The sequence below is a fragment of the Streptomyces sp. NPDC000348 genome, from assembly GCF_042898795.1.
Classification (GTDB): domain Bacteria; phylum Actinomycetota; class Actinomycetes; order Streptomycetales; family Streptomycetaceae; genus Streptomyces.
Genome location: NZ_JBIAZD010000012.1, coordinates 1 through 57,671, shown reverse-complemented (window position 1 = coordinate 57,671; position 57,671 = coordinate 1). Strand labels below are relative to the sequence as shown.

49 protein-coding genes and 1 pseudogene (1 of these 50 running past the window's edge) are annotated in these 57,671 nt (G+C 73.8%); 8 read left to right on the top strand and 42 right to left on the bottom strand.

Translation table 11 applies throughout. The features are described 5' to 3' along the window. Positions 1-349, top strand: partial view of a hypothetical protein gene (locus ACFY3N_RS23380; RefSeq protein ID WP_390818644.1) — the 3' portion only. The gene continues 146 nt to the left of window position 1, outside the view; only the last 349 of its 495 coding nucleotides appear in the window; the start codon falls outside the window, past its left edge; it ends in the stop codon at positions 347-349. 135 nt (positions 350-484) lie between these two features. On the opposite strand, the gene ACFY3N_RS23375 is transcribed toward ACFY3N_RS23380, so the two are convergent. From ACFY3N_RS23375 to ACFY3N_RS23360, 4 genes are all read right to left on the bottom strand, one after another. Continuing rightward, positions 485-1,132 carry a DUF305 domain-containing protein gene (locus tag ACFY3N_RS23375; protein ID WP_390818643.1) on the bottom strand — a complete coding sequence of 216 codons (648 nt, stop codon included), beginning with the start codon at positions 1,130-1,132 and terminating at the stop codon, positions 485-487. Positions 1,133-1,232: 100 nt separating this feature from the next. Beyond that, the gene (locus ACFY3N_RS23370) at positions 1,233-1,685 is read right to left on the bottom strand and encodes a hypothetical protein (RefSeq protein ID WP_390818642.1); all 453 of its coding nucleotides are present in this window, start codon (positions 1,683-1,685) and stop codon (positions 1,233-1,235) included. Between the two features lie 155 nt (positions 1,686-1,840). Further along, on the bottom strand, positions 1,841-4,393 hold the full coding sequence (locus tag ACFY3N_RS23365) for a heavy metal translocating P-type ATPase (RefSeq protein WP_390818641.1): 2,553 nt from the start codon (positions 4,391-4,393) through the stop codon (positions 1,841-1,843). Between the two features lie 93 nt (positions 4,394-4,486). Beyond that, entirely contained in the window at positions 4,487-4,765 is a 279-nt protein-coding gene (locus ACFY3N_RS23360) for an SHOCT domain-containing protein (protein ID WP_390818640.1), read from the bottom strand. A 362-nt stretch (positions 4,766-5,127) separates the two neighbouring features. On the opposite strand from ACFY3N_RS23360, the gene ACFY3N_RS23355 reads away from it, so the two are divergent. After that, positions 5,128-5,589, top strand: coding sequence for an SPW repeat protein (locus ACFY3N_RS23355; RefSeq protein WP_390818639.1), 462 nt, complete (start codon positions 5,128-5,130; stop codon positions 5,587-5,589). 35 nt (positions 5,590-5,624) lie between these two features. Continuing rightward, positions 5,625-5,762, top strand: coding sequence for a hypothetical protein (locus ACFY3N_RS23350; protein ID WP_390818638.1), 138 nt, complete (start codon positions 5,625-5,627; stop codon positions 5,760-5,762). A gap of 128 nt (positions 5,763-5,890) precedes the next feature. Here the strand turns inward: ACFY3N_RS23350 and ACFY3N_RS23345 are convergent, their stop codons facing one another. Then, on the bottom strand, positions 5,891-6,985 hold the full coding sequence (locus ACFY3N_RS23345) for a glutamate--cysteine ligase (RefSeq protein WP_390818637.1): 1,095 nt from the start codon (positions 6,983-6,985) through the stop codon (positions 5,891-5,893). A 406-nt stretch (positions 6,986-7,391) separates the two neighbouring features. Between ACFY3N_RS23345 and ACFY3N_RS23340 the strand changes: the two genes are divergently transcribed. Next, positions 7,392-8,090, top strand: a complete 699-nt coding sequence (locus ACFY3N_RS23340; protein WP_390818636.1) for a phosphatase PAP2 family protein — start codon at positions 7,392-7,394, stop codon at positions 8,088-8,090. 7 nt (positions 8,091-8,097) lie between these two features. Here ACFY3N_RS23340 and ACFY3N_RS23335 read toward each other — a convergent pair whose 3' ends face one another. The 22 genes from ACFY3N_RS23335 to ACFY3N_RS23230 all read right to left on the bottom strand — a co-directional run bounded on the left by ACFY3N_RS23335 (position 8,098) and on the right by ACFY3N_RS23230 (position 37,721). Next, positions 8,098-9,423, bottom strand: a complete 1,326-nt coding sequence (locus ACFY3N_RS23335) for a glutamate-1-semialdehyde 2,1-aminomutase (RefSeq protein ID WP_390818635.1) — start codon at positions 9,421-9,423, stop codon at positions 8,098-8,100. A 7-nt stretch (positions 9,424-9,430) separates the two neighbouring features. Then, the gene (rfbC, locus tag ACFY3N_RS23330; RefSeq protein ID WP_390818634.1) at positions 9,431-9,982 is read right to left on the bottom strand and encodes a dTDP-4-dehydrorhamnose 3,5-epimerase; all 552 of its coding nucleotides are present in this window, start codon (positions 9,980-9,982) and stop codon (positions 9,431-9,433) included. After that, positions 9,979-11,187, bottom strand: coding sequence for a polysaccharide pyruvyl transferase family protein (locus ACFY3N_RS23325; protein ID WP_390818633.1), 1,209 nt, complete (start codon positions 11,185-11,187; stop codon positions 9,979-9,981). The genes rfbC and ACFY3N_RS23325 overlap by 4 nt, the downstream gene beginning before the upstream one ends. Beyond that, positions 11,184-12,131, bottom strand: coding sequence for a glycosyltransferase family 2 protein (locus ACFY3N_RS23320; RefSeq protein WP_390818632.1), 948 nt, complete (start codon positions 12,129-12,131; stop codon positions 11,184-11,186). The genes ACFY3N_RS23325 and ACFY3N_RS23320 overlap by 4 nt, the downstream gene beginning before the upstream one ends. Continuing rightward, positions 12,131-13,423 (bottom strand): hypothetical protein, encoded by a 1,293-nt coding sequence (locus tag ACFY3N_RS23315; protein ID WP_390818631.1) that lies wholly within the window; start codon positions 13,421-13,423, stop codon positions 12,131-12,133. The genes ACFY3N_RS23320 and ACFY3N_RS23315 overlap by 1 nt, the downstream gene beginning before the upstream one ends. After that, positions 13,420-14,703 (bottom strand): DUF4910 domain-containing protein, encoded by a 1,284-nt coding sequence (locus ACFY3N_RS23310; RefSeq protein ID WP_390818630.1) that lies wholly within the window; start codon positions 14,701-14,703, stop codon positions 13,420-13,422. The genes ACFY3N_RS23315 and ACFY3N_RS23310 overlap by 4 nt, the downstream gene beginning before the upstream one ends. Further along, positions 14,691-15,716, bottom strand: a complete 1,026-nt coding sequence (locus tag ACFY3N_RS23305; protein WP_390818629.1) for an NAD-dependent epimerase/dehydratase family protein — start codon at positions 15,714-15,716, stop codon at positions 14,691-14,693. The genes ACFY3N_RS23310 and ACFY3N_RS23305 overlap by 13 nt, the downstream gene beginning before the upstream one ends. A gap of 3 nt (positions 15,717-15,719) precedes the next feature. Then, on the bottom strand, positions 15,720-16,367 hold the full coding sequence (locus ACFY3N_RS23300) for a PIG-L deacetylase family protein (RefSeq protein ID WP_390818628.1): 648 nt from the start codon (positions 16,365-16,367) through the stop codon (positions 15,720-15,722). Next, positions 16,364-17,158 carry a glucose-1-phosphate cytidylyltransferase gene (locus tag ACFY3N_RS23295; protein WP_390818627.1) on the bottom strand — a complete coding sequence of 265 codons (795 nt, stop codon included), beginning with the start codon at positions 17,156-17,158 and terminating at the stop codon, positions 16,364-16,366. The genes ACFY3N_RS23300 and ACFY3N_RS23295 overlap by 4 nt, the downstream gene beginning before the upstream one ends. Before the next feature lie 11 nt (positions 17,159-17,169). After that, positions 17,170-18,405 carry a methyltransferase domain-containing protein gene (locus ACFY3N_RS23290; protein WP_390818626.1) on the bottom strand — a complete coding sequence of 412 codons (1,236 nt, stop codon included), beginning with the start codon at positions 18,403-18,405 and terminating at the stop codon, positions 17,170-17,172. Continuing rightward, a complete protein-coding gene (locus tag ACFY3N_RS23285) occupies positions 18,402-19,610 on the bottom strand; it encodes a glycosyltransferase (protein ID WP_390818625.1) in 1,209 nt (402 codons plus the stop codon). Before ACFY3N_RS23285 ends, ACFY3N_RS23290 begins: the two co-directional genes overlap by 4 nt. Positions 19,611-19,612: 2 nt before the next feature. Beyond that, a complete protein-coding gene (locus ACFY3N_RS23280) occupies positions 19,613-20,845 on the bottom strand; it encodes an O-antigen ligase domain-containing protein (RefSeq protein ID WP_390818624.1) in 1,233 nt (410 codons plus the stop codon). Between the two features lies 1 nt (position 20,846). Then, entirely contained in the window at positions 20,847-22,376 is a 1,530-nt protein-coding gene (locus ACFY3N_RS23275) for a right-handed parallel beta-helix repeat-containing protein (RefSeq protein ID WP_390818623.1), read from the bottom strand. A 3-nt stretch (positions 22,377-22,379) separates the two neighbouring features. Next, positions 22,380-24,359, bottom strand: coding sequence for an alginate lyase family protein (locus ACFY3N_RS23270; protein WP_390818622.1), 1,980 nt, complete (start codon positions 24,357-24,359; stop codon positions 22,380-22,382). After that, a complete protein-coding gene (locus ACFY3N_RS23265; RefSeq protein ID WP_390818621.1) occupies positions 24,356-26,542 on the bottom strand; it encodes a bi-domain-containing oxidoreductase in 2,187 nt (728 codons plus the stop codon). Before ACFY3N_RS23265 ends, ACFY3N_RS23270 begins: the two co-directional genes overlap by 4 nt. Before the next feature lie 17 nt (positions 26,543-26,559). Next, positions 26,560-28,494 carry an asparagine synthase (glutamine-hydrolyzing) gene (gene asnB, locus ACFY3N_RS23260; protein WP_390818620.1) on the bottom strand — a complete coding sequence of 645 codons (1,935 nt, stop codon included), beginning with the start codon at positions 28,492-28,494 and terminating at the stop codon, positions 26,560-26,562. Between the two features lie 3 nt (positions 28,495-28,497). Beyond that, complete coding sequence (locus ACFY3N_RS23255) at positions 28,498-30,042, bottom strand: Wzz/FepE/Etk N-terminal domain-containing protein (protein WP_390818619.1); 1,545 nt, start codon at positions 30,040-30,042, stop codon at positions 28,498-28,500. Next, entirely contained in the window at positions 30,039-31,409 is a 1,371-nt protein-coding gene (locus ACFY3N_RS23250; protein ID WP_390818618.1) for a polysaccharide biosynthesis protein, read from the bottom strand. Before ACFY3N_RS23250 ends, ACFY3N_RS23255 begins: the two co-directional genes overlap by 4 nt. Continuing rightward, positions 31,406-32,683, bottom strand: a complete 1,278-nt coding sequence (locus ACFY3N_RS23245; protein WP_390818617.1) for a glycosyltransferase family 4 protein — start codon at positions 32,681-32,683, stop codon at positions 31,406-31,408. Before ACFY3N_RS23245 ends, ACFY3N_RS23250 begins: the two co-directional genes overlap by 4 nt. Continuing rightward, positions 32,673-33,998 carry a nucleotide sugar dehydrogenase gene (locus tag ACFY3N_RS23240; RefSeq protein ID WP_390818616.1) on the bottom strand — a complete coding sequence of 442 codons (1,326 nt, stop codon included), beginning with the start codon at positions 33,996-33,998 and terminating at the stop codon, positions 32,673-32,675. Before ACFY3N_RS23240 ends, ACFY3N_RS23245 begins: the two co-directional genes overlap by 11 nt. A gap of 73 nt (positions 33,999-34,071) precedes the next feature. Further along, a complete protein-coding gene (locus ACFY3N_RS23235) occupies positions 34,072-35,550 on the bottom strand; it encodes a sugar transferase (protein ID WP_390818615.1) in 1,479 nt (492 codons plus the stop codon). A gap of 473 nt (positions 35,551-36,023) precedes the next feature. Continuing rightward, complete coding sequence (locus ACFY3N_RS23230) at positions 36,024-37,721, bottom strand: subtype B tannase (protein ID WP_390818614.1); 1,698 nt, start codon at positions 37,719-37,721, stop codon at positions 36,024-36,026. Positions 37,722-38,158: 437 nt separating this feature from the next. On the opposite strand from ACFY3N_RS23230, the pseudogene ACFY3N_RS23225 reads away from it, so the two are divergent. After that, positions 38,159-38,406 (top strand): annotated as a pseudogene (locus ACFY3N_RS23225) (ATP-binding protein); the annotation flags it as partial. 39 nt (positions 38,407-38,445) lie between these two features. On the opposite strand, the gene ACFY3N_RS23220 reads toward ACFY3N_RS23225, so the two are convergent. Then, positions 38,446-40,209, bottom strand: a complete 1,764-nt coding sequence (locus tag ACFY3N_RS23220; RefSeq protein WP_390818613.1) for a lysyl oxidase family protein — start codon at positions 40,207-40,209, stop codon at positions 38,446-38,448. A 709-nt stretch (positions 40,210-40,918) separates the two neighbouring features. Here ACFY3N_RS23220 and ACFY3N_RS23215 point away from each other — a divergent pair. Then, the gene (locus ACFY3N_RS23215) at positions 40,919-41,257 is read left to right on the top strand and encodes a DUF6183 family protein (protein ID WP_390818612.1); all 339 of its coding nucleotides are present in this window, start codon (positions 40,919-40,921) and stop codon (positions 41,255-41,257) included. Between the two features lie 3 nt (positions 41,258-41,260). Here the strand turns inward: ACFY3N_RS23215 and ACFY3N_RS23210 are convergent, their stop codons facing one another. Together ACFY3N_RS23210 and ACFY3N_RS23205 are read right to left on the bottom strand one after the other, a co-directional pair. After that, on the bottom strand, positions 41,261-41,449 hold the full coding sequence (locus tag ACFY3N_RS23210; RefSeq protein ID WP_390818611.1) for a DUF397 domain-containing protein: 189 nt from the start codon (positions 41,447-41,449) through the stop codon (positions 41,261-41,263). After that, positions 41,446-42,300, bottom strand: a complete 855-nt coding sequence (locus ACFY3N_RS23205; RefSeq protein ID WP_390818610.1) for a helix-turn-helix domain-containing protein — start codon at positions 42,298-42,300, stop codon at positions 41,446-41,448. Before ACFY3N_RS23205 ends, ACFY3N_RS23210 begins: the two co-directional genes overlap by 4 nt. A gap of 341 nt (positions 42,301-42,641) precedes the next feature. Between ACFY3N_RS23205 and ACFY3N_RS23200 the strand changes: the two genes are divergently transcribed. Further along, positions 42,642-44,045 carry a glycoside hydrolase family 43 protein gene (locus ACFY3N_RS23200; protein WP_390818609.1) on the top strand — a complete coding sequence of 468 codons (1,404 nt, stop codon included), beginning with the start codon at positions 42,642-42,644 and terminating at the stop codon, positions 44,043-44,045. 20 nt (positions 44,046-44,065) lie between these two features. Here ACFY3N_RS23200 and ACFY3N_RS23195 read toward each other — a convergent pair whose 3' ends face one another. From ACFY3N_RS23195 to ACFY3N_RS23150, 10 genes are all read right to left on the bottom strand, one after another. Next, the gene (locus ACFY3N_RS23195) at positions 44,066-45,751 is read right to left on the bottom strand and encodes an ABC transporter ATP-binding protein (protein ID WP_390818786.1); all 1,686 of its coding nucleotides are present in this window, start codon (positions 45,749-45,751) and stop codon (positions 44,066-44,068) included. A gap of 206 nt (positions 45,752-45,957) precedes the next feature. Then, positions 45,958-46,788 (bottom strand): ABC transporter permease subunit, encoded by an 831-nt coding sequence (locus tag ACFY3N_RS23190; protein ID WP_390818608.1) that lies wholly within the window; start codon positions 46,786-46,788, stop codon positions 45,958-45,960. Then, positions 46,785-47,738: an ABC transporter permease gene (locus ACFY3N_RS23185; protein ID WP_390818607.1), complete on the bottom strand. Its 954-nt coding sequence runs from the start codon at positions 47,736-47,738 to the stop codon at positions 46,785-46,787. Before ACFY3N_RS23185 ends, ACFY3N_RS23190 begins: the two co-directional genes overlap by 4 nt. After that, the gene (locus ACFY3N_RS23180) at positions 47,735-49,330 is read right to left on the bottom strand and encodes an ABC transporter substrate-binding protein (protein ID WP_390818606.1); all 1,596 of its coding nucleotides are present in this window, start codon (positions 49,328-49,330) and stop codon (positions 47,735-47,737) included. Before ACFY3N_RS23180 ends, ACFY3N_RS23185 begins: the two co-directional genes overlap by 4 nt. Before the next feature lie 11 nt (positions 49,331-49,341). Further along, positions 49,342-50,157, bottom strand: a complete 816-nt coding sequence (locus ACFY3N_RS23175) for a class I SAM-dependent methyltransferase (RefSeq protein ID WP_390818605.1) — start codon at positions 50,155-50,157, stop codon at positions 49,342-49,344. Next, entirely contained in the window at positions 50,154-51,434 is a 1,281-nt protein-coding gene (locus ACFY3N_RS23170; protein WP_390818604.1) for an MFS transporter, read from the bottom strand. Before ACFY3N_RS23170 ends, ACFY3N_RS23175 begins: the two co-directional genes overlap by 4 nt. Further along, the gene (locus ACFY3N_RS23165; RefSeq protein ID WP_390818603.1) at positions 51,418-52,479 is read right to left on the bottom strand and encodes a dipeptide epimerase; all 1,062 of its coding nucleotides are present in this window, start codon (positions 52,477-52,479) and stop codon (positions 51,418-51,420) included. The genes ACFY3N_RS23170 and ACFY3N_RS23165 overlap by 17 nt, the downstream gene beginning before the upstream one ends. Further along, entirely contained in the window at positions 52,476-53,555 is a 1,080-nt protein-coding gene (locus ACFY3N_RS23160; protein ID WP_390818602.1) for a PLP-dependent cysteine synthase family protein, read from the bottom strand. The genes ACFY3N_RS23165 and ACFY3N_RS23160 overlap by 4 nt, the downstream gene beginning before the upstream one ends. Beyond that, positions 53,552-54,400, bottom strand: coding sequence for a Rossmann-like domain-containing protein (locus tag ACFY3N_RS23155; protein ID WP_390818600.1), 849 nt, complete (start codon positions 54,398-54,400; stop codon positions 53,552-53,554). Before ACFY3N_RS23155 ends, ACFY3N_RS23160 begins: the two co-directional genes overlap by 4 nt. Beyond that, positions 54,397-55,653, bottom strand: coding sequence for an ATP-grasp domain-containing protein (locus ACFY3N_RS23150; protein ID WP_390818598.1), 1,257 nt, complete (start codon positions 55,651-55,653; stop codon positions 54,397-54,399). The genes ACFY3N_RS23155 and ACFY3N_RS23150 overlap by 4 nt, the downstream gene beginning before the upstream one ends. Positions 55,654-55,779: 126 nt before the next feature. On the opposite strand from ACFY3N_RS23150, the gene ACFY3N_RS23145 reads away from it, so the two are divergent. After that, positions 55,780-56,325 carry a GNAT family N-acetyltransferase gene (locus tag ACFY3N_RS23145; RefSeq protein ID WP_390818597.1) on the top strand — a complete coding sequence of 182 codons (546 nt, stop codon included), beginning with the start codon at positions 55,780-55,782 and terminating at the stop codon, positions 56,323-56,325. Between the two features lie 38 nt (positions 56,326-56,363). On the opposite strand, the gene ACFY3N_RS23140 is transcribed toward ACFY3N_RS23145, so the two are convergent. Together ACFY3N_RS23140 and ACFY3N_RS23135 are read right to left on the bottom strand one after the other, a co-directional pair. Then, a complete protein-coding gene (locus ACFY3N_RS23140) occupies positions 56,364-56,972 on the bottom strand; it encodes a FadR/GntR family transcriptional regulator (RefSeq protein WP_390818785.1) in 609 nt (202 codons plus the stop codon). Between the two features lie 3 nt (positions 56,973-56,975). Beyond that, on the bottom strand, positions 56,976-57,671 hold a 696-nt coding region (locus ACFY3N_RS23135), incomplete at its 5' end, for a thiamine pyrophosphate-dependent enzyme (RefSeq protein WP_390818596.1).

The window sequence follows — 57,671 nt, the reverse complement described above, 5'->3', positions numbered from 1 at the left end:
GCGTGACGTCGACACGGCCATGCGGGAATCCACGTTCGCCCTGCTGGGTCTGGAACGCACGGTCCTCGACGTCTTCCACGGCATGAGCATCGCCATGGCGTTCTTCGGCATCACCTGCGGCCTGCTGCTCCTCGCCGCCGTCCGGCACGCCCCCGCGCTCGTCCGGCGGCGCACCGCCTTCGGATGGATCGCCCTCGCGGTCTCCCTGGCCGCCCTGACGGTGTCCGTCCTGCTGCTGCCCCCTCCGCCGATCGTCGTCCTCACCGTCACCAGCTGCGCCTTCGCCCTGTCGTTGCGCAGGGCGGCCGCAGCCTCCGCCCGCGAGACGGCGGAGGCTGCGGCCGCGTGACGCGGGCCACCGCTCGACCTCCCCTCCACCGTCGGGAGAGGAACACGGGGACCCTGAGGGATCCCCCGGCCGCGTACCGTCCGGGCTCCTCGGCGAGCATGCCGTGGAGCCCGGACGGTACGGCCCGGCGCCGGCTCAGAGCCGGTCGAGGATGCTCCGGAGCTGCTCGACCTCGGCGGACTGGCCCTCGACGATGTCGCCGGCCGTCTTCCTGGCGTCGGCGTTCTCGCCGTTCTCCCGCTCGTCCTCGGCCATGGCGATCGCGCCGTCGTGGTGGTCGATCATCATCTCCGCGAACATCCTGTCGAACTCCGTGCCCTTCATGGCCTTGAGTTCCTTCATGTCCGCGTCGGACATCATGCCGTCCATGCTTCCGTGGTCCATGCCGGGCATGGACTCCATCGCGGTCGGCTGGTTCCAGGACCGCAGCCAGCCCTTCATCGTCCTGATCTCGGGGTCCTGCGCCTGCTCGATCTTTCCGGCGAGGTCCTTGACCTCCGCGTCGGAGGCGCGGCCCTCGGCGAGCCCGGCCATCTCCAGGGCCTGCTCGTGGTGGGGGATCATCATCTGCGCGAACGTGACGTCCGCGTCGTTGAAGTCCCCGGCCCGGGCCCCGGCCTCGGTGGTCGCCGCGGCCGACGACGAGCCGCCGCCGTGGTCCATGCCGTGCGTGTCGTCACCGCCGCCGCAGGCGGTCAGCAGCAGGGCTCCCGTCGCGACGACGCTCGCGGCCGCGATGCGGCGGGTGGATGTGCGGCGCAGGGCACGCGTGAAGGCAGTCATGATCGATGTCACCTCGGGTGTGGTTCGGTTCTTCCAGCGGTTTCAGGGCGTGCGAGACAGCGGGACCGCGCGCTGCGCGCGCCCGCGAGGGTGTCTCGGCCTACAGCCGGAGGACCGACAACCGGGTGAGATCGGGGCCGCGTGGCGGAGGATTGGGGTGGAACACCGCGGCGACCTGGGCACGGAGGTGCGCCAGCCAGTCGGGGTGACGGGCGAGCGCCGACCGGACGAGCGCGGTGAGCACCCACGCGGCGAGCAGGACGGCCAGGCAGAGGGACAGCATGTCCATCGCCGTGACGGGCATGCCGGTGGACGGCGCCCGCTCGGGGGCGGCCGCGTGCTTCGATTCCGCCGGGGCCGGATCCGCCGCGTCCCGGTGCGTCGCCGAGGCCGAATGGGCCGTCGGCGCCGACATGTGGGAGACCGGACCCGTCTCGACGGCATGCGACGGGGTGGGATGCCCGACGGTGTGCATGACGAACACGCCGAACGCGAGCACGACCACGAGCAGCAGGGGCCCGAGGGCACCCCCTGTTCGTACGTACCGGCTCACGGTCACTCCCAGGACATCCGTCGAGGGCCGCCGCGGCCCTCCGCCCTCGACATTACCGAAACAGGGACGATCATGCCGTGGCGGCCCGGTGGCCGTTCCACGGTCGCCGTGACGCCGTCCGTCCGGGTTCCGCGCGGCGGACGTCGCCGCACGGGTCAGGCGGCCCGGCGGAGGGGATCGTCGTCGGCGGCCGGCGCCGGCGGGGCGGGAACGGCGCGGGAGTCCGCTCCCGGCAGCCGCAGGCCTTTGAGGGCCAGTGCGTTGACGGCGACGACGACGCTGGAGCCCGACATGGACAGGGCCGCGATCTCGGGCCGGAGGACCAGGCCGAAGGCCGGTTCGAAGACGCCGGCGGCGATGGGCAGGGCGAGGGTGTTGTAGCCGATGGCCCAGCCCAGGTTCTGGCGCATCTTGCGCAGGGTGCCGCGGCCGATGCGCAGGGCGGCGGGCACGTCCAGCGGGTCGGAGCGCATCAGGACGAGGTCGGCCGTCTCGATGGCGACGTCGGTGCCCGCGCCGATGGCGATGCCGAGGTCGGCCCGGGCCAGGGCGGGGGCGTCGTTGACGCCGTCGCCGACCATGGCGACGGTGCGGCCGGTGGACTGGAGAGCGGCGACCTCGGCGGCCTTGTCGCCGGGCAGCACTTCGGCGATCACGGTGTCGATGCCCAGCCGCCGGGCGATCCGCTCGGCGGTGGCCCGGTTGTCGCCGGTGAGCATGACCACCTCGACCCCGAGGGCGTGCAGCTCGGCCACGGCGGCGGCGGAGGTCTCCCGGGGCGCGTCGGCGATGCCGATCAGGCCGGCCGCCCGCCCGTCGACGGCGGCGATCACGACCGTACGACCGGTGGCGGCCAGCTCGTCCCGCCTCGCCGCGAGTTCCGTCAGGTCGACGTCCTCGCGTTCGGCCAGGCGGCGGTTGCCGACCACGACCCGGTGGCCGGACACGGTGGCGGTGGCCCCGTGACCGGGGACGTTCTCGAAGCCCTCCGCGTGTTCCGTCCCGCGCCGCGTCGCCTCCGCACGGCGTACGACGGCTTCGGCGAGGGGATGCTCGGACTCCCGCTCCACCGCCGCGACCAGCCGCAGCAGCTCGCCCTCGTGGACACCGGGAGCGGTGACCACGTCGGTGACCTCCGGCTCGCCCTTGGTGAGGGTGCCGGTCTTGTCCAGGACGACGGTCCGGACGCGGGCGGAGGTCTCCAGCCCCATGGCGTTCTTGAACAGCACGCCGCGCTTGGCGCCCAGGCCGGTGCCGACCATGATCGCCGTGGGGGTGGCCAGTCCGAGCGCGTCCGGGCAGGTGATGACCACGACGGTGATGGCGAACAGCATGGCGGTGCCCAGGGAGCGGTCGGTGGCCAGCAGCCAGACGGCCAGGGTCGCGGCCCCGCCGATGAGGGCGACGAAGACCAGCCAGAACGCCGCCCGGTCGGCGAGGCGCTGTCCCGGGGCCTTGGAGTTCTGGGCCTGCTGGACCAGCTCGACGATCTGGGCCAGGGCGGTGTCCGTGCCCACCTTCGTCGCCCGTACGCGCAGGGTGCCGTTGGCGTTGACGGTGGCACCCACGACCTGCGAACCCGGTTCCTTGTGCACGGGCAGGCTCTCGCCGGTGACCATCGACTCGTCGACCTCGCTGCCGCCCTCCTCGACCACGCCGTCGACGGCGATCTTGGCGCCGGGGCGGACCAGCAGCAGGTCGCCGACGGTCACCTCGGCGGTGGGCACCTCGACCGGCCGGCCGTCGCGCAGCACGAGCGCCTTGGGCGGGGCCAGGTCGAGGAGGGCGCGGACGGCGTCGTTGGCGCCGCCGCGGGCGCGCATCTCGAACCAGTGGCCGAGCAGGACGAAGGAGGCCAGCACGGTGGCCGCCTCGTAGAAGACGTCGCCGCCGCCGGTGAGCGTGACGATCAGGGAGTACAGCCAGCCGGATCCCACGGCGACCGCGACCAGCACCATCATGTCCAGGGTGCGGGCCCGCAGGGCGCGCAGCGCGCCGTCGAAGAAGATCGCGCACGAGTAGAGGATCACCGGAAGGCTCAGCAGCAGCGCCCACACGTCCTCCCGCAGCCCGAACGGGACGGGCGCGTCCAGGTGGAAGACGTCCTCGCCGATCGGTGACCAGATCACGATGGGGATCGAGAAGAGCGCCGCGACCAGGAAGCGGTTGCGCATGTCGGCCACCATGGCCGCCATCGACAGGGCTCCGTGCCCGCCGTGGCCCATCACCTCGTGGGGTGAGGGCGCCGCTTCCGCGGGCTTGTGTTCCTCGTGTTCCTGGGCGACGCGGTCCGCGGGTGCGGCCGTGGACCGCGGCCGTACGGCCGCGCGGCCCGTGTGCGCCACCGGTGGCACGGCGCCGGGGGCCGGTGGATCGGGCTCGGTCATGGGATCGCAGACGTGGGCCGGTACGGACCGGCCCACGCAGTGCAGGCCGCACTCCCGCACCCAGTCGCGCAGCTCCGCCAGGGACGTGCGCCCCGGGTCGAAGACCACCGTCGCCGTCTGCGCCACCGGGTTGGCCTCGACATCGAGCACGCCGGGCCGCCGACCCAGGACGGCGGTGACGGTGCTCTGCTGGGAGGCCCAGTTCAGGCCCCGTACGTCCAGCACCGCGGTACTGCGTTCCTTGGGGGTCCGGGGGTGCCGGGCCTCGGAGGGGCCGGTGCGGCCCTCATGGCTTCGGTGTCCCGCGCGGTGGTCGTCCACAGTTGCTTCTCCCTCACGGGGCGGCCGGTGGCGCCCTCCCGAGGGCGGGGGACGCGCGGTGAACCGGCGAGGGCGGTCGGGTGCGGCCGTCGTTCAGGTTCTCGGGAGCGGGCCGCCGGGGTGCAGGGCGTTCAGGCGACGCCGGTACTCGTCCTCGTCGATCTCCCCGCGGGCGAACCGCTCGTCGAGGATCTGTTTCGGCGTGGGGGCGGTCGGGGTGTGGGGGTGTTGGTGGAGGTGTTCGTGGGGTTGGTTGCCGGCACGGAAGACCAGCACGAGAGCTGTGATGACCAGCCCCCAGAACAGGACCATGCCGACCGACATCCCGAACCAGCCCCACCCGCTCATGCCGTGGCCGTACCAGAACATCATCGCCGCTCACCTGCTTCGGCCCGCCGCCGACCGCGGGCCCGACGGACTCCCGGGGGCGGCACTTCTCCACCTCCATCATGCCTCCGTCCGGTGAGGCGGTGGAGGGCCGAACGGTCCCGACCGGTTGCGCCGCCCGTCCGGCACCGGCGGAACGCGGGGCCTGAGCGGGAGGACGGGTGCGGCGCGCCGTCCATTCCGTTCAGACACTCCTCAGAAACGTGTGTAAATGCCCCATAAGCAGCCACTCGGTCCAGGCAGGGTCCATGAAGTCCATGGGCCGACGGTGAGAAGTGAACAACTCGCTACTGCGCGCAAAGAGACAAGAGGCAAAAGCCATGTCCACTTCCGCTTCCCGGTCATCCATGGAGATGCACCCGGACATCATCGACATGCGTGAGCGCCATGAGATGGCCGAGCGCGCGACCAGCACGCCCCAGGGGCAGGCCGTGGGGACGCTGGCCTTCCTCACCGGCATCTACCTGGCGGCTTCCCCGTGGATCACGGGCTTCAACGGCCTGTCGACGCTCGCCGTCAACAACCTTCTCGTCGGTCTCGCTTACGCACTGCTCATGAGCGGCGGGTTCGGCAGGGCCTACGAACGCACCCACAGTATGGCGTGGGGCGCGTGTGCCCTGGGCCTCTGGACGATCGTCGCACCGTGGGTGGTGGCGGGTGACGTCAGCACGACGAAGACCGTCGTCAACAACGTCATCACCGGGGCGATAGCCGCTCTGCTGGCCCTGGCCGCCAGCGCGGCCACCCGCGCGGCCGAGTCGGGCAGGGCCCGAGCGGGGGCCACGGCACCGTACACACGGCACGGCTGACCCCCGCCCCACCGGATCGGCCGACCGGGGAGCCGGTGCTGTTCTACGGCGCCGGCCTGCCCGAGGACCACTGGCGCGACTCCGACGAGAAGGTGGAGGTGCAGGCGCTGCTGCAAGGGGCCGAGACACTGGCCTATCTGCTGGAAGACCTGCCCGGCCGGCTGCGCGCCTGAGCGGCGGGCCCCCTTCCCCCACGCATCGGCGCCGTCTCGTCGAACACGCCGGCCCCTCGAGCAGCAGCCCTCCGGTCCGCCCGCCCCGCGGTGGACGGCCCGATGGCCGGACCGGAGCGGGCGGCGTCTCAGGGCGTGGTGCTCTGGGCGATGATCAGGTCGGTGACCGCGGGCAGGCCGCCTTCGGCGAGGACGGCACGCTGCCGGTCCGCGCCGGTCCCGGCCCGCAGGAGCCGGTGGACCAAGGCCGTCACCTGCCGGCTGTCGCCGGACGCGTCGAGTGCGGGAGCGACGTACCGCAAGAGCTCGTAGAGCACGTCGCCGGCCCGGCGCGGTCGGCCCCCGGGGTCGACCAGGGTGCCGCTCAGACCGTGGCGGGCGGCGTGCCACATGCTCGCCTGCAGCAGTTCCGGGGGGCAGTCGAGTACGGGAGCACCGGCGGTCGCCTCCTCCCGGACGGTGTCCACCAGCGCCCGGACGAGCCCGGTGAGCATCACGGCGTCGTCCGCGCGCAGCTGGATGTCCGGGCACCGGACCTCGACGGTGGGGTACCGCGCCGAGAGGCGGGCCTGCCAGTACAACTGACCGGTGTCCGAGATCAGACCGCTCTCCAGCAGTTGCCGCACGCGCCGGTCGTAGTCGGCGACGTCGGAGAAGTACGGGGGCACGCCACTGACCGGCCAGCGGCTGAAGACCACGGTGCGCCAGCTGGCGAAGCCGGTGTCGTGGCCGTCCCACAGCGGGGAGTTCGCGGACATGGCCGTGAGCGTCGGCAGCCACACCCGGATCCGGTTCAGGACCTGCACACCCGTCTCCCGACCGGGCACGGCGACATGGACGTGCATGCCGTTGACCAGCTGCTCCGCCACCAGCTGGGGCGCCTGGGTGAGCATGGCCCGGTAGCGTGCCCGGTCGGTGACGGCCACGGGGCGGCTGTGGCGCAGTGGGGGTGTCGCGCAGGCCGCGATCCGGCAGCCGTGCGCCTCGGCGGCCGCTCCGACGGCGTGCCGCAGCCGCAGCAGGTGTCCCCCCGCTTCCTCCAGCGTGCCGCACACCGGGGTGGCCACCTCCACCTGCGCCTGCAGCAGCTCACACTGCACCTCCTGGTCGGCCACGAGATGTCCCAGGCCGGCCGCGGCCCGCACCTTGTCCGCCAGCGGGACCGGCAGACCCGTGACCGGGTCGAGCAGCAGGTACTCCTCTTCCACACCGATCGTCGTCATCGATCGCCTTCTGTTCCGCCCGGAGGCCGGGCTGGACACCGGTGCGCCCGGCCGGCGCATCGCACAGCGATGGTCACCTCGGAGGGGGCGCTCACGGTGACCGAGTGCCGCAACCATGTCCCGGCAAACCGGAACATATCCCCCGATGGGGCCGCTCGCACGCGAAAGGCCGCTCGTGCGGCGCGCGTCGCCGCGGCACGGTACCGGGCCGGCGGGCGACGGCGCGGACGGCGGCGTCCGCCGGTCCGCACGAAGGAGTGACGTTCCTCCCCGCGTCGATCGCTCGGATCACGGCCGCACCGCCCGGCGGCCCCGAGGCCGCCGGACCGGACCCGCCCGGTCGGCGCGGCGGGCGAGTTGTCCGCGGGGCGGGGCAGCCGCCGGGCGCGGCGGCGATGATGGACCCATGGTGGAAGACCTGACCCGGCTCACCCGCGACGGGCGCGCGACCGACCGGCCGGCGCGCGCGGTGCTGCCGCCGTCGCTGCGCGCGCGGCTCGGGCCGATCGCTCTCCTCGGCGCGCTGGTGGTCGTCGTGCTCGGGGCGCTGTACGCCGACGGCGGTCGGCCCGGCGCGCTGGACGCGCGGATCGGGGCGGCGGTGGAGGGCGTGGGGCCGTCGGTGCGGAACGCCGCCCTGGCCACGGACTTCCTGGGGGAGCCCGTGGGGGCGGCGGTGCTGGTCGTGGCCGCCGTGACGGGCTGTCTGCCGGCCCGGTGGCCTCGCGCGGCGGTGCTGGTCGTGGCCGGCCCCGGTCTGGCCGTGGGGGCGACGACGCTGCTCAAGCCGCTGGTGGGACGCACCATCCACGGCGACGCCAACCTGTCCTACCCGAGCGGGCACACCGCCTTCCTCACCGCGTTCGCCCTGGTGGTGGCCCTGCTCGTGACCGGCCGGCTCGGCCTCGGCGGGACGGCCGGCACGTCACTGGTGCTCGCCGCGGCGCTGGTCGCCGGCGCCGCCATGGGCTGGGCGCAGGTCGCCCTGGGCGCGCACTACCCGACCGACGTCCTCGGCGGCTGGTGCACCGCGCTGGCGGTGGTGCCGGCGACCGCCTGGCTGGTCGACCGGACGGCCGGCGCCGGCCGCCGGGAGCGCCGCTGACGGCACGTCACGCCAGGCTGCGGAAGACCGGCTTCACCGGGCGCCCGCCCAGCCAGGGTGTGGGGTCGCCGGCGTCCAGCGCCTTCCGGTACACCGCGCACGCCTGGGCCACCACGTCGACGGTGTGATCGATGTCGGCGTCGTCGAGCGCGCTGCTGACCACGAACGACGGGGCCAGCACCCCGCCCGCGAGGAGCCGGCGCAGGAACAGGGTGCGGTACTCCTGCGACGGCCGCCCGTTCCCGTCGAGGGTGGCGAAGACCAGGTTGCTGGCCCGGCCCCGGACGACGACGTGGTCGCCGACGCCCATGCCGGCCGCGGCCTCCCGGACACCGGCGGCCAGCCTCTCGCCGAGGGCGTGCAGCCGCGCGGTGACGCCCTCCTCGACGTAGGTGGCCTGCACGGCCATCGCGGCGGCCAGCGCGTGCGTTTCCGCACCGTGCGTGGTGGACAGCAGGAACACCCGCTCACCGGAGTGGCGCAGGCCGCCCCGCTCCATCAGCTCGCGGCGCCCGGCCAGCGCGGAGACGGCGAACCCGTTGCCCAGCGCCTTGCCGAACGTGGAGAGGTCGGGGACGACGCCGTACAGGCCCTGGGCGCCCGCCTCGGACCAGCGCAGGCCGGTGATCATCTCGTCGAAGACCAGGACGCAGCCGTGCCGGTCGGCCAGTTCGCGCAGGCCGGCGAGGTAGCCGGGCGGCGGCTCGGTGTGGCCGGCGGGTTCCAGGATCAGACAGGCGACCTCGTCCTGGTACCGGGTGAGCAGGTCCTCCGTGGCGGCCAGGTCCCCGTAGGGGAACGCCACGGTGAGGTCGGTGACCGCCGCCGGGATGCCGGCCGACATCGGCGTGGTGCCGATGAACCAGTCGTCGACGGAGAAGAACGGGTGGTCGCCGCAGACGGCCACCCGCGGGCGTCCGGTGACGGCGCGGGCCAGGCGCACTGCGGCGGTGGTGACGTCGGAGCCGTTCTTCGCGAACTTCACCATCTCGGCGGTCGGCACCGTGGCCAGGAAGCGCTCCGCGGCCTCGAGCTCCACGACGGACGGCCGGACGAAGTTGCCGCCGCGGTCCAGTTCCCGCCGCACCGCCTCGGTCACGCGCGGGTGGGCGTGGCCGAGGCTGACCGAGCGCAGGCCGGAGCCGTACTCGACGTAGCGGTTGCCGTCGACGTCCCACACGTGGGCGCCGCGGCCGTGGCTGATGACCGGGGCCAGGTGCTCGGGGTACTGGTCGTCGCCCTTGGCGTAGGTGTGCGCGCCGCCGGGGACCAGGGCGTGCAGCCGCTCGTTCGCCTCCCGCGAGCGGGGCAGTCCGAACTCTTCGGTGGTCACTGCGGCCTCACTTCTCCAGGTGCTTCAGGACCTCGGCGAGGCTCGGCGCCTCCCGGTCCCGCCGGGACATCGAGGTGACCGGCAGCGGCCAGTCGATGGCGAGCTCCGGGTCGTCGAAGGCGATCGTCACGTCCTCGGCCGGGTCGTGCGGGCGGTCGATCCGGTACGAGGTGTCGGCGGTCCCGGTCAGCGCCTGGAAGCCGTGCGCGCACCCCGCCGGGACGTACAGGGTCGTCTGCGTCTCGCCGGACAGCTCGAAGGAGGCCCGGCCCAGATAGGTCGGCGAGTCCGGCCGCAGGTCCACGACGACGTCGAAGATCCTCCCGTGGGAGCACCGCACCAGCTTGGCCTCGCCGGCTCCGGAGCGCAGGTGCAGGCCGCGCAGCACGCCCCGGACCGAGCGGGAGAGGCTGTCCTGGACGAAGGCGTCCGGGTCGAGGCCCACCGAGCGGACCACGTCGGCGTCGAAGGTGCGGCAGAAGAAGCCGCGTTCGTCGGTGTACGGCGTGGGCTCGAACAGGTACGCGCCGGCGATCGCCGGGACTTCGGTCGCCTTCAAGGTGTCTCCCGTACGGCGTGGGTGTGGTCGGTTGCCGGGAACAGGGCCGCCGTCAACGCGCTGAACTGGCGGTCGAGTTGCCCGGTGGTGACGCGGTTGCGCTCGGTCAGGGTCCGCCGCAGTCCGGCGGAGTGCCTCTCCAGCGACCGGAACTGTTCGAGCAGCCGGCCGGCGTCGACCTCGCGGGCCGGGTGGCAGTACGCGTCCAGGCCCATCCGGGCCATCAGCGCGTCGCTCTTCGCCGCGTAGCTGAGCGCGAGCGCCGGGGTGCCGGCCCTCAGCGCGCAGACCAGGTTGTGGTAGCGGGTCGCCACCACGGTGTCGGCCGCCGCCGTCTCCTTCATCAGGTCGGCCAGCGAGGCCGCCCCGGCGGCGGTGACCAGCGGCGAGTCCACCGCGCCGAGGACCGCCTCGACCACCGGGGCGTCGCACGCGTCGCCGGTGAGCAGCCGGACCCGCCGGCCCTCCTCGACCAGCGCGCGCACGAAGCGGGTCACCCCGTCGAGGTAGCGCCGGTGGATCTCCGCCGCCCGGGCGCGGTCGTCGTCGCCGCCGTGGAAGTCCATGACGCCGACGCAGACCAGGCCCGGGGAGGTGTCCGCGGGCGGCGCCGGCAGGGCGAACGCCAGGTCCGGGTGGACCTCGTCGCGCGTGGTGTCCACGCCCATCGCCCGCATCGCGTCGCGGGACGGGGCGTCCCGGTACGACCGGTACGCGGCCAGCCGCGCCGACCAGCGCACCAGGGCGCGGGTCGGCCGGCTGCCGATCGGGGCGGCGCCGACGCCGACCAGCGCGACCTTGGTGCGCAGCAGCCGGCCGCTCGCGCAGAGCAGGAACAGCGCGTACGGGAAGCCCCACGGCCGCAGCGGCAGCGTGGCCTCCAGGACGCCCATGCCGGGCACGATCACCACGTCGTGCCGGCGCACCCAGGCGGCGGTGCGGACGGCGTCGACGAGTTTGCCCAGCCCCTTCCCCGCGATCGCGCCCGCACGGGACGCGGTCCGGTACTCCCCGCGGTACCAGTGCAGCCGCGTCGCGGGGATCCCGTACCGGGCCGTCACCACCTCGGGTCCGCCGCACAGCGCGTCCACGGCCGCCTCCGGGTGCGCGGCGCGGAGGTACCCGAGCACGGCCTCGAGCGACCCGTCGTTGCCGAGGTTGCCGGAGCCGAGCAGGCCGAACACCCCGACGCGGACGGCGGTCACGTCCGCCTCCCCTCACGGCCGGCGACGAGGGCGTCGACGGAGACGGTGAGCCGGTCCGGGTCGACCGGGGCGCGGTCCTCGACCCGCTCGCCGGCGCCCGGCCGGGCCCGGCTGGTCATCCACGCGGCCAGGTGGCGGTAGCAGGCGCGCCGGTCGGCCGGGGACAGCGGCGCCCGCCGGACCGCCGAGACGAAGCCCCAGACGTACTCGGCGAGCAGCCGGGGCGTCGGGTGCAGCGGGCCGGCCCGGCGCGGGTCCAGGTTGACGCACCGGGAGCGCTTGGAGGGGTTCGCCCGCTCGGCGCGGGTGGGGTGGTCGCGGCGGAAGTACAGCAGCTCCGGCACCTGGTGGAAGGGACCGTGCAGGGTGAGCTCGGCGACGAACGTGCGGTCCGCGTGGTGGTAGCTGTCGTGCGGCCTCACCCGGCGCAGCACGTCGGCCCGCATCACCCCGTAGAAGTCGTCGCCGCCGGGCTCGAACAGCAGGCTGCGGAACCGCTCCGGCGCGTGCGGCGAGGCGGTGGCGAGCCCGTACGGGTAGGGGACCTTCACCCGGCCGTCGCCGTCGACGACCGCCTGGTCGGCGTGGGCGAGGATCACGCCGGGCCGCTCGTCCAGCGCCTCCACGCAGCGCCGCAGCAGGTCCCGGGCGTACAGGTCGTCGTGCGAGGCCCACTTGAACAGCTCGCCGCGGCACTCGGTGAAGACGTAGTTGTGGTTCGGCGCGGCGCCGATGTTCCGGGGCAGCCGGATGTACCGGATGCGGGAGTCCCGCGCGGCGTACCTCCGGCAGATGTCCCGGGTCCCGTCCGTGGAGGCGTTGTCGGAGACGACCAGCTCGAAGTACTCGTAGGTCTGGCCCAGCAGGGCGTCGAACGACTCGGCCAGGTACTCCTCGCCGTTGTACACGGGCAGGCCGATGCTCAGCCTGGGTCGGTCGGTCATCAGGTCCTCACTTCGGGAAGGGGGGTGGGGCGGCGCTCGCGCAGGGCGGACCGCAGGTGCAGCCACCACACGGCCGAGCCGCAGACGGTCGCGGCGGCGACGCCCCAGGCCGAACCGGCCGTGCCGGCCACGACCGCCCCGCCGAGCCCGCCGACGACGTAACAGGCGGAGGCGAACAGCTGGCTGCGCAGGCTGCGCCGGGCCGCGCCGAGCGCGCGCAGCCCGGCCGCCGCGCCGGTGCCGAGGCCGGCGCCGGCGACGCCGACCGTGACCGGCACGACGAGCTCCGAGGCGCCGCTCCAGACGCCGCCGAGCACGAACGCACCGGCCCGGTCCGGCACCAGCAGCAGCGCCCCGCCCCAGAGCAGCGCGGCGGCGGCCTGCCCGCCGCCGAGGAGGAGGCAGAACCGGCCGAGCCGGTGCGGGGCCCGCCGCAGCACCCGTGCCGCCTCCGCGACGGTCACCAGGGACAGCCCCATCAGCACGGCGAGGAACGGGCCGAGCAGCAGCTCGGCGCCCCGGATCACCCCGACCGCGCCGACCCCGACGATCGCGCCGAGCCCGTACGCCCGCAGCTGGCTCGCGCCGCTGTTGCTGACGTTCTCGGCCAGGTACCGGTAGCCGAGGTCGCGGTGCTCGCGAAGCCACTCGCGCGCCCCGGCCGTGCACGGCCGGATGCCGGACTGGAGGCAGCCGTACGCCGCGGCCACCGCGGCGGACCCGCCCCAGGCGAGCAGATACGCGGCCACGCTGCCCACGCGGGCCGCCGCCACCATGGCCGGGACGAGCGCGACGCCCCACACCAGGTCGTTGACGAACGCCTTCCGCCCGGTGCCGGCGGCGAAGAACGCGTACCGCCAGGCGTCCTGGAGCAGCAGCCCCGGCAGCATGACGCCGAGGCAGACGAACGCGGGCCCCACCCGGCCCCCGACCACGAGACCGGCCACCAGGCACACCGCGCCGACGACGGCACCGGCGCCGAGCGCGGTACCCGAGGAGCGGGCCACCGCCCCGCGCCAGGACGCCTCCGGCACGCCGCTGAAGCGCACCACGAGGGGGTCGGTGGCCAGCCCGCGGGAGACGTTGAGCACCACGCCGTACGTCACCCAGGCCAGGCTGAACACGCCGAACGCGGTCAGCCCCAGCGAGCGGGCCACGTAGATGCCCACCGCGAAGTTGGCCAGGCTGGAGGCGGCCTGGTCGGCCAGTCCCCACGACAGCCGGCCGGCGGTGGCCCGCCGGGCGGACCCGGCCGGTGTCGTCGTCTCCTTCCCGGTGGTCATCGGCGTCATTCCTTGATCAGCCCGGCACCGTGCAGGGCGTCCGCCGCGGCGGCGACGGTGTCGAACGGAAGCCCGGACCGCTCGGCGACGTCCAGCAGGCTGTGCCCGCCGTCGGAGAGGTTGAGCACCCAGAGCATGGCCATCTGGGCCTGCTTGGTGTCGCTGCGTCCGCCGAGCGCGTCGTACAGCCCGCGCCGCCCCAGCTGCGGTTCGCCGTACGGACTGAGGTTGACGTAGCGCCGGTTGCGGTCGAGGACGGCGAACGCCTCGCGGCAGACGTCCAGCGTGTCCGCCATCGCCTCCGGGGAGACGAAGTCCAGATCGTCCGCCGAGGTGTGGTACTCGGGGTAGCCGGCGTACGGGGTCCGGGTGAGCGAGCCCACGCCGAGGTCGAAACCGGGCGAGCAGTACTGCCGCTCGTCGTAGCCGTACGGAGTGAACCCGGTGATCCGGTGCGGGCGTTCCGAGACGGCCAGCACGTGCCGCATCACCCGGTCGATCTCCGCGTCGCCGCGCCTGCTCCGCTTGTACGTCAGGTCGCCGCGGTCGCCGGCGCAGGCCAGCACCAGGCCGTGCCTGACCCGCTCCACCCGCTCCCTGTTGCGGGCCAGCCAGGTGATCGCCCCGATGGTGCCGGGCGCGAAGACGAACCGGTAGGTGTGGTACGGCGTCCGCTCCGCCAGCGCCCGGGCCAGGAACGTCGCCACCGCGATGCCGGCCAGGTTGTCGTTGGCCAGCGACGGGTGGCAGACGTGGCAGGAGACGAGCACCTCGTCGGGGACCCGCCCGGGGACCACGTGCTCGGCGTAGGTGAGGTGGCCGTCCGCGAGGGTGGAGTCGATGCGCACCTCGTACTCGCCGTCCGGCAGCGCGTCCAGGGTCTCCTGGGCCAGGCAGAACCCCCAGTCCGGCCGGTAGTAGCTGGTGCGGTACGGCACCCAGGACGGGTGGTCGGGCAGGGTGTGCAGGTGTCCGCGCAGCTCGGACAGCGGCATGGTCGCCGACACCGGCACGCTGTAGCCGAGCACGTGCAGGCTGGATTCGGCGAAGTCGACGACCCGGCGGCCGGCGGCGTCGGCGATGTACGCGTCCCGGATGTTCCACTCCTGCGGCACCGTCCAGTCGAGCACCCGGGTCCCGGTCGGCACCTCGTGCACCCGCAGCGGGAGGTACTCGCCGACGATCTCCAGGGTGGCGCGCACACCGTCGCCGGTGATGCTCCGGCACAGCGGGTACAACCGCTCCACCAGGGCGTACATCTCCTCGCCGGTCCCGGTCACCGGCGCCACCGCAGGGTGTCGTCGACGGTGCCGGCCTCGGACGCCGCGCGCAGCACGGCGAGGCGGGTGAAGCGCCGCTCGAAGTCCTCCCGGGTCAGCCCGTGCTCCCGGTAGGCGTCGGCGAGTTCGAGCGCGCCCCGCTTCACCGTCCACTCGCAGTCGAAGCCGGGCACCGCGGCGCGGAACCGGGAGAAGTCCACCCGGTACGACCGCGGATCGGCGCCGGTCTCCCCGGTGATCACCACCTTCGAGCCGGACACCGCCTCGGCGACCTGCCCGGCGATCTCGGCGACCGTGACGTTGTTGACCTCGCTGCCGATGTTGAAGGCCCGGTCGTGCACCGCTTCCCGCGGCGCGGTCAGCGCGGCGGCGAAGGCCCGTGCGATGTCGGCGGCGTGCACCAGCGGGCGCCAGGGGGTGCCGTCGGAGAGCACCAGGACCTCGCCGGACAGCAGGGCGTGACCCACCAGGTTGTTCAGCACGATGTCGGCGCGCAGCCGGGGGGAGTGGCCGAAGGCGGTGGCGTTGCGCATGTACACCGGGCTGAAGTCGCCGTCGCAGAGCGCGTGCAGGTCGTCCTCCACCCGCACCTTGGACTCCGCGTAGGGCGTCACCGGGCGCAGCGGGGCGTCCTCGGCCACCAGGTCGTCCCCGCCCGCGGCGCCGTACACCGAGCAGGTCGACGCGTACAGGAAGCGCTGGACCCCGGCGTCCCGGGCCAGCCGGGCCAGCCGCACGGACGCGTGGTGGTTGATGTCGTAGGTGAGCTCCGGCGCCAGCGATCCCAGCGGGTCGTTGGACAGGGCGGCCAGGTGGATCACGGCGTCGGCCCCGGCCACGTGCTCGGCCGTGACGTCGCGCAGGTCCACCCGGTGCCCCGGCGGGTCCGCGGGCGCCGGGCCCAGGACGCAGTCGGCGAACAGGCCGGAGTCGAGCCCGACGACCTCGTGCCCGGCGGCCGCGAGGACCGGGGCCATCACGGTGCCCAGGTATCCCTGGTGTCCGGTCAGCAGTACGCGCACAGTTCATTCCCCCAGGTCGAGAGTGAGTTTGGTGACGGCGAACGCCTCGGCGTAGCGCGCGTGGCATTCGATGCCGCGGATCCGCGCGAGGCCGAGGAAGGCCTCCCGGTCGTACCAGGGCCGGTGCCGCTGCGAGGGGTAGTGCTCCTGCAGCAGCCGCACCTTCTCCTCGGCGGTCCGGGGCGACAGCGGCTGGTACGCCGCCATGCGGCCGAGGTCGCCGTCCCACTTGACGATCTCGTAGCCGAGCACGAGGTGGTCGCGGAACGCGGTGGGCATCAGCCGCGCCAGGCCGCGGTGGTCCTGGTGCGCGTCATCGGCGCGCGGGGCGAGGACGAGCTCCGGCTCGGTCCGCGCGCGCAGTTCCTCGACCGCCGCCTTGGCCTCGTCCCAGTGCACGGGCATCCGGCCGTCCGGCAGTTTGAGCACGGTCAGCCGCAGATCGGCGCCCGGGCAGAAGGCGGCGAGCGCGGCCCGCTCCTCCCGCTCCCGCTCGCCGCCGCCGCCGGAGAGCACCAGCGCGTCGACGCGCAGGCCCGGCCGCGCGCGGCACATCGCGAGCAGCGTGCCGCCGGCGCCGATGGCGATGTCGTCGCAGTGCGCGCCCACCGCGACGATCCGCTCCAGCGGCCCGGCCCCGAGCCGGATCACGCCTTCGCTCCGGCACAGTCCCGCTCCCACACGGCCCACGGGCGGTCGCCCCGGGCGTAGGCCGCGTCGAGCGCGGCCCGCTCCTTCACGGTGTCGGTGGGCTTCCAGAAACCGCGGTGCCGGTGCGCCACCAGCCGTCCGCGCTTGGCCAGCTGAGTGCATCCGTCGGCGACCAGGTCCCCGTTCTCCGGTATGTGGTCGAAGACCTCCTGGCGCAGCACGAAGTAGCCGCCGTTCTCCCACAGCGGCAGGTCGCTCACCGCGGTGATGCCCCCCACCAGGCCGTCCTCGCCCAGGTCCACGCAGTGGAACGAGGACTGCGGCGGCACCACCATCATCGACGCGCCGGCGTCGCGCCGGGCGAACCGGTCGATCATCTCGTCCAGCGGGGCGTCGGTGAGCACGTCGGCGTAGTTGGCGAGGAACATCTCGTCGCCGTCCAGGTGGTGCCGCACCCGGCGCAGCCGCTCCCCGATCGGCGACTCGACGCCGGTCTGCGCGAACGTGATCGTCCAGTCCGCTATGTCGGTGGAGAGCAGCTCGGTCCGCCCGCCCCGCAGCACGAAGTCGTTGGACGTCGTCTCCTCGTAATGGAGGAAGAAGTCCTTGATGTGGTGCGCCCCGTAGCCGAGGCACAGGATGAACTCCGTGTGCCCGAAGTGCGCGTAGTAGCGCATCACGTGCCAGATCAGCGGCCTGGGACCGACCATCGCCATCGGCTTGGGCACGTCGTCCGCGGCGCCGCTGCGCATCCGCATCCCGTAACCGCCGCAGAACAGAACGACCTTCATGCTGTGACCTTTCACGATGCGCCCTCGACGATGCTCAGTTCCGGGATGGGGAAGACCAGCCGGCCGCCCCACTCGTGCACGAAGGACAGCTGCCCGACCAGTTCCTCCCGCAGGTTCCACGGCAGGACGAGGACGTAGTCGGGCCGGTCGGCCGCCATCCGCTCGGGCGGCAGGATCGGGATGCGGGTGCCCGGGGTGAACCTGCCGTGCTTGTAGGGGTTGCGGTCGACCGTGTACGGGAGCAGATCGGGCCGGATGCCGCAGTGGTTGAGCAGGGTGTTGCCCTTGCCCGGGGCGCCGTAGCCGACGACCGTCTCGCCGCGCTCGGCCGCCTCGACGAGGAACCGCAGCAGATCCCGGCGCACCTTGGCCACCCGGGCGGAGAACTCGGTGTACCCGGCCAGTTCCCGCAGCCCGGCGGCCTTCTCCCGGTCCAGTGCGTCGGCCACCCGCCGGGTCGGCTCGCCGGCCGCCTCGGCGGGCCGGGCCCACAGCCGGACGGAGCCGCCGTGCGTGGGCAGCAGCTCGACGTCCACGAGCGCGAGTCCGCCGCTCGCCAGCGCCCGGATCGCGGACGCGACCGTGTAGTACTGGAAGTGCTCGTGGTAGATCGTGTCGTACTGGTTCCCCTCGATCAGGGTCAGCAGGTGCTGCACCTCGACGGAGACCCACCCGTCGTCGGCGACCAGGGCGCGCAGTCCCCGGGTGAACCCGACCACGTCGGGGATGTGCGCGTACACGTTGTTGGCCACGACCAGGTCCGCCGGGCCGTGCTCGGCGCGGACGGCCGCGCCGGTGTCCGGGGACAGGAACTCCGTGAGCGTGGGCACACCCGCCTCGCGCGCCGCGGCGCCGACGTTCACCGACGGCTCGATGCCGAGGCAGCGGATCCCCCGGTCCACCACGTGCCTGAGCAGGTACCCGTCGTTGCTCGCGACCTCCACCACGAAGGCGTCGGGGCCGAGGCCCACCCGCGCAGCGGCGTCGGCGACGAACGTACGCGCGTGCTCCACCCAGGAGGTCGAGTAGGAGGAGAAGTACGCGTACTGCGTGAACGTCTCCTCCGGTGTGATCAGCGGAGGTATCTGCGCGAGCCAGCACTCGGTGCAGACCCGCAGGTGCAGCGGGTACGCGGGCTCCGGCAGGTCCAGTTGGTCCGCGGCGAGAAAGCTCTCGCACGGTGGCGTCGCCCCCAGGTCGACGACGCTCGCCAGCGCCGCCGAGCCGCAGAGTCGGCATCGTGTCATCTACTGCCCCCCATCGATTCCGTCCGACCCGCGATCGCGGTGCGGTACTCGTCCACCAGGCGCTCCAGCCCGACGGCCGGGCTGAAGTCCTGCTCGTAACGGCGCCGGGCCGCCTCGCCCATCTCCCGGCCCAGGTCCGGCCCGGCCGTGATCCGGCGCAGGCAGGACGCGAGCGAGGCGGCGTCGCCCGGCCGGTGCAGCAGCCCGGTCCCGCCGTCCTCGACGAGTTCGACGAAGGCGCCGTGACCGGCGGCGACGACCGGGACCCCCGCCGCCATCGCCTCCACGACCACCAGGCCGAAAGCCTCCAGCCACGTCGAGGGAGCCACCACCGCGACCGACCGCGCGACGGCCCGCCGGCACTGCGCGGTGTCGTACAGGCCGACGTACCGCACGTCGTCCCGGCCCGCCGCCCAGGCGGTCACCTCCGCCTCCAGCGGACCCGCGCCGGCGATCACGAGCGGCACGCCCGCACCGCCGTCCGCGGCGACCGCGTCCCACGCGGCCATGAGCAGCCGCACGCCCTTGGCCTCCGCGAGCCGGCCGAGATAGAGCAGGTGCTCGCCGGGCCCCGTGCGGCGGGCGCCCGGGTCGGGGACGAAGTTGTGCTTCACCGCCAGCCGCCCGGCCGGCATGCCGGCCCGTACCAGGACGTCGCGCTGCGCCGCGGAGATGCAGAGGAACCGCTCCACGCCGGTCCACCACCGCCGCCGGTTGACCGACAGGCCGACCGCGAGCGGCACCGTCGCCAGCCGGGAGTTCCGGTAGCAGCCGTGCCGGACGGCGGGCAGCGGCGCGGACCCGACGCACTCGGTGCACGGCCGGCCGTCCCGCTGCAGCGTGCCGGGCGGGCAGACCTGGGTGTAGTTGTGCAGCGTGGCGACGGCGGGCACGCCCGCGTCGGCGCAGGCGGCCAGCACCGCCGGCGACAGGAGCGGGAAGACGTTGTGGACGTGCACCACGTCCGGCCGCCCGGCACGGAGCCGGGCGGCGAGCTCCGCGCGGACCGCCGGGTTCCACGGCACGAGGAACGGCAGCGCGGCCTTGGCCGGCAGGGACCGGGCGGCGATGTCGTCGCTGCGCCGCTCGAACACCTCGACCCGGTGGCCGGCCCCGCGCAGCAGCGCCACCTCCTGGTCGACGACCTTGTTCTCCCCGCTCGGCTGCGCCGAGGCGTAGCGGTTGTGCACCACCAGGACGTGCATGCTCAGGTCACCTCCGATGTGCGGGCCCAGCCCGGGACGCGTCGCCCGGGGACCCCGGGCGACGGGCGGTCGGCGGTCGCGGCGGGTGCCGCCAGCAGCGAGGCGGCCACGGCCAGATGCAGCAGGTACGGCGAGGCGTCGCCCAGCCCGGCCTCGGTGTACGACGCGATCGCGCAGTAGCTGATCAGGAAGATCGCGCAGGCCCTCGACAGCGACGGCGGCCGCAGCAGCGCGACGCCGCCCAGCACGAGGAAGACCGCCGCCACCAGCGCGACACCGGTCATGCCCTGCTCGTGGTAGACGGCCAGCCAGCTGTTGTCGATCGGCAGCCCGCCGAACGACTTGTCGCCCAGGCCCGTGCCGAACAGCCGCTCCGAGGTCGTCCGGGGCTCCGCCAGCAGGGCGTCCCAGACCTTGGCCCGGCCGGTGAGGCTGGTGAAGTTCTCCTGGCTCTGCCCGCGCAGGAACCACGCCTGCAGCGCGGAGCCGAACCCCACCGCGACCACGGCGGCGCACAGCACCGCCCAGGCGAAGAACCGGCGGGCGGCGGCACTGGTCAGCACGAGCGAGCCGATCGCCAGCGCCAGCCCGGCGAGCAGGCCGAGCGTGGCCGTCCGGGTGTGGGTCAGCGCGAGCAGGACGAGCGCCGGCACGACGACCAGCGCCGCGCTGCCCCGGTCGGTCCGGCGGCCCAGGAGGAGCAGCACGGTCAGCCCGGTGATCACCGCGGCGTACTGCCCGATCTGCGGCGGGGTGAGCGGCCACAGCGCGCCGACCAGCCGCCCGCCGTAGAGCTCGGGCAGGGCGGTGCCCGGCGAGACGACCAGGCCGGCGGCCACCGACCCGAGGACCACGAAGTACATCCGGATGTGGTGCCGGACGAACGTCGTGCCGCCGTCCCACCAGCGGCTGAGCAGCCACAGCGTGGCGACGAAGAGGGCCAGCCGGGCGCAGCGGAACAGCGCGCCGAACCCGGACTCCGGGTCCGCGCTGGAGATCACGCCCGGCACCAGCAGCAGGGTGAGCAGGAGGACGTAGGCGCTCGGCCGGACGCGCAGCCGGAGATTGACCGCGAGCGCCAGCGCGAACGCGGCGACCAGCGCACCCATGGTGACCATCTGGATGAGGGAGCGCGGCAGCGGGACGACGGTCCTCGCCCCGGCGGAGCCGAGCGTGTTGAGGACCAGCAGACCCCAGACCACCTGGACGATCCTCGACGTGCGGTCCGCGCCCATCTCAACCACCGTCCCCCGCGCGGAAGGCGCTGCCCGCGTCCTGCCGGTACGGCGCGCCCTGCCACTGCGCGGCATCGAGCGTCCGGCTCGGGTCGTGGGCGACGAACGTCCACGGTCCGACGTAGACGTTGTCGTGCCAGCGGTTGTGCTGTTCGAGGGTGATCGCCTCGGCCACCCGCTCGCCCTGGTACGGGGACCAGTCCGGATAGGTGCCGTAGTTGGCCAGCAACGCCATGCGGTCGCACTTCACCGCGCAGCCGACGACGGACTTGTCCAGCACGAAGCGGTTGTCGTGGATGTCCACCCGCTGGGTCCTCCACCGGCAGTCGGCGTAGAGCGGTGCGGTGGCGATCGCCGGCGGCGCGCAGCGGCCGGTGTCCTCCACCAGCAGCGTGCAGGCACCGGACGAGGTGTTGGCCGGGCTGTTGCAGAACCGGTCGGCGTTCTCCCACAGGGTGATCCCGGACCAGTTGTCCTCCAGCACGTTCCGGTGGATCTCGATCCTGTCCGTGCGGGCCTCGATCCGGGGTTCGCCGCCGGACTCGGAGAGGTAGACGGTCGCGAACGGGAAGGTGTCCCCGCGGTCGGCGTACCTGCGGCCCTCGACCCAGTTGTTCCGCCGGATCGTGTTCTTCCGGATGACCGCGTTGTAGCTCGTCTCGTAGATCAGCGCGGCGCCGTCGTTGGCCTCGAGCACGTTGCCCTCGATGCGGAAGTCGTTGTTGTTGGTGTCCGCCCACAGTCCGGCTCCGCGGTTGTCGTGCACCCAGTTGTCGCGTACGTCGGCGCCGTCGACGGCCCAGAACTTGACGCCTCCGGTGCAGCCGCAGCCCGGCCGCCGCCGCTCCCAGTCGTCCGTGTTGTTGCCGGTGATCTCGTTGCCCTCGACCACCAGGCCGCTGATGGAGTCGCCGCTCTTGTACGCGTTCAAGCCGTACTGCCCGTTGTCGCGCAGGCAGTTGGCGCGGACCTGCTGGCGGGCGCCGGCCATCAGCCCGGCGCCGGAGTTGTCCCGGATCGTCGTGTGCTCGATCACCCAGCCGTCGGCCGAGTCGTGGTTGACCACGCCCTCGTCGTGCGGTGCGACGAAACCCCGCACGGTCAGGTGGCGGACGGTGACGTCGGGGGCGGTGCCGCCGAACGCGTACTGGTTGGTCCTCCGGCCGTCGAGCACCGCGCCCGGCGCGCCGAGGTACCGGTTCCCCTTCTTGGGGACGACCTGGGCGTAGCGGTCCGGCGCGAGCCTGTGTGTGCCCGGCCGGAGCCAGAACGTGGTGTGCGCGGGGCTCTTCCTGGTCTTCGCGGCCAGGTCGCCGACCACCGCGGGGTCGACCGTCACCGCGCCCGCCGGCGCCTTCGCCGGCCCGGCGGCGGGCCCGGCGCACACCCTGGCCACGGACGCGGGGGGCGCGCCGGACGCACCGGCCGGCTCCGCCGGGGCGTCCGGCGTGCCCGTGCAGCCGGTCACGGCCAGCAGGGCCAGCGCCAGCGGTGCCGCCGGTAACGCCCGGTGCCGCCACTCGATCCTCACGCGTCAGGCCCCCCGACCGCGGAACCCGAGCACGGTGGTGAACTCCTCCGCGCCGTCGGTGAAGCCGGTGCCGACCAGCGTGGTGGCGGGTTCCCTGCGCCCGAAGCCGGCGGAGTACCAGCCCAGCGGCGGGTCGCTCTCGCCGCGGTGCGCCCGCCAGCTCAGTTGTCCGGGCAGGTCGAGCGCCGCGGAGCGATCCTCGCCGTCCCGGGTCCAGGTGAGCTCCGCCCGGTTCCCCGCCAGCTCCGCGGCGATCGCCGGGCCGAGGTGGAACGCCAGGCGCACGGCCCGGCGCGGGCCGCGCACCTCGTCGACCACCCGCAGCTCCCGGCGCGCGGCCGTCAGCTCCACCCGGCGGCGGTGCACGGAGGGCCGGTAACCGTCGTGCTCGGCGCACCAGCGGACCGTCCCCCCGGCTGAGGCGCCGGAGGTGTCCGCGACCAGGACGCGGCTGCGGGCGTGCCGGGTCCACAGGAACGGGCCGCCGGAGACGGACTGGTCGGCGCCGTCCACCTGCACGGTGTTGTGGCCGAGGGTCGACCGGAAGTACCGCCGCCACTCGGGCTGCCCGTGGTAGCAGTACGTCCCCGGGTCGGCGAGCACGTCGACCCCGTCGTGCCGGACCTCCACGGACAGCGCGTCCGCGTGGGCGTGCGCGGCGATGGACAGGAATCCGTGCGGACCGCCGTCGCAGCGGCACCAGATCTCCTCCGGACCGCGCAGCACGGTGAGCCCCGCGTCGGCGAAACGGTCCGGCCGGCTCGCCGGGCGGGACACGGCCGGCGCGGTCCCGCCGTCCGCGTACGGCCGGACGAGCGCGGCCAGCAGCGGGGTGCGCACGTCGGTGCCGGTCACCGCCGGCCACCAGGGGAGCCGGCCGAACACGGCGTCCCCGGTGGCCAGCAGCGAGGCCCAGCGGTCGGTGCCCGCGCCGTCCAGGACCAGACCGTGCCCGTCGTCCGCGTCCCCCTGGCGCGGCGGCCGCAGCCGGTTGTCCACGACGGCCGCGAGCGCGTCGGTCATCCGCAGCAGCACCAGCCGGACGGACGCGGGGACCGGCACGCCGGCGGTGTCCGCCTCGGCCACCGCGGCCAGTCCGAGCTCCAGCACCAGTCCGTGGTACTCGGTGGCGAGTTCGCGGTTGAGACCGGACGCGAAGGTGTTGGCCCGCAGGTGCCGGTCGAGCGACCGCAGCGCCCCGTCCCGCCAGCGCGCCGAGGAGGGGAACCAGCCGAACGCGCAGGATGCGGCGAGCTGCCCGGCGGCCTCGGCGATGACGTGGTTGTTCGCCGAGGACCCGCGGCTGGGGAAGGCGGCCAGCCAGCGCTGGTGGTGCCAGATCTGCCCGAGCGCCTCGGGGTCGTCCTCGAACAGCCCGGCCGCGCCCGGCCAGCCGTCGAGCAGCCGGCGGATCCACACCCAGGACAGCAGCCGGATCCCCAGCTCGATGCCGCTGGTCCAGTGCACGCCGCGCAGCGGCGGGTTGGCCGCCCACCACGACCGCAGGTGCCCGGCCACGCGCTCGGCGTACCGGTCGTCCCCGGTGAGCGCGTAGGCGGCGGCGAGCACGGTGAGGTACTGGTGCCGGGACGGCTCCCAGATCTGCTTGATGTCCCCGACCGCGTCCTCGTCGCGGTACGGCACGTCGAAGGCGTGGCCCCCCGGGGCCCGGCGTCCGGTCCTCGGGTCGTACCACCAGTCCGGGTCGATCAGGTCGTCGCGCTCCACGCCGAAGTACTCGACGCGCCCGGCCATCAGCCGGTCCGCCCCGGCGACGAGCCGCTTCGCGGCGTCCGGCGGCACGGCGGCGAGCGCCCCGGCGGGCAGGACCGCGGTGAACCGGGCGCCGGTGACGTCCGGGCACTCCGGCGGCGGCGCCGACCGCCACCGCCGCCTGCGCACCGTGTCGCCCACCCGGCCGGCGATCTCCGGCGGTCCCATCCGGGACAGCCGCCGCAGGTACCAGCCCACGTCCATCGTCATCGCGCCCCCGCCAGCGTCACCGGCGCACCGGCGGCCAGGCCGGTCCGCACCGCGAGGGTGGCCGCCGTGGTGGCGACCAGCGACTCCAGCGGCACCGGCATCGGCCCGCCGGTCCGCACGGCCTTGACGAACGCGGCCAGTTGGGCGGACTGGCCCTTGTCCCGGGCCCTGGGCAGCCGCGAACTGACCCACCGCTTGCGGCCGTCGTACACGGAGGCGCGGACGAAGTCGTCGAGGCGCAGCGCGCGGCCGTCCGCGACCAGGTCCAGGGTCTCCTTGGGGAAGCCGGACGGGCCGGTGGTGACGTAACCGATGGTGGCGGTGGACCCGTCCGGGTAGCGCAGCACGACCTGGAGGTCCTCGTCGCCGGGCGTGGTGATCGCGTACACCGAGTCCGGGTCGGCCCCCAGCAGCCAGCTCGCCGTGTCGATGAAGTGCCCGCCCTCGCCGGCGAACCGCGAGCCCTCGGTGCCCTGCCGGAGGTACCAGCTGCCGTGGTCGAGGCGGCCCGCGTTGACCAGGTAGCGGACGTGTCCCGGCCCGGTGCGGGCGCCGAACCGCTCCCCGGCCTCCCGCAGCAGCGGCGCGAACCGGCGGTTGAAGCCCACCTGGAGCCGGTCGTTGCCGGACTCCTCCACCGCCGCGAGCACGCCGGCCAGTTCGTCCTCGGTGAGCGCCAGCGGCTTCTCCACGAACACCGTCTTGCCGGCCAGCAGCGCCCTGCGGGTCAGTTCGGCGTGCGAGCTGTGCCGGGTGACCACGAACACCGCGTCGACGGACTCGTCGCCGAGCACGGCGTCGAGGTCGGTGGTCGCCCTGCCGAAGCCGAACGTGCGCTGCGCGTTGGCCGCGGACAGCGCCGTCGTGGTGACGACCGCCGACAGCTCGACGCCGTCGCGCCGCGCCAGGTGCGGCAGCAGCATCGACGACGCGTAGGTGCCCGCGCCGACGAAGGCGAGGCGCACCGGCGTCCTGACCGCCCGGGCCGGGGCGGGCGCTTCGCCGCCACGCCGCACCGCGGGCACGGCCACCGCCGGGGCCCGGTCCCCGGCCGTCTCCTGCCCGGGGTACCGGAACAGCACGGCCACCGCCTTCAGACCGCCGTCCTCAAGGCTCCGGTACGTCTCGACGGCGTCGTCGAAGGCGGCCGTGTGCGAGACCAGGGGCTCCACGTCGACGCGGCCGCGGGCGACCAGGTCGAGGAAGCACGCCAGGTTGCGGCGCTCGGTCCAGCGCACGTAGCCGATCGGGTAGTCCCGTCCTTCGAGCTCGTACTCCGGGTCGTAGCGCCCGGGGCCGTACGAACGGGAGAACCGGACGTCGAGTTCCTTCTCGTAGTACGCGTTCCACGGCAGGTCCAGGCGGCACTTGCCGATGTCGACGACCCGGCCGCGGTCCCGGCTCAGCCGGGCGGCCAGCTCGACGGGCTGGTTGCTGCCGCCGCCGGCGGCCAGGTACACCTGGTCCACGCCGTGACCGCCGGTGAGTTCGGCGACGGACGTCTCCACGGCCGCGGACCCGGGGTCCCCGCAGGCCGCCGCGCCCAGCCGCTCGGCGAGTTCGCAGCGCACCGGATCGGGGTCGGCCCCGACGACGCGGACCCCCGAGGCGGCGAGGAGCTGCACGACCAGCTGCCCGATCAGCCCGAGGCCGATGACCAGGGCCACTTCGCCGAGCTGTGGCTCGCCCCGGCGGACGCCCTGCAGCGCGATCGACCCCACGGTGCCGAAGGCCGCGTGCCGCGGCGCGAGGCCGTCCGGCACCCGGGCGTAGAGGTTCCTCGGCACCCAGTTCAGCTCGGCGTGCAGCGCGTGCTCGTTGCCGGCGCAGGCCACGAGGTCACCGACCGCCACGTCGTCGATCCCGGCGCCGACCTGCTCGACCACCCCGCACAGCGAGTAGCCCAGCGGCGTGTAGGAGTCCAGCTTGCCCATCACCTTGCGGTAGGTGGCGGGCACCCCGTTGGTGGCGACGCTCTGCATGACCTTGGCCACCTGGTCCGGCCGGGAACGGGCCTTGCCGAGCATCGACATGCCGGCCTCGGAGACCTTCATGAGCTCGGTCCCGGTGGAGATCAGCGAGTAGGCGGTCCGCACCAGCACACCGCCCGGCTTGCAGCCCGGCGCCGGCACGTCGAGCAGCGCCAGCTCGCCGCTCCTGTAGTTCTGCACAACCTGTTTCACCCGAAGTCCTCTTGTCTCTACGCCGTCATGGCAGGGGTCCGGCCGGACCCGGAGGTCGCGCCGCGATACCAGTACTCGAGGGTCAGCACATGCCACAGATGCTTGGAGAAGTCCCGCTGCCCGGCGGCGTCCTCGGCGACGAGCCGCTGCAGCGCGTCGCGGCGCAGGATCCCGGAGCGGACGAGCAGGCCGTCGTGCACCACCTCGCGCACCAGCGGTGCCAGGTCCCGGCTCATCCAGGCCCGCAGCGGGGCGCTGAACAGGCCCTTGGGCCGGTACACGATCTCCCGGGGCAGGATCGAGCAGGCCGCCTCCTTGAGGACGGCCTTGCCCTGCCGTCCGACGATCTTGCGGTCACCGGGCACGGCGAACGCGGCCCTGACCACCTCGACGTCCACGTACGGCACCCGCACCTCGGTCGACGCGGCCATGCTGGAGCGGTCCGTGTAGGCGAGGTTCAGGCCCGGCAGGAACATCCGGGCGTCGCCCAGGCACATGCGGTTGACGAAGTCGTCGAGGTCGTTGTCCCGGTAGACGTCCGCGTGCTCGGTCAGCACGTCGTCGACCGTGTGGGCCAGGTCCGGGGAGACCAGGGCGAGCAGCTCGTCCCGGTCGTACATGGTGTAGCTGCGCCGGAACGCGGTCTCCTCCGGCAGGCCGGCGAAGGAGAGGAACCGCTTCGCGAAGCGCACCGACCGGTACCCCCGGCGGGCCGAGGCGACCGGCAGCCGGTCCACGGCCGCGGCCACCCCGCGCCGCAGGGGCCGCGGGACGCGCTGGTAGCGCAGCGCCACCAGGTTGGCCAGGTGCTTGCGGTACCCGGCGAACAGCTCGTCGGCGCCCATGCCCGAGAGCAGCACCTTGACCCCGGCCTCCCGGGCGGCCGAGCAGATCAGGAACGTGTTGATCGCGGCGGGGTCGCCGATCGGCTCGTCCAGGTGGTACGTCATCCGCGGCAGCAGGTCGAGCACGTCGGGAGCGATCTCGATCTCGTGCAGGTCGACGCCGAACCGCCCGGCCACCCGGCGGGCGTACCGAAGGTCGTCGGGCATCGCCTCGAACCTGGCGTCCTCGGCGCGGAACCCGATCGTGTAGGCGGAGATCCCGGGCCGGTGGCGGGCCGCCAGCGCGGTCAGGTAGCTGGAGTCGAGACCGCCGGACAGGAAGGTCGCCACGGGCACGTCGGCGAGCAGGTGCCGTCGGGTCGACTCCTCGACGACGGCGGCCAGGTCCGGCCGTTCACCGCTGCGGGCCCGCTCCCGGCCCTCGGCGGCGACGTCCCTCAGGTTCCAGAACCGGCCGCGCTCCACCCGCCCGTCGGGCCGGCACCGCAGCCAGCTCCCCGGCGGCAGCTTCTCCGCCTCGTGGAACGCGCACCGCGAGTCCGGCACCCAGTAGTACAGCAGCGAGGCCACAAGGGCCGCGTGGTCCACTTCCAACGTTCGGCCGGTCACCGCGGCGAGCGACTTGAGCTCGGAGGCGAACACCAGGCCCTCGCCGCGCCGGAGCAGGAACAGCGGTTTGACGCCGAGCTGGTCGCGGGCGAGCACCAGCTCACCGGTGCGCTCGTCGAAGATCCCGAACGCGAACATGCCGCGCAGCCGGGGCAGGCACTCCGTGCCCCAGCGCCGCCAGGCCTCGAGGACCACCTCGGTGTCGGAGGTGCCGCGGAAGCGCGCCCCGGCGGCCGCCAGCTCGGCCCGCAGCTCGGGCGCGTTGTACAGCTCGCCGTTGTACGTCAGGACGAGGCCGCCGGAGGCCATCGGCTGGGCGCCGGTCCCGGACAGGTCCACGATGGCGAGCCGCCGGTGCCCGAGGTGCACTTCGCCGTCACCGACGGGGTGGCTGTACCGGCCCGCCCCGTCCGGACCGCGGTGGGCGAGGGTGTCGGTGAGCCGGTCGGTCACGGCCTTCCCGTCCGGCCACCGGTACGTGCCTGCGATGCCACACATGTCCTACCGCACCTCCTGGTCACTGTCCGGGACCCGTGCCGCCGACATCGGCAGCCGCTCCGTCCGCTGCCGGCCCGGCGGAACGGCGTGGGAGGCACCCCCGCCGTTCCGCCGGGCCGGCCACTCGCTCCGTCCGCGCGGCGCGGGGTACGGCCCGTCCCACAGCGTGCCGTCGGTCCGGTCGCGCGGATCGGGGTCGATCAGCACCACACCGATCACCGAGATCCGCTGGTCCGCGAGCTGCCGCGCCACGGTGTGCAGCCATGCGGCGCCGCCGTGCCCGGCCCGCACGACGAGCACGGTCCGGGTACCGAGGTACGGGAGGTCGGTCCACGTGGTGCCGGGCGCCACCGAGCCGACGCCGAGCCGGCGCTCCCGGGGCAGTGCGGCCGCGGCGTGCTCGCCGCGGACCACGGGCGGGTCTCCCGGCTTCGGGCGGCGGCCCGCGAGCTGCGGGCCGGGCAGGCCGTCGACGACGACCACCGGCTCCTGGGCCGCCAGTGCCCCGGCGAGGTCCAGGGCGATCACGCCCGTGCCGCGCGCACAGCCCAGTTCCAGCAGCGACACCGGTTCCGCGGAGCCGCGCACGGCGCGGGCCAGGGACGCGGTGAGCCGTGTCCGTGCCGCCCGGATCCTCCGGCGCCGCCACGGCACGGCCGACCGGCCGGGCAGCTCCGCGATGACCGAGGCGCCCAGGTTCGCCGCGATGTCCCGGCGCAGCACGGGGCGGTCCGCCACCACCGCGCCGACCGCGGCCAGCGCGAGCCCGAGCGCGAGCCCGAGGACCAGCCCGATCCCGGCGTCGGTGGCGGCGGTCCTGGGCAGGGAGTGGTGCACCGCGCGGGCGGCGTCCACGATCTGCGTGCCCGCGACGAGCCGGGGCGCGGCCAGCCGCGCCTCCTCGGCGCGCTGGTCGAAGTCGGTGATCCGCGAGGTGAGTTCGGCCCGGCGGGCGTAGAGCGACTCGAGGTTCGCCGACGCCGTCGGGTCACTCTGCGGCGGTCCCTCCCCGATCTCCTCGTTGACCCGCGCGAGTTCGTCCCGCATGGCGTCACGCCGGCCGAGCAGAGCCTTGGCCTCGGCGTTCGCGGCTTCCCGTATCCGCCTCACGTGGTCCGCGACGAACGCGTCGGCCAGCGCCTCGGCGCGGGCCACCGCCTCCGCGTCGCCGTCACCCGTCACACTGATCTGCAGCAGGTTGTTGGTCAGGCCGAGGCCCTGGTAGTCCCGCAGGAAGTCCTCCGGGCGTTCCGGGGAACCGAGGGACCGCAGGGCCTCGCCGGCGATCCGCGTGGTCCGCAGCAGTGCGGCGTCGGTACGGATCAGCGTTCCGGGGTCGTTCGGCTGGTCCGCCTCGTGCGCGACCAGCACCGTGGTCACCGCGGTCGGCGGCGGCGGCAGCAGGACCGCCACCGCCGTGCCGGCCAGCAGTCCCAGCAGCGCCATGGAACACCAGAGGCGGCGGCGCCTGCGCACCGCGGCCACCAGCGCCCGCAGGTCGAGGAGCGGAGCGACGGCCGGCGGCTCCGCGGTCGTGTCCGTCGTCATGCCGGGCCTCCCCCCGCGTCGTCACCGGCCGCGAACGCCGGCGCGGCGTGCCGGGCAGGAGGGGCGGCGGTCCGCGCCGGACGGGTCCGGACCGTGCCGGCGACGACGGCGCCGACGACCTCGTGCCCCGCGTCCGCGCACGCCCCGGTGACGCCGGAGAGCTCCCCCGCGGTCCAGCTGCCCGCGCTGAGCACGATCAGGACACCGGACTCGTCGTCGCGGTCCGGCACCACCGGCCGGGACACCGGGACCTCCACCACCCGCAGCAGCGGATCGCCCCCTGCCTCGGCGGCGAGCCGCCCGGCGGCCCGGAGGGCGACCTCGTCGCCCTCCGGGACGACGACCAGCAACCGCCGCCGGGAGAGCGGCAACCGGCTCCGCAGGCGGGCGCACACCCGTCGGTAGCGGATCCTCCGGCCGGCCTCGTCGCCGGACGCCCGCGGCTCCGGTACGTCCCACCGGACGTCGACGCCGAGGAGCCGGCGGATCCGGGCCCACGGGGCACGGCCTCCCGGCGGGCCCGCGGACCGTTCGGCGGATACGTCGACGGTGCCCAGCAGCGCCGAGCCCAGCGCCGCGGCGATCTCCGGTTCGGTGCGCAGCCGGCGGCTCATCCGTGCGGCGGCGAGCTGGCCGACGACCGCGACCAGGAAGAACAGCAGCGCCCCGCCGCCGACGAGCTGCGCCCTCGTCGGCGGGGCCTCCCCGGCCGGCCGGGCCGCCGGGCCCATGACGACCATGTTGGCCCTGTTGAGCGCCGGGTCGACCCGGTCCAGTTTCTCCATGGCCTCCTGCAGCGCGGTGCGCAGCTTCTCGAGCTCGGTGCGCCCCTGCACGCTCTCCACGCTCCGCCCCGGATCGGCCGCCTCGGCCAGGTCGGTGATCCGGCGGCTGGTCTGCACCACCAGCCTCCGCAGTGCCTCGGGCCGCGTCGCCGCGTCGGGGTCGGTGGTGTCGCCCGCGAGCCGCGCGGCGAACCCGACGTACTCCTCGGCCACCCGGTCGGAGAGGCGCTGCGCACGCTCCGGGGTGTCGGCCGTACCGGAGATCTCGATGATGTTCCCGTCGGCGGCCCCGGCACTCACCCGGTCCCGCAGCTCGGCGCCGCTCACCCCGGCCCAGCCGAGGGCGGCGGCCGCGCGGTCGACCACGGCCGAACTGGACGCGATCCTCGCCTGGGTGAGCAGCTCGCGCTCCTCCCACTGCCCCGACAGCAGGACCGACGCCGACGTCGTGTAGCGCGGCGGGAACAGCACGGAGGCGCCGTAGCCGACGAGCGCGCCCACCACGGCGAGGACGGTGAGAAGCCGCCGGCGCCGACGGATCATCCGCCCGATCGTGACCAGGCGTATCGTGTCATCGCTCAACGGCGCGGCCTTCTCCCTGCCCGGTACGGGGCGCCCGCCGACACCGGAGCGCGGCCGCGGCAGGCGGCGGCGTAGGCGGCGAGCAGCGACGCCTGCGAGTTCCGCCAGGAGAGCGGCCCGCTGATCCGCTCCCGGCCGATCCCGCCCATCCGCGCCCGCTTCTCCGGATCGTCCAGCAGCAGCGCGACGAGCTTCGCGAACTCGGCCTCGTCGTCGGCGGACGCGTAGAGGGCGGCGTCCCCGGCGGAGACCCGCGCCTCCTTCAGGTCGAACGAGACGACCGGCCGGCCCATCACCATGTACTCCAGGACCTTGTTCATGGTCGACACGTCGTTGAGCGGGTTGCGCGGGTCGGGGGAGAGGCACACGTCCGCGGTGGACAGGTAGCGCACCAGGTCGGCGTCCGGAACGCGTCCGGTGAACTCCACCTGCTCCGAGAGGCCGAGCCGCCGCGACAGCTCCACCATCGCGTCGAAGGTGTCGCCGCCGCCGACGAACACCGCGTGCCAGTCGGTCCGCCCGAGCTCGTCGCGCAGCTTCGCCAGGGCCCGCAGGGCGTAGTCGACGCCGTCCTGCGGTCCCATGACACCGAGGTAGCACAGCAGATGGGGCTTGCCGCGCTTCAGCTCCGGCTCGGGCGGTACGGGGCGGAACCGGTCGGTGTCGGGCGCGCTGCGCACCACGAAGACGTCCTCCGGCCGCCGTCCGCCGCGGCGCACCGCGACGTCCCGGTAGCTCTCGTTCGTGGCGAGCACCACGTCCGCGGCCCGGTAGGTCATCCGTTCCAGCGCGCACACGGCGCGGTGGAGCAGGTCCTCGCCGCGGCCGAACCGGGAGAGGTACAGCTCGGGCACCAGGTCGTGCTGGTCGAAGACGAACCGCGCGCCGCGCCGCTTCAGCCACAGGGCGGGCAGGAACAGCAGGTCGGGCGGGTTGCAGGCGTGGACCACGTCGACCGGGCCGACCTTCCGGGCCAGCCGGAACGTGTGCCACAGCGCCGACCCGTACTCCCGCAGGTAGCCGGCCGGCCCCCCGGTGGCCGCGCGCAACGGGTAGCGGTGGATCCGCACCCCGTCGATCTCCGCCTCCGCCTCCGTGTCCCGCTTGCTCCCCCGGGGACAGACGACGTGCACCTCCCAGCCCGCGTCGCGCAGCGTCGTGCACTCCTGCCACACCCGCCGGTCGAAGGGCACCGACAGGTTCTCCACCAGGACCAGCGCGCGCCGGCCCGGCCGGCCGTCGGCCGTGTCGCCGGACGATGTGTCACCAAGCAAGGCCCACGTACCCCGGTTCGGCCCGGCGCGCCTCGGCGTCGGGAAGGCGGACGAGATCGACGATCACCGGGCCGTCGCCGTGGGGCAGCGCCGCCAGCACGTCCGGGTCCCGGGTTCCGACCAGGCACACCTCGGCGTGCTCGAGCACCTCGTCGACGGAGTCCGCGAGCAGGTGCGCGAGGTGCGGCAGCCGGGTCTCGATGTACTCGCGGTTCGCGCCGAGCAGCCGGGACAGGCTCACGTTGGCGTCGTGGATCCGCAGGTCGTACCCCTTGCCGAAGAGCCGCTCCGCCAGCTCGACGAGCGGGCTCTCGCGGAGGTCGTCGGTACCGGGTTTGAAGGACAGCCCGAACAGCCCGACCCGGCGCTTGCCGGTGCGCTCGACCAGCTCCACCGCGCGCTGCAGATGGTCGGAGTTGGAGGGCAGCACATGGGCGAGGATGGGCACCGAGACGTCGGCCCGCTGCGCCGCGTGGACCAGGCTGCGCAGGTCCTTGGGCAGGCAGGAACCGCCGAAGGCGAAGCCGGGCCGCAGGTAGGCGGGGCTGATGTTCAGCTTGCGGTCGGCCAGGAACACGTCCATCACCTGGTGCGAGTCCACCCCGAGCGCCCGGCACACCGCGCCCAGCTCGTTCGCGAAGCCGATCTTGAGGCCGTGGAACGCGTTGTCCGCGTACTTGATCGCCTCGGCCGTCGGGACCGGCACCCGGAACACCTCGCCGGGCAGTCCGTCGTACAGCGCCGCCACCGTGTCGCCGCTCGCCGGGTCGAGTTCGCCGATGACGGTCTTGGGCGGGTCGAAGAAGTCCCGCACGCTCGTGCCCTCGCGCAGGAACTCCGGGTTGACCGCGACCCCGACGTCCACCCCGGCCGTGCCGCCGACGTACTTCTCCAGGATCGGCACCAGCAGGTTCAGGCAGGTGCCCGGGAGCATGGTGCTGCGGAACACCACGGTGTGCCGCCCGCCGCGCCCGGCGCGGTCCGCCAGCACGGCGCCGATCTGCTCGGTGACCCGCTCCAGGTACGTGGTGCACAGGCTGCCGTTGGGCTCCGACGGGGTGCCCACGCAGACCAGCGACACCTCGCTGCCCAGGATCGCCTCGCGGACGTCGCCGGTGGCGCGTAACGCCCCGGTCCGCACGACCTCGGCGACGAGCTCGCCGATCCGTTCCTCGACCACCGGGGCCCTGCCGTCGTTGACCAGGTCGACCTTCACCCGGCTGACGTCCACCCCGATGACCTCGTGGCCCATGTCGGCCAGGCACGCGGCCGACACGCAGCCCACGTAGCCGAGCCCGAAAACGCTGACTCTCATGACCCGTTCCTCCCCCCAGGCAGGCCCTCGCGGCCCGCGGTTCGTGCGCCGGCCGGACGACGGTCCGCGCGCATCAGTAGGCCCCCTGCCCGTAGAGCACCGCACGCAGCGTCTTCCACAGGATCACCGTGTCGAGGGCGAGCGACCAGTCCTCCACGTACCGCAGGTCCAGCCGGACCGCCTCCTCCCATGACAGGTCACTGCGTCCGCTGATCTGCCACAGACCGGTGAGTCCGGGCTTGACCAGCAGCCGCCGCCGGATGTCCGGGCCGTACGCGGCGCACTCCTCCGGCAACGGGGGCCGCGGGCCGACGAGCGACATCGATCCGGTGAGCACGTTGAAGAGCTGCGGGAGTTCGTCGACCGAGTACCGGCGCAGCACCGCTCCCACCCGGGTCACCCGCGGATCCCGGCGGAGCTTGAACAGCGGGCCTGCGCCCTCGTTGCGGCCGGCCAGCCCGGCACGTGCCCGGTCGGCCCCGGCGACCATGGTGCGGAACTTGAGCATGGTGAACTCGCGGCCGTCCTTGCCGACCCTGCGCTGGCGGTAGAACGCCCCGCCCCGGCTGGTGGCCGGCACGAGCAGCCCGACGCACAGCATCAATGGCGCGAACAGGACCAGCAGGAGCGCCGCGCCCATCCGGTCGACGACCCCTTTGACCACCCGGCGGCCCCCGGTGAAGGCCGGCATGCTGACCCGCAGCAGCGGGATCCCGAGCACCGCGTCGATGTGCAGCCGGGGGCCGGCCACCTCCATCAGCACGGGGGCCACGACCATGTCGGCGTCGCTGCCCTCGAGGTTCCAGGCCAGCCGCTGCAGCCGGTCCGGTGACCAGTGCGGGTCCGGTGTGACCGCGACGACGCGGTAGCCGTCGCGGTGCACGTGGTCGGCGACGTCCGCCAGCGGTCCGACGACCGGCACTCCGTCCAGCCGGTCGCCGTCGAGCCCGGGACCGTCCGTCGTGCACACCGCGGCCACCTGCCAGCCGAGGTGCGGGAACTTGCGGGTCCGGGTGATCAGATCGCGCACGGTGGCCGGGCTCCCGGCGGCGAGCACCGGTCTCAGGCACCGTCCTTCCTTCCGCTGCTTGTGCAGCCAGAGGCGCAGCAGATACCGCTCGGTCATGATGACGACCGCGATCGCGGGAATCGCGACGAAGATCCAGAGCTTGATGTTGCGCGAGGTGAGGGCGATCCCGCCGAGCGCCAGGACGACGGTCGCCATGAACAGTGAGCGGCCGAGCCGGCGGAATTCCTCGGCGCCCTGACCGAGCACGGCCGGAGCCCACGACCTGCTCACCGCGAGCGCCCCCAGCACCAGCAGCCAGGTGCCGAAGGCGAGGATCCCCCACTTCTCGTGCCAGTTGGCCGCGTCCCGGGCCCCGAAGAAGTTGCCGATCGCCGCCACCACGACGGCGGTGGTCACCGTGTCGCCGGTGATCACGGTACGGCGGTACCGCTGCTCCCAGTCACTCGCGGGCCGGCTGATCGCCCCGTTCGCCAGACGCCCGCGCGTCGACGGAAACGGGCTGGCTAATCCCCCTTGCCGCACAGAACCCCCCAGGTCCCCAGTGGTTCGACGTGTTCCCCTGACACCGTTTCTCCACCCGGGAGGCCCCCGCCCCCCGCGCCGCACCGTTCCTCACCGCAGGAGGCCCCCGCCCCCCGCGCACGCCGTCCCGGCTGTTTCAGAACTGGTCGAACAACCCACCCCGGAGACCTCGGGTGCTCCCCGCACCAGGGGTCATCAATGGTCACCTCGTGCCCGAACGGCTGAAGCAAGGTCAATCTAGACCATCGGGCCCGGTATGAAGAGAGGTTGTGTGGAATTTGTGTTCAGCTTCGGGACGGGATCCGGCCTCCCGGTGACCGCCTGTGGGAACCCCCCCCGGGGGGGCCACGGCGTCAGCGCCGCGGGGCCGCACGGATGTCCGTGCGGCCCCGCGGCGAGAGGCTCCTCCAGGCCCTGGCCGGCGCGGCAGCGGGGGACGCCCGGGGCGACGCCCGCCCGCTGCCCGTCCCCGGCTACCGGGAACGGCGGCCGGCCGGCGGGTCGCCGGCCGTGCGGACGGCCTCGGCGATCCAGGCCATGGCCTCGGGCACGTCGTAGTTGCCGGCGTGCGGCTGGTTCCAGGCGAGCCGGTAGTCGAGGTTCTCGACCTGCCGGTCGGCGGCGAGCGCCCGGTCGAGGTTGACCGAGACGGTGAACGAGGTGTCCCGGTCGCGGGTGCCGTGGCGCACGTACCAGTTCGGCGCGGTGTCGGCGCCGGTGCCGACGAAGTCCATCGGGTTGATGAGGTGGACCTGGTCGTCGACGGTGGTGCTCCTCCTGCTCGTGTACTGCTTCCAGGTCAGCCCGGTGTCGTCGAGGCCGCTGCCGTCGCCGGCGACGTCGTTGTGGTTCCAGCCGTACTCGGTGTAGTTCATGTACGTCTGCGTCGGCGGCCCGAAGAGGTTGGTCTCGGTGCGACCGGTGGTGTTCCCGCCGACGCCCACCGCGTCGAAGGCGGGGGTCGTCTTGAGCGTGGCCTGGGTGGCGACGAAGGCGAGGTACTTCGCCATGTCGACGGAGCGCACCGTGCTGGTGGCGTCGTCGACGTCGATCCAGTCGTTGACGTACGACTTGGTGCTGCCCCCCGCCGTGATCTCGAAGGTGCCGCCCAGTGGCGGGATGGTGTGGGCCGGGTCCGCCTCCAGGTAGGTCTCCGCGGAGCGGACGACCTCCTGCTCGATGGCGTCGAGCAGGGTCGAGGCGGTGAGCCGGGAGCCGTCGGGGTTGCGCAGCCCGAGGCTCTTCTCGTACGCCGGGAAACCGTCCGCGATCTCCGCGGCCGCCTCGGGTGAGGGGTTCGAGCCGGCGGCGTCACGGGTGGCGAGGACATCGTACAGCCACTCGTAGGCCGCGTCGGCGTTGCCGAGGTCGGTGATCGGGCAGTAGGCGTTGACGGCGAAGACGTCGTCGCGCAGGGTGCTCCGGCCCTTGGCGTCGATGCCGGCGGCACCGATCGCGGTGAGGTACGCGTCGTACTCGGCGCTGTTGCCGGAGGCGCCCAGGATCGACGCCAGCGCGCCGCCGCCGCTGGTGCCGTTGACGACGATCCGCTCCGCGCTGCCGGGCATGGCGGCGTCGTTGAGGCGCAGGTAGCGCACGGCGGCCTTGGCGTCGACCACCGCCGCGGGGGCCTTGCCGGGGGACGAGCCGTCGGCGCCGACCAGTCCGCGGCTGCGGTTGGCGACGTCGACGAAGACGTATCCGGCCTTCAGGGCGGCGCCGACGTTGCTCGCCGAACTGTCGTAGGAGGCGCCGGCGGTCACGCTCGCCCGGAGGTGACTGGCCATCCAGCCACTGTTGTTCACCGCGAAGTAGACCGGCGCCCGCTGGTCGCCGAAGGCGCTCTCGGGGACGAACACGTTCATGCTCTGGTAGCCGCAGGCGGTGTCGGTGATCGTGGTGGTGCCCCCGCCGGGCCCGCCGGGCTGCCGCGCCGCCGCGGCGACCGGGTCCGCGACGTAGCAGATCCCCTTGTACCAGCGCACGTCCACCGGCCGGCCGTCGACGGTGACGCTGATCGTCGTGTAGGCCGCGGAGTCGAAGTCCAGCGCGGCGTCCTGGGGGTCCGCGGCACGGACGCGGCTGTGCGAGGGAGCCGTCCCGGAAGCGGCCGCCGCGACGGAGACCGGCACCGCGACGGCCGTGAGGACGAGGGAACCCGCGAGCGCCATGCCTCTCATGAGGCGGTCGCGGGCCGCGGGCCGCCCCTTCCGCGGGCCCGTCGGGCGGGTGAGTGCGTCGCGTCCGGCGGACGCGGAAAGCCGCTGCATGGGGTCTCCCCTCAGTGAGCACCAGGTGCTTCGCCGACGCCTCGGGGTCAAGGCGTGACGCACGCTACAAGATTGTTAACAATATTCCCAGCAATCTCGCAGACATTTTCCGTCGAGGTCCAGCTCGCGTGTCAGCCGCCGGGAAGCGTGGGCCCGGCGGTGCGCCTGGACCCCGCCCCGTCCCGGACCGGGTCCCGCCGGGGCTTCGCTCCGGGACGGGGCGGGGTGTCGCGGCCCCTGCCGGTCATGGGGAAAGTCGAGCTGGACGAATTTCGTCTAAGTGGACTTAGACATGTCGTGGTCGATCCAGGTTGGCGGGAATTTTCGGTGGATGAGACGGCCCCCACTTCGAGGACCTCGCCCGCACCTTCACCCGCCGGTACGCCCACACCCTGCTTCCCGGCGGCCTGCCCGGTCCGGTCGGCACCACCGAAGTGGCGGACCCCGCGGCCCGCACCAAACACGAGGTGGACGTCATCGCCCTGGCCCTGGGCGAGCGCCCGCAGGCCCCCGCGCCCGGATCGCCCTCCTTGGCGAGGCCAGGGCCACCGCAGCCCGCCGCGGCACCGGCGGGCCGGGGCGGCTCCGGTTCGTCTCCGGAGCAGCCCCGGCCGTTACGGGCGGGTCAGTTGGCGTCCACCAGGTGGTGCGGGGGGACCGTCACCGTACGGGCGCCCTTCTCGCCGCCCAGGACGACCTCCCGCAGCGCGCTGTTGTTGCTGTGGTCGGTCTCCTGGAGCCGGTTCTCCGGGTTGGCGAGGACCTGGATGTAGTACGTGCCGTTCGGCAGGTCCGTGATGTCGAAGGACTGGCCGGGCAGGTCCTGGGTGTAGGTGTCACCGGAGCCGACGTCGAGCACCTCGCGGACGGAGATGGAGTTCTCCTGACCGCACGCGGTGGACAGGTCCGTGTTGTCCGGGTGCCAGTCGGCGTTCTTCACCGTGTAGTCGACGGCGTCGGTGTTGGCCAGGCAGAACGCCTCCTTGCCGCTGCGCACCGTTTCCTTCTGGTCGGCCGTCAGCAGCCGGTAACTGGCGAAGTCCAGGAAGTGCCAGTGCTCGTGGCCGGGACGCGGGTCCCATTCCATGCCGCCGGTCGGGGTGTATCCGACCTGCTTGCCGTCGGCGTCGTAGAAGTACTGGTAGGCGTCCATCACTTCCTTGCCCGGGGAGCGGAAGCCGTCCACGACGAGCTTGGCGGGGCCCGCGTTCCACACGTTGGCGCTGAAGGCGAGGTAGTCCTTGCCGGGCACCTCCTCGTAGCCGTCGCTGACGGTGATGCCGAACGCGGGCAGCGAGCGCAGGTCGGGCTTCGGCACGTCGGGAACGGACGCCTTGCCGGCGGGCCGCTTCGCGTTGGGCCGGGCGCCCGGTGCCTGCCGCGAACCGTCGGTCTGTCCGGGACCGTCACCGACCTCGGCGGTGGCGAGGGCCTGCCGCCCCAGGGACTTCCTCTTCAGCGCCCACGGCAGGGCGGGCGGAGCCGACGGGTAGGGTCCGTGGCCGGCGTTGTACGAGGGCCCGGCGCCGCTCGTCACGGCGCCGGGGGCCGGGGTGCCCGCGGCGGCCCCGTGCTGCGCGTGGGCGCTGTGCTGCGCGTGTGCGTCGTGCTGCGCGTGGGCGCTGTGCCCGGAGGCGGTGGTCCTCGCCGGGGTGCGGGCGCCGGCCCTCTCCTCGTCCTCCCAGCTGCGCTCGCGGACGACCACCTTGACGGTCTGCGGCTTGTCGGCGATGCCGAAGAGATCACGATACTTCTTGGCCACGTTGATCTCGGCGGTGTAGGTGCCGGCGTCCAGCTGGACCGCCTCGGTGTAGTGCCCCGAGTAGGTGTTGGACGCCCAGCCGTTCTCGACGCCCCATACCGAACCGAGGGTGAAGGGGTTCGTCGGACAGCTCTCCGGATACTTCGAGTTGGCGGGGGCGTCCGGCCGGACCCGCCCCGAGGCGTTGTTGGGGCAGAACGTCTCGGTCTTCTCCAGCACCGTCGAGCCGGCCGCGTCGGTGAGGGTGATCTGCGTGAAGTCCGGCAGTCCGGCGAAGTCGTTCACGATCCCGGCGGGGAGCGTCCTGGTCCGGGTCTTCTTCCCGTTCCGGAGGATCTGCTGGGCGACGACCGGGTCCTTGTAGGACTTCCGGGTCACCTTGAGCTCGAAGGCGCCGTTCTCGGAGGTGAGGTACGTCCCGAGGTCGAGATAGACCCCGGGATCCTCCCTCCACGAGTCGAGCGTCACGGAGGTGGAGGCGGCGATCAGGCTGAGCTTCGGCGTCGGTTCCTCGGACTTCGCGTCGGGCGCGGCGGCGACGACGCCCGCGGCCGCGGCGATGGCCGCGGCGACGGCGATGGAGGGGTGGGCCAGGCGGTTGGGGCGGCCCTTGTGGAGTCTGGTCATCAGTCCTCGTGCTTCCGGCTTTCGAGTGCGTCATGGAACGTGGACGAGCAGCACGACCCCAACTGACGTGCGGGGCCGCGTTGTTCGGATCATGAGAGGCCGCCGGGCACCCTCCGGGTTGTCTCTGCCCACCCGGATCGCCTCCAGTTTGTCCGAAAAGCGCTTACCGGTCGGCGGACTTGGCCGGGACGGCAGGGCGAGGCCCTGGAGTGCTGCCGCGTGGCCACCGCGTCGCTCGCCGAAGAACTGGGCGCCGCGCCCCTGCCCTTCACCGCGGGCTCGGGCACGAGACGGTCACCCGGGCCGTCGGCCAGGGGCGGACACCGCAGCCGGGGCGCCGGTTCGGGCATCGCGCCCCGGAACGCGGACACCGCGTACTCACGCCGCTCGCCGACGGCGCGGCCCTCCTCGCCACCGCCGTCGCCCCGAACCCGTCCCGGCCCCGCGGTCTCCTCGATGCCGCGCCCGCCCGCGTCTCCGGCGCGGTGACGCCTCCGTGAGAGCGGGACGCGGTCGGCGGCCGCCCCTACCGGACAGTAAGTGCGTAAACATCTCAAGCGAGTTGTGAAGATTGGATGGATGGGGACACTCCGGTCGCGGGAGGTGACGGTTCCGATTCGGAACGGCCGGGCGGCGTAGGGAACGAAGATCCGGAACGCTTCCGTCCCTAGGATCTCCGTGTGCTGGTCCAGCACTTGAGGCAACTGGCGTGACTCTTCCACCACGCATCACGTGTGAACGCATCTCGCGTGTCCCCGCGGACCACCGGTGGCTGCGCTTCATGGCCTTCACGGACTGGTTCCACCACGACACGGCGGACGTGGCCTTCGCCGTCCTCGATCCCACCCGGACGCGGGTCACGGTGCCGGCGGCGACCGATACCGACACCGACCGGGACGTCCTCGGGCAGTCACGGGCAGGACGGTGGCTCTCAGTCATCGCCCGGGGAGGTGGCACGGCACGGGCGGGCCGGAAGGGGGAACGTCCCGGGCCCTCCGAGGGTTGCACCGCCCCGTGCCGGACGGATCCGGCACGGGGCGGTGGGTGAAGGTCAGCCCCGGGCGGCGTAGGTGACGAAGTCGTTCCACGCGGTGGGGGAGAGGGCGAGTTCGGGGCTGTGCCGGTCCTTGGAGTCCCGGACGTGGACCGCCCGCGTGCCCCGCGCCACCTCGACGCAGGCGTCGCCGTCGGAACCGCTGTAGCTGCTCTTGAACCAGGCCCGTTCGTCGGTGCTGCTCATAGCGCTCCTCGCAGTCGCTTCAGCAGGCTCCTGGAGTCGTCCGAGGCGAGAGCCTGCGAGCGCAGTCTCGCATACCGCTGGAGCAAGATGCTGACCTCCTTCGGGTCCGGGACCAGCATCCCGCCGCGCTGTCCCTCCGCGTAGCCGAACCACTTGTTGTCCGGCGACTCCAGGAGCATCAACGGCCCGTCGAAACCGGCGTGGTCCGGCTGGTGGGTCGGCATGATCTGCAGCTCGACGTTGAACTGCGACGACCGCTCCAGGAGGCTGTCGAGCAACTCCCGCGTCACGTCCGGGCCTCCGGTGCCACGCTCGAGCAGTGCCTGCTCGATGATGAAGCTGAACGTGATCGGCGGTCTGCGGTCGAACAGTCGATGGCGTTCCAGCCGGGCCGTGACCTGCTCGGTCACCTGTTCCTCGTCCTTCACCGGCGGGACGCTCTCCGTCACCGCCCGCGCGTAGCGTTCCGTCTGCAGCAGACCGGGTACCACCCGGCACTCGTACGTCCACAGGGTCACCGCCTGCGTCTCCAGCCGCGCCCACTGCCGGAACCAGCTCGCCAGCCCGGCCTGCCGCGACAGATGCGGCGCGGCCCTGCGCAGCGCGCCGGTGTTGCCGGTCGCCTCCTCCGCACGCTCCACGAAGCCCCGGTCCGGCATCCGGCGTCCCAGCTCCACCGAGGCCACCGTGTGCTTCGAGAAGCAGACCAGGGCGGCGAACTCCTCCCGGCTGAGGCCCGCGTGTTCCCGCAGGGCCTGGACGAACGCGCCGAAGGTGCGCAGGCTGTCCGAGGTCCCGGGCTCACCGCAACTCCCCGCCCCCGCCCCGCCGTCCGTGTTCTCATGGGCCACCGTCGGCCACCTCCCGCGCATGTGCCACGTTCCCGCCACTTCTGACTGGCCGTCATCGTCACACCGAGTGACACGTACCGTCCACCGAACGTGCTCGTACGCTGACTCCGCGTACGCGGATTCCCGGCGGCGGGTCATCGGGAATCGCTGCCGAGCCGGGCACGCGGCGCCGGTGCCGCGCCGTTCGCCGTTCCTGCGGAAAGCATTGACGCGCCGTCGGTCGAGCCCTACTTTCTGACCGGCCCCCCGAACCTCGTTCGTCATGTCGAACGAAAGAGGGCTGTTCCGCCTGCCACGTCCGCTCCGTTCGCGCACCCGCCCCACACTCACCTGGAGAGCCGATGAGCGTACGCCCCCGCAGCCAGGCCATGCCGTCCCGCAGACTGTTCCTCGGTGCCGCCACGGCCACGACGGCGGCCCTGGCCGCCGACCTGTCCCTGGGCGCCCGGTCCGCCCACGCCGCCGACTCCGCCTACGTCATGGGGTACTTCACGGAGTCGCCGAACGGTCTCGGCACCGACTACGGCCTGCACCTGGCCGTCAGCACGGACTCCCTCAGCTGGACGCCGCTGAACCAGAACAACCCCGTCGTCACCCCCACCGCCGGCGCCGGCGGCCTGCGCGACCCGTTCATCATGCGCAAGCGCGAGGGCGGCTTCATCGTGCTGGCCACGGACCTCAAGGGCACCGACTGGGGGTACAACAGCCAGACCATCCACGTGTGGGACTCCGCCGACCTGCGCACCTTCACCAACTACCGCCGCCCCCACCTGCACGACATGGTCACCCACAGCTGGGCCCCGGAAGCCTTCTGGGACGCGGGCCGCGGCCAGTACGCCATCCTCTACTCGGCCGTGAACTCCACCGGCCACAACGTCCTGATGGTGAACTACACCAGCGACTTCACGACCGTCTCCGCCCCCCAGGTCTTCTTCGACCCCGGCTACGACGTCATCGACGGCGACATGGCGGTGGGCGTGAACGGCGTCAACTACCTGTACTTCAAGAGCAGCAGCACCGGCGGCCTGGTCGGCGCCCGCTCCACCTCACTGAACCCGGGCAGCTTCACACCGTTCAGCACGTCGGTCGCCCACGGGGGGACGGAGGCGCCCACCCTCGTGAAGTCCCTGACCTCGAACACCTGGTACCTATGGGGCGACACCTACACCCCCAACGGCGTCTTCTACGCCTGGCGGACCACCGACCTCGCGGCCGGCACCTGGACCCCGGTGGACCAGAAGCTGTACACCCACCCGGTCAACGCCAAGCACTGCACCATCGCCCCGATCACCGCCACCGAGCACACCAACCTGCTGGCCCGCTGGGGCGCCCCCGCCTGGAACCGGCTGAAGTCGTACAACTACCCGGCCCGTTACGTCCGTCACGCCGACTACCTGGCACGGATCGACACCTACCCCTTCGACCCGTACACCGACGCGCAGTGGAAGCTGGTCCCCGGGCTGGCCGACTCCTCCGGCGTCTCCTTCCAGTCGGTCAGCCACCCCACCCGCTACCTGCGCCACTACGACTACGTGCTCCGCCTCGACGCGAACGACGGCACCGGCACCTTCGCCCAGGACGCCACCTTCCACCGGGTCGCCGGCCTGGCCGACGCCTCCTGGTCCTCCTTCCGCTCCCACAACAACCCCACCCGGTACATCCGCCACTCCGGCTACGCCCTGCGCGTCGACCCGGTCGGCACGGCCACGGACCGCGCCGACGCCACGTTCTCGGTGGGCCACTGACCCCACGCGCGGCACACGGGTCACGCACCGGTCGTCGCACGGACGAGGGACGCGGTGAACGGGTGGGCCGGGCTGGTCAGGACCACTTCGGTCGGCCCCTGTTCGACGAGTTCGCCCGCGTCCAGGACGGCGACGCGGTGGGCCAGGGCGGCCGTGTCCAGGTCGTGGGTGATCAGGACCAGGGACAGGTCGCCGTGGCCTCGGACCAGTGCGGTGAGCGCGTCGAGGATGCCCCGGCGGGTGAGCGTGTCGAGGCCGGAGGTGATCTCGTCGCAGACCAGGACGCGGGGGCGGGCGAGCAGGGCGCGGGCCAGGGCGGCGCGCTGGAGTTCGCCGCCGGAGAGCCGGCCGGGGCGGCGGTGGGCCAGGTCCTCCGGGATCCCGAGGCCGGCCAGGGTGGCCAGCGCCTCCCGGGCCGCCGTCTCCGGGTCGGTGCCGCGCAGGCGGACCGCGGTGCGGGCGACCTGCCGCACGACGGGGCGGTGTTCGTCGAAGGCGGCGTGCGCGTCCTGGAAGACGTACTGCACGGCCGCGAGCTGTGCGCGGCCGCGGTCGCGCAGGCTTCGCGGCAGCGGCGTGCCGTCCAGCAGGATCTCGCCGTCGTGGTCCCGGTGGAGGCCGGCGAGGCAGCGGGCCAGGGTGGTCTTGCCGCTGCCGGACCGGCCGACGACGGCGAGCGACCGGCCCGGGTACAGGTCGAGTTCGGGGGCGCGCAGGACGACGGCCGTGCCGCGGGCGCCGTCGCGGTGGCGGGCGGTCAGACCGCGCACCCGCAGGACGGGCGGCCCGGTGTCGCCGGCCGGGGAGCCGGGCAGCGGTGACTCCGTCCGGTCGCCGAGCGGTTCGCGTACCCGTGGTGCCGACGGCCCGGTGTCGCCGGCCGGGTCCTCCGGGCCCGTCGACTCCCCACGTCCGCCCAGCAGTTCGCGGGTCCACTCGTGCCGGGGCGAGAGCAGGACCTGCCGGGCCGGGCCCGACTCGACGACCCGGCCCGCCCGCAGGACCACCACCTCGTCGGCGAGCGCGCGCACCACGTCCAGGTCGTGGCTGAGCAGCACCACCGCGATGCCGCGGGCGGCGACCGCCGTGAGCTGCTCGACGATGCGGCTCTTGGTCAGGGCGTCCTGGCCCGTGGTGGGCTCGTCGGCGACGACGACGCGCGCGCCGAGCAGCAGTGCCTGGGCGAGGACGACGCGTTGCTGCTGGCCGCCGGAGAGCTGGTGCGGGTAGCGGCGCACCAGGGTTTCGCCGTCCGGGAGCTGGGCCTCCGCCAGGGCGTGCAGGACGCGGTCGCGGGCCGCCGCCCGGCGTTGCCGCACCGGCAGCCGGCGCACCTGGGCGCGGGCGATGTCGGTCAGCAGCGCGGAGACCCGGCGGGCGGGGTTGAGGGCCGCCGCCGGATGCTGGGGGACGTAGCCGACGAGGCCGTCGGCGGCCACCCGCACGTCGCCGGTGACCTGGGCGCCCGCCGGGTACTCGCCGAGCAGGGCGAGGCCGGTGGTGGTCTTGCCGCTGCCGGACGCGCCGATCAGTGCCGTGACCCTGCCGGGCAGGACCCGCAGGCTCACTCCGTCGACGATCGCCCGCCCGTCGACGACGACGCGCAGGCCGCGGACCTCGGCGACGGGATCCCCGCCGGTGCCCGCGTCGGCGTGCGCACCGGCATCCCCACCGGTGTCCCCGCTGGTGTCCCCGTCGGTGTCCATGTCGGCGTGCGCGCCGGCATCCCCACCGGTGTCCCCGCCGGTGTCCGCGTCGGTGTCCGCGTCGGCGTGCGCACCGACATGCCTGCCGGTGTCCATGTCGGCGTGCGCACCGGCATCCCCACCGGTGTCCGCGGAGGCACGCACGTCGGTGTCTCCGCCGGCATCCACGCCGGCCTCCCCGCCGGTGCCCTTCTCGTACTCGTGCTTCACGGGCGTGCTTCCTTCTCTGTGCGGCGCGGGCCCCGGCGCCCGCCCTCGTCCAGCGCGGCGTCGAAGAGGAGGTTCGTCCCCGTCGTCAGCGCCACGATCAGCACGGCGGGGACGACCACGGCCCACGGCTGGACGAACAGCCCCGTCCGGTTGCGGTCGACCATGACCGCCCAGTCGGCGGCGTCGGGCGCCACGCCGACACCGAGGAACGCGGCGGTGGCGACCAGGTAGAGCACGCCGGTCAGCCGGGTGCCGGCGTCGGCGGCCAGGGTGCGCAGCATGGAGCGGCCGACGTAGCCGACGGCCATCCGCCACCACGTCTCGCCCTGCATGCGCAGCGCCTCGACCGCGGGCCGGGCGGCGGCCTCGGCGGCGGCGGCACGCACCAGCCGGGCCGCGTCGGGCACGTTGGCCAGGGCGACCAGCAGGGCGAGACCGACGGCGCCCGGCGAGAACACCGTGGCGGCCAGCAGGATCAGCAGCAGCGACGGGACGGCGAGCAGCACGTCCAGGGGCCGCATCAGCAGCTCCTCCAGCAGACGGTGCCGGGTGAGCGCGCTGATCAGCCCGACCGGGAGGGCGACCAGATAGGCCAGGGCGGTCGCGGCGAGCGCGGTCAGCACCACCGGCCGCCCGCCGTGCAGCACCTGCCGCCACACGTCCCGGCCCACGAAGTCGGTGCCGAGCCAGTGGCCGTCGCCCAGTGTGAACGACGCGGACCGCGGCCCCGGATCGCCCGCGAACACCGGGCCGAGCAGGGCGAGGAGGAGGGGTACGGCGACGATCGTGAGGCCGAGGGCGAAGCGGCCCGTGCGCGGGGCGCTCACGCGGCCACCCCCGCCCGGGGCGCGAGCCGGTGGGCGACCAGGTCGGCGCCCAGGTTCAGTACGACGGTCAGGACGCCGAACACCACCGCCAGCCCCTGGACGACGGGCACGTCGCGTTCGGCGACGGCGCCCAGCAGTACGGTGCCGAGCCCGGGGATCACATACAGGGCCTCCACGACGATGACACCGCACAGCAGCCAGTCGACGGTGCGGGCGAGCTGCTGGGCGGCGGGAGCCAGGGCGCCCGGCAGCGCGTGCGTGTACCGGATGCGGGCGCCGGACACGCCGTAGCGGCGGGCCTGCGCCACGTACGGGGAGGCGAGCGCGTCGATCATGCCCGCGCGCACCAGCCGTACCAGCGAGCACACCGGCCGTGACAGCAGCACCAGCACGGGCAGGACCAGCGCGGCCGGGTGGGCGAGCAGGTCGGTGCCGTAGCCGACGGCGGTCGGCGGCAGCCAGCCGAGGCGCAGGGCGAACACGGTCACCAGCAGCACCCCGAGGGCGAACTCGGGGACGGCGTACACGGCGAGCGTCACGGAGCTGATCAGCCGGTCGGCCGGCCGGCCCGCGTACCGGGCGGCCAGCACCCCGAGCCCGAAGCCGGCCGGGACGAGCAGCACCACGGTCAGCGAGGCCAGCAGCAGGGTGGGGCCGAAGCCGTCGGCGAGGTACTGGCTCACCGGACGGCCGGAGACCAGGGAGGTGCCGAGGTCGCCGTGGAGCAGCCCGGTCGCCCAGTCGGCCAGCCGCTCCCACGCCGGCCGGTCGAGCTCCATCGCCTCCCGGATGGCCGCGATCCGGGCCGGGTCGGGCTGGTCGCCGGCGAGGGCGACCGCGGCGTCGCCCGGCAGCGCCTCGGTGAGCGCGAAGACCAGCAGCACCACGGCCACGGTCTGCAGCGCGCCGAGGAACAGCCGCCGGACGACGAAGGAGCGCAGTCCGCTCACGCGAGCCACACCGTGTCGAAGCGGGCCCAGTCGAGGGTGTTGGCGGGCGCCTTGGTGTCGACGCCCTTGACGGTGCGGGCGGTGCCGATGATCCAGTCGGCGAATCCCCAGATCAGGAAGCCGCCCTCGGCGTACAGGCGGCGCTGCATGCGCTCGTAGACGGCGGCGCGCTCCGTCTTGTCGCGGGTGGACTGCGCCTGCTGGTACAGCGCGTCGAAGTCCTTGTGCCGCCACTTGGTGGCGTTGGTGGTCGAGTCGGTGAGCAGCCGCTGGGAGATGTGCGCCTCGATGGGCATGGCGCCGGAGCGGTAGCAGCACAGGGCGCCGTTGTCGAGGATGTCGCTCCAGTAGGAGTCCTTGCTGCCCATCCTCACCTCGACGGTGACCCCGGCCTTCTTCGCCTGGTCGCGGAAGATGCTGGCGGCCTCGGTGAACCCGGCGGCGACGGCGGAGGTGTCCAGGGTCACCTTCAGGTCCTCGGCGCCGGCCTGCTTCAGCAGGGCACGCGCCCTGTCGAGGTCCTGTTCGCGCTGGGGCAGACCGTCGGCGTAGTACTCGTAGCCCTTGCCGAACAGGTCGTTGCCGACCTCGCCCGCGCCGGACAGCGCGCCGTCGACGAGTTCCCGCCGGTCGGCGATGAGGAAGAACGCCTGGCGCACCCGCTCGTCGTCGAAGGGCGGCCGGTCGGTCTTCATGCAGAACGCCTGCATGGCGCTGCCCCGCAGCCGCACGATCTCGATCCGCCCCTGGTCCTCGTGGGCGCGGGCGGTGGCGGGGTTGAGCTCGTGGGCGTACTCGACCTGCCCGCCGAGCAGCGCGTTGACCCGGGCCGACTCCTCGTTCGCCACGACGAACTCGATCTCGTCGAGGTGCGGGGCGCCCTCCCAGTAGTCGTCGTAGCGGCGGAAGACCGCCGAACGGCCCGGCGTGAACGACACGAAGCGGAACGGACCCGAGCCGACCGGCTGCTCGTCGAACCCGGTGGCGTTCTCGGGCACGATGTACGCGCCGAACGCGGCCAGGATGTTGGGGAATTCGGCCGTGGGCCGCTTCAGCACGAACTCGATCGCGCGTTCGCCGGTGGCGCGGCTGGCGTCGAGGTCGATGGGCTCCAGGGACGCCTTGGCGCGGAACGCCTGCTTCGGGTCGGCGATACGGCGGTAGCTGTAGAGGACGTCCTCGGCGGTGACCGGTCTGCCGTCGTGGAAGGTGGCCTCGCGCAGGGTGACCCGCCACCGGTCCAGCGACTTGTCGGCCTCCCACTTCTCGGCGAGGCGGGGCTGGGCGGAGAGGTCGGCGCCGTAGTCGGCGAGCTTGTCGAACAGGGCCTTGGCGCGGGCGACGTCGGCGAACAGGTTGGCGAGGTGCGGGTCGAGGGTCTCGCTCGCGCCGCCGCCCGCGAACGCGGCGCGCAGCCGCCCGCCCTTCTTCGGCGAGCCGTCGCCCTTGCCCTCGCCGCCACCGGAACCGGAGCCGCCGCCGCAGCCGGCCAGGGTGAGCGCGCCGAGACCGGTCGCGGCGAGGAAGCCGCGGCGGCGCAGCTCCGGGAAGCGGTCCGGGGAGGGGAGGGGGCGAGTGGATTCGTCGTGCATGTGCGCTTCCTTCAGGGTGTGATCGTGCCGGTGGGCGGCTTGGTCGAGCGGGCCACCACGTGCAGCCGGTCGGCGTCGGTGGTCCGGCCGGGGAGCAGGCCCTCGTGCCACGGCGGCTCGGTGCGCGGGCCCGGTCCGTCGTGGAGTTCCAGGACCTCGAAACCGTGCGCGGCCAGCAGGTGGCGCAGCTCCTGCGGGAACAGCAGCCGCCACGCGGACCGCTGCTCGACGGGCTCCGACCCGTCGTCCGCGGTCCACACGCGCCGGCGGCGCAGCAACTGCTCCGTACGGTCCACCGTGAGGGTGGTGACGGACCGGTGGACGGTGCCCCGCCAGGTGAACTCGTTGCTCCTGGGCGTGTCGAGGAGGTCGGTGCGGCCGAGGAAGTACGCGCCGTTGCGCATCTCCGCGACGAGCAGGCCCCCCGGGGCCAGGGCGCGGCGGCAGGAGGACAGGAAGCCGTCGAGCTGCTCGTTGGTGTGGCAGTACAGCAGGGCGCTGTCCAGGCACACCACGGCGTCGAACGCCCCCTGCCCCAGGTCGAATCCGTGCAGGTCGGCACGGACGTACTCGGGTCCGGGATGGTGGTCGCGGGCGTGGGCGAGCATCGCCCCGGAGAGGTCCGCGCCGGTCACCTCGCGCCCCGCGCCGTGCAGATGGGCGGCGTCGCGGCCGGTGCCGCAGCCCAGGTCCAGCACGCGCCTCCCGGCGCCGTGCCGACGCAGGCAGTCCTCCGTCCAGCGCCCGGCCAGCCGGTCGGGGTCGGGGAAACGGGCCTCGTACAGCGCGGGGTTGTCGGTGAGCAGGTTGTGCACCGTGGAGGTCATGCCGGGGTCCTTCCTCGGGCGGTCGCGGGTACGGCGGGTGCCGGCGGCGCGGGCAGCGACCCCAGCCGGCGCAGCCGGACGACGCCGAGCGCGGAGGCGAGCCCGGCCAGCGCGCAGCACGTCCACGGCAGCCACGCGGCGTCGCCGTGCCGCCCGGCGTCCATGGCCCAGCCGACGACGGTGTTGCCGACCGCGGCGGCGACGCCCGAGACGACGTAGAAGACGCCGAAGTACGTGCCGGTCAGTCCGGAGCGGCCGAAGGCGGGGATCATGTCCATCACGAACGGCTGGGCGGCCATCAGCCCGAGGTACAGCAGCAGGGCGCCGGCCAGCACGGGCAGCACCCGCAGCGTCGCGTCGGCCACGCCGTCCGGGCCGCCGGACGCCGTGGCGGCCAGGGCGGGCGGCAGGAAGGCCAGCGCCATGAGGCCCAGCCCCGCCGCGATCCAACGGGCCCGGTCCCCGCGCTGTTTGAGCGCGCGGGTGAGGCGCAGCTGGAACATGAGGTTGGCGAGGGCGCCGACGAGGAAGACGAGACCGGCGGAGCCGTCCCAGCCGGTGGCCCGCCGGGCGCCGTCGGGCAGCAGCAGGTACAGCTGGCTCTCCAGGGTGAACAGGCCGGCCATGGCGAGCGAGAAGGCCAGGAAGGCCCGGTTGCCGAGCACTTCCCGCCAGTCGGCGAGCACGCCGCCCCCGCTCGGCTCGACCTGCCGGGCGGGCAGCACCAGGGCCTGCGCGACCGTCAGGACCGCGAAGATCCCGGCGGCGGTCAGCGCCGACGTGCGGAAGTCCACGAGCAGCAGCGCGCTGCCCAGCAGCGGCCCGATCAGCGCGCCGGTGGTGGCGAACACGTTGAACAGGGCGAACGCCTCGGCCCTGCGCTCCTCGGCCTCCTGCGCGAGGTAGGCCCGGACGGCGGGGTTGAACAGCGCCCCCGCGAACCCGCTGAGGACGGACGCGGCGAGCAGGACGGCCACGTGGTCGCCGAGCGCGAACAGCGCGAAGCCCGCGGTGCGCAGGGCACAGCCGGCAATGATCACGCCCCGCGCGCCGAGCCGGTCGGCGGCGGAGCCGCCGATGACGAACAGGCCCTGCTGGCTGAGGTTCCTCACCCCGAGGACGACGCCGACGACGGCGGCCGACATGCCCAGGTTCTCGGTGAGGTGGGTGGCGAGGTAGGGGATGAGGAGGTAGAAGCCGGTGTTGACGCCGAGCTGGTTGACCAGCAGGAGCTGAACCGCGAGCGGGAAGCGGCGTATCTCATGCCAGGTCTTCACGGCGCCCCTCCCGCGGTAAGACGCCCAGTCCGGGCAGGCCGCTCGCCCGTACCCGGCCGTCCTCGCCGCCGATGCCGGCCCACGGGTCGCGGGCGAGCAGCAGGTGCCCGTCCAGGTCGGCCCAGCGGGCCCGGTCGGCGAGGTGCACGGCGGGCGCGAGCCCGAGGCTGCTGGCGGCCAGGCAGCCCAGCATCAGCTCCGTGCCGCTGCCGTCGATCAGCTCCGCGATGCGCAGGGCCGCGTGCACCCCGCCGCACTTGGCGAGCTTCACGTTGACGCCGTGGACCCGCCCGGCCAGGCGGCGCACGTCCTCCAGGTCCACGGCGTCCTCGTCGGCCACGACCGGCAGCGGTGAGCGCTCGGCCAGCGCCGCCAGGGCCTCCGGATCACCGGGGGCGAGGGGCTGTTCGACGGCCTCGACGCCGAGTTCGGCGAACCGGGGCAGCAGCGCCCGCGCCTGCCCCGCGGTCCAGGCGCCGTTGGGGTCGAGGAGCAGCCGGGCGCGGGGCGCGGCGTCCCGGACGGCCCGTACCCGCTCGACGTCCTCCTCGGGATCGGCCGCCCCCGCCTTGACCTTGAGCACCTCGAAGCCGCCGGCCGTCAGGGAGCGGGCCTGCGCCGCCGCGTGCGCGGGGGAGGTGATGCCGATGGTGCGGGCGGTGGCCGCCTCGGGGGTCTTTGGGGTGCCCAGGAGCCGGTGGACGGGACTGTCCGCGCGCTTGCCGACGAGGTCCAGCAGGGCCGCCCCGACGGCGCCGGTCACGGCCGGGGGAGTGCCGGCGGCCGTCAACCCGCCGGTGCGGAGCGCCTCCAGGGCGCTCTCGGGGTCGGGGAAGCGGGCCAGGTCCGCGCCCACGGCGGTGAAGTGGCGGCCGAGGCTCTCGGCGTCGAGCCGGTAGTAGACGCTGCTGACGGCCTCGCCGTGGCCGGTCACGCCCTCGTGCTCGACGCTCAGCCACACGGCGTCACGGGCGGACATCGTCGAGCGGGATATGCGCAGCGGCTCGGCGAGTTCGAGGCGCACGGTGCGCAGGCCGGTCCTCACCGGTCCCCCTCCGGACGTGCGAGCGGGTCGGCGACGCGGGTGCACCGCGCCCAGCCGGTGGCCTCGGCCGCGTACGGGTGCGGGATCTGCACGGGGCGGGTGGCCGCCGCGGCCGGGTCCACGCCGTGGGCGGCGGTGAAGTCGTCGTCGTAGACGGTGCCGAGGTAGCGGTGCGGCCCGTCGGGGAAGACGGTGGCGACGACCGCGCCGGGATGGACCCGGGCCGCCCAGGCGGCGACGCGGGCGACCGCGCCGGTGCTCCAGCCGCCGCTGACGAAGCTGCCCCGGGCCAGCCGGCGACAGCTGTCCACGGCCTCGGCGGGGCCCACCCAGTGCACCTCGTCGAAGGCGTCGTAGGCGACGTTGCGCGGATGGATGCTGCTGCCCAGGCCGCGCATCAGCCGGGGCCGGGCGGGCTGGCCGAAGATGGTGGAGCCGGTGGAGTCGACGCCGATCAGCCGCAGCGCGGGCCAGTGCCGGCGCAGCGGCCCGATCACGCCGGCACTGTGCCCGCCGGTGCCCACGCTGCACACCAGGACGTCCACGTGGTCCAGCCGGTCGGCCAGTTCGGCGGCCAGCGAGGCGTAACCGGCGGTGTTGTCCGGGTTGTTGTACTGGTCGGGCCAGTACGCGCCGGGCAGCACGGCGAGCAGTTCGCGCAGCCGGGCGAGGCGCGCGGCCTGCCAGCCGCCCTGCGGAGCGGGCCGGTCCACGATCTCCAGCCGCACCCCGTACGAGCGCAGTAACTGCCGCATGGAAGTTTCCAGTTCGCTGTCGCAGACCAGTACGACGGGATGGCCGAGGGCCTGTCCGGCGAAGGCGAGCCCGATGCCGAGGGTGCCGGAGGTGGACTCCACCACCGGGGCGCCGGGCCGCAGTTCACCGCGCTCACGGGCGCCCATCAGCATCGAGACGGCGGCCCGCGCCTTCATCCCGCCCGCGGCGAGCCCTTCGAGCTTGGCCCAGAAGCCGGGGTGCGGTCCGGGCAGCCCGGTGGTGATGCGGACGACGGGGGTGCCGCCGAGCAGCGCGAGCAGTTCCGGGCGGGCGGCGGGCCGTGCGGCGGCGGTGGTCACCGGGTGCCTCCCGGACGGCCGGCGCGATAGCGGTGGACGGTGCCGGGGCCGCCGTCCAGCCAGAAGAAGGGGTACGGCTCCGCGCACACCGCGCTCACCCCGTGCCCCAGGAAACGCGGGAGGACGGCGCTGCCGGTCTGGGCGAACATCACCAGCTGCTTGTCCTGCCGCAGCGCGTGCTCCCGCAGCGGTTCGAAGGTCCCGTTGCCCAGTGTCATCCCGGACACGAGCAGCGCGTCACAGCCGCCGGCCGCGGCGAGGGCGTCGGTGACGACCGGCTCGCCCCACTCGGTGACCCCGCCCTTGAGGTCGCACGGCACATAGCCGATCCCTCGTGAACGCAGCGCCTCCAGCAGGGAGTTGACCACACCGACGACCAGCACCGTCGCCCCGGGCGGCAGGTCGAGCAGCTCGGCCACGGCCCGCGCCCGGGCTCGGGACCGCTCCAGCGACGTACCGGCGGGCAGGGCGACGGGCTCCGCCCCGTGGTCCGGGGTGTGCGGGGTGACGTGCATCAGGTACGCGTCGAGCGCGGCGACCCGCACCGGCTGCAGCGGATGCTCCAGCAGGCGGGCCACGTCCGTGCCGACGCACTCCTCCACCGCGCTGTCGGGCAGTGCGCCGGGCTCGACCGCGCAACTGCCGACGGCCTCGGCCAGCCGCAGGCTGAGCACCTCGTTGCGGTAACCGGTGCCGCGTCCTTCGTGCCGTACGGCCTGCCGGGTGGTGAAGGCCACGGAGATCCGCAGACCGGCCGGATCCGGGCCGAGTCCGCCGGCGCGGGCGAGGGCGAGGAGCGCGGGGTACGTCGCCGCGCGGGCGGACGCCGGGGCGGCGGGGCTCATCGGACCACCAGCCCGGACCGCAGCTCGCCGAGCAGCGACTCGACCCGGGCGCGGGCGCCGGCGCCGGCCGGGTCACCCGCCATCACGTGGCCCAGGTACTCGTTGTTGCTGCCCGCCGCCTTCACCTGCCGCCCCGGCTCCGCGAGTTGCACCTCCAGCACGTCCGGCGCGCTCCGCACGGGTCCGGCGTCCAGCGCTTCGAGCGTGCCGGCCGCCTGCGGCACGAGGAAGCCGATGGCGGCGCTGCGCAGTCCGGTGTCCGTGCGCCGCAGGTCGGGGGCGCGGCCCAGACAGACGTCCACGAAGGCCGCGGCGAGGTCGATGCCGGTGACATGCCGTATCAGCTCGGTGATGCGGTTCCCGGCGGGCCGCGGGTTGACCTCGACCACGCGCGGCCCGGCGGAGGTCAGCTTGATCTCGGTGTGCGCCACCACACCGTCCGTCAGCCCGAGCGCCTCGAGCGCGCCGAGCGCGGTCCGCTCGGCGGCCTCGGCGTCCGCGGGGGACAGGGCGGCGGGGAACATGTGACCGGTCTCGATGAACGCGGGCGCTCCGCCGACGCTCTTGTCGGTCACGCCGATGACGTGGACCGCGCCCGCGTGCGACACCGTCTCGACGCTCACCTCCGGGCCGTCCAGGAGCTCCTCGAGCAGCACGACGGGCGCCCGCCGCTGCCCGCGCGCGTTGACCGGGAAGTCGGCCAGCGCCTTGACGGCGGCGGCGAGCTGCTCCTCGTCGTCCACCCGTCGTACGTACATGCCGGCGCACAGGTCGACGGGCTTGACCACCAGCGGGTAGCCGATCTCCTGCGCCGCACGGGTGAGTTCGGCCCATTCCTCGTGCACCGCGAACCGCGGTCCGGGCACCCCGGCCCCGGCCAGCACCCGGCGGGTGGCGTCCTTGCGGCAGGCGTTCTCGACCGCCTCGGGAGCCGGTCCGGGCAGCCCGAGCCGGGCGGCCGTCCGCGCCACCGTCGGCAGGTAGTAGTCGCAGGAGGTGACCACCGCGTCGAAGCCGAACACGGCGTGCAGCCGCTCCACCCGGGGCAGCAGGGTCTCGGTGTCGTTGGTGTCCGCGGTGATCACGTTGCGCGCCCCGAGCAGCGGGTGCGCCGCGCCCTCGGGCGCCGAGCGCAGGTAGTGGTGCAGATCGCGGGTGAGGAACGTGAACTCGTGTCCGCTCTCCCGGATCGCCCGCGGCAGCAGCCTGCTCATCGATCCGACCCAGCTCTCGACCACCAGCAGATGAGCCACGGCTCCCCTTTTCGTGTCGTCGCGTACGGCACGGCCCCGACGCCGGAGCCGCGACGGGCGCCACGATATCGGTAATCATTTTCATTGTCAGGTACTGTGAGGGCCCCGATACGGAAGGATCTCGCGATGAGTCGGACCGCACCCGCCGGTTACACCGTGCGTCCCGCCACCCCCGCGGACACCGACGGCGCCCGCACCGTCATGCTCGACACGTTCTACAAGGAGTTCGGGTACGGATACGTGCCCCGCTGGCACCGGGACGTCACGGACCTCGAGGGCACCTACCTCGACGACCCCCGCCACGTCCTGCTCGTGGCCCTCCACGACGGCGAGGTGGTCGCCACCACCGGCGTGCACTCCCGGGGCCCGGCCCATCCGCCGCACCCCCGCTGGCTGGCCGAACGCTATCCGTCCGGCACCACCGCCCAACTGGCCCGTGTCTACGTGCGCCCGGAGCACCGGCGCCGCGGCCTCGCGCGCACGCTGGTCGAGGCGGCGTGCGACTTCGTCGCGGGCACCCCCGGCTACGAGTGCATCTACCTGCACACCAACGTGGACGTCGAGGGCGCGGAGGCCTTCTGGCGCAGCACGGCCAAGGAGATCTTCGACGCCCGCACCACCGGCGAACACGGTCCGGGCGTCTCCACGGTCCACTTCGAGATCCCGTTCTGAGCGGACGGACCGCGGCCCGGCCTGCCGTGCCGGTCGGATCAGTGGCCGAGGTGGCACGCCGAGGCGTGGGACGCGGCCTCGTCGGCGGCCGTGCGGGAGGCCGAGGCGTGGACGGCGGCGAGCAGACGGGCGTGGTCGCCGGACGCGGCCGGGGCGCAGGCGGCGCGGTCCGGCGGCAGCAGCCGGGTCAGGTCCGAGTACAGCGTGATCAGCACCTCGTTGTGGGAGGCGGACACGAGCGCCCGGTGGAAGGCGGCGCCGGCGCCCAGTGACCCGTCCAGGTGCCGCAGGTCCTCCTCCGTCCGGTGCAGGGCGGCCAGCCTCGCCGCGGCCACCTCCAGGGCGTCGCGTACGTCGATGACGTCACGCTGTCCGACGGCGGCGAAGCGGCGCCGCATCACCCCCTCCAGCTCGCTGGTCGCCAGGACGTAGGTGCCCGAACCGTGGCGGATGTCCAGGAGGCCGTTGTGGGCGAGCGCCCGCACGGCCTCCCGGACGGTGTTGCGGGCCACCCCGAGCTGCTGGACCAGTTCCGGCTCGGTCGGGATGCGGGAGCCCACCGGCCACGCCCCCGAGGTGATCTGCCGGCGCAGCCGGACGACCACCTGGTCGAACAGGCCGGCGGGGCGCGGCACCGGACGCAGCACCACCTACCGGTCCTTCGCGCCGGCGACGGTCCAGGTGTCGCCGCCGGTGAGGAGGGTGGCGAGGTCGCCCTTGCCGTGCTGCTGGACGGCGGTGTCGAGCTGGTCGGCCATGAGGGTGTCGTAGACGGGCCGGTCGACGGAGCGGAAGACGCCGATGGGGGTGTGGTGCAGGGTGTCGGGGTCGGCGAGCCGGGAGAGGGCGAAGGCGGTGGTGGGGGAGGCGGCGTGGGCGTCGTGGACGAGGACGTCGGCCGCGTTGTCCGCGGTCACGGTGACCACCCGCAGGTCGCCGGTGGCCCGGTCCCGGACGACGCCCTTGGCGCCGTCGGTGCCGAAGCGGATCGGCTGCCCGTGTTCCAGGCGGATCACGGCCTCCTGGGCCTGCTGGCGGTCCTTGAGGACGTCGAAGGCGCCGTCGTTGAAGATGTTGCAGTTCTGGTAGATCTCCACCAGGGCGGTGCCGGGGTGGTCGGCGGCCTGGCGCAGCACCTCGGTGAGGTGCTTGCGGTCGGAGTCGACGGTGCGGGCGACGAAGGACGCCTCCGCGCCGATCGCGAGCGAGACCGGGTTGAAGGGGGCGTCCAGGGAGCCCATCGGGGTGGATTTGGTGATCTTGCCGAGTTCGGAGGTCGGGCTGTACTGGCCCTTGGTGAGGCCGTAGATGCGGTTGTTGAAGAGCAGGATCTTGAGGTTGACGTT

Coding starts and splice junctions, on each gene's coding strand:
- ACFY3N_RS23375 (WP_390818643.1), bottom strand. CDS start 1,132: ATGACTGCCTTCACGCGTGCCCTGCGCCGCACATCCACCCGCCGCATC.
- ACFY3N_RS23360 (WP_390818640.1), bottom strand. CDS start 4,765: ATGATGTTCTGGTACGGCCACGGCATGAGCGGGTGGGGCTGGTTCGGG.
- ACFY3N_RS23355 (WP_390818639.1), top strand. CDS start 5,128: ATGGAGATGCACCCGGACATCATCGACATGCGTGAGCGCCATGAGATG.
- ACFY3N_RS23345 (WP_390818637.1), bottom strand. CDS start 6,985: ATGACGACGATCGGTGTGGAAGAGGAGTACCTGCTGCTCGACCCGGTC.
- ACFY3N_RS23340 (WP_390818636.1), top strand. CDS start 7,392: ATGGTGGAAGACCTGACCCGGCTCACCCGCGACGGGCGCGCGACCGAC.
- ACFY3N_RS23320 (WP_390818632.1), bottom strand. CDS start 12,131: ATGACCGACCGACCCAGGCTGAGCATCGGCCTGCCCGTGTACAACGGC.
- ACFY3N_RS23315 (WP_390818631.1), bottom strand. CDS start 13,423: ATGACGCCGATGACCACCGGGAAGGAGACGACGACACCGGCCGGGTCC.
- ACFY3N_RS23295 (WP_390818627.1), bottom strand. CDS start 17,158: ATGAAGGTCGTTCTGTTCTGCGGCGGTTACGGGATGCGGATGCGCAGC.
- ACFY3N_RS23290 (WP_390818626.1), bottom strand. CDS start 18,405: ATGACACGATGCCGACTCTGCGGCTCGGCGGCGCTGGCGAGCGTCGTC.
- ACFY3N_RS23285 (WP_390818625.1), bottom strand. CDS start 19,610: ATGCACGTCCTGGTGGTGCACAACCGCTACGCCTCGGCGCAGCCGAGC.
- ACFY3N_RS23280 (WP_390818624.1), bottom strand. CDS start 20,845: ATGGGCGCGGACCGCACGTCGAGGATCGTCCAGGTGGTCTGGGGTCTG.
- ACFY3N_RS23270 (WP_390818622.1), bottom strand. CDS start 24,359: ATGACGATGGACGTGGGCTGGTACCTGCGGCGGCTGTCCCGGATGGGA.
- asnB (WP_390818620.1), bottom strand. CDS start 28,494: ATGTGTGGCATCGCAGGCACGTACCGGTGGCCGGACGGGAAGGCCGTG.
- ACFY3N_RS23255 (WP_390818619.1), bottom strand. CDS start 30,042: ATGACGACGGACACGACCGCGGAGCCGCCGGCCGTCGCTCCGCTCCTC.
- ACFY3N_RS23240 (WP_390818616.1), bottom strand. CDS start 33,998: ATGAGAGTCAGCGTTTTCGGGCTCGGCTACGTGGGCTGCGTGTCGGCC.
- ACFY3N_RS23230 (WP_390818614.1), bottom strand. CDS start 37,721: ATGGCGCTCGCGGGTTCCCTCGTCCTCACGGCCGTCGCGGTGCCGGTC.
- ACFY3N_RS23220 (WP_390818613.1), bottom strand. CDS start 40,209: ATGACCAGACTCCACAAGGGCCGCCCCAACCGCCTGGCCCACCCCTCC.
- ACFY3N_RS23210 (WP_390818611.1), bottom strand. CDS start 41,449: ATGAGCAGCACCGACGAACGGGCCTGGTTCAAGAGCAGCTACAGCGGT.
- ACFY3N_RS23200 (WP_390818609.1), top strand. CDS start 42,642: ATGAGCGTACGCCCCCGCAGCCAGGCCATGCCGTCCCGCAGACTGTTC.
- ACFY3N_RS23195 (WP_390818786.1), bottom strand. CDS start 45,751: ATGGACACCGACGGGGACACCAGCGGGGACACCGGTGGGGATGCCGGT.
- ACFY3N_RS23180 (WP_390818606.1), bottom strand. CDS start 49,330: ATGCACGACGAATCCACTCGCCCCCTCCCCTCCCCGGACCGCTTCCCG.
- ACFY3N_RS23175 (WP_390818605.1), bottom strand. CDS start 50,157: ATGACCTCCACGGTGCACAACCTGCTCACCGACAACCCCGCGCTGTAC.
- ACFY3N_RS23155 (WP_390818600.1), bottom strand. CDS start 54,400: ATGAGCCCCGCCGCCCCGGCGTCCGCCCGCGCGGCGACGTACCCCGCG.
- ACFY3N_RS23145 (WP_390818597.1), top strand. CDS start 55,780: ATGAGTCGGACCGCACCCGCCGGTTACACCGTGCGTCCCGCCACCCCC.